Source organism: Gemmatimonas sp., assembly GCF_041689975.1.
Taxonomy (GTDB): Bacteria; Gemmatimonadota; Gemmatimonadetes; order Gemmatimonadales; family Gemmatimonadaceae; genus Gemmatimonas.
This window is the reverse complement of the sequence record NZ_JBDNFF010000230.1, coordinates 1-42,227: the sequence shown is the minus strand read 5'-3', so window position 1 is coordinate 42,227 and position 42,227 is coordinate 1. Positions and strand designations below refer to the sequence as shown.

The 42,227-nt window shown below is 65.5% G+C and carries 40 protein-coding genes, 2 tRNA genes and 1 pseudogene; 41 read left to right on the top strand and 2 right to left on the bottom strand.

From position 1 onward, the window contains the following. From ACESNG_RS14775 to rsmA, 21 genes and pseudogenes are all read left to right on the top strand, one after another. Positions 1-267, top strand: a pseudogene (locus tag ACESNG_RS14775) (GTPase ObgE); the annotation flags it as partial. Then, on the top strand, positions 248-1,351 hold the full coding sequence (gene dprA / locus ACESNG_RS14770; protein ID WP_373069531.1) for a DNA-processing protein DprA: 1,104 nt from the start codon (positions 248-250) through the stop codon (positions 1,349-1,351). The pseudogene ACESNG_RS14775 and the gene dprA, both read left to right, overlap by 20 nt. Continuing rightward, positions 1,348-2,502 (top strand): radical SAM family heme chaperone HemW, encoded by a 1,155-nt coding sequence (gene hemW, locus ACESNG_RS14765; RefSeq protein ID WP_373058392.1) that lies wholly within the window; start codon positions 1,348-1,350, stop codon positions 2,500-2,502. Before dprA ends, hemW begins: the two co-directional genes overlap by 4 nt. 10 nt (positions 2,503-2,512) lie before the next feature. Then, a complete protein-coding gene (gene hrcA / locus ACESNG_RS14760; RefSeq protein ID WP_373058394.1) occupies positions 2,513-3,556 on the top strand; it encodes a heat-inducible transcriptional repressor HrcA in 1,044 nt (347 codons plus the stop codon). A gap of 151 nt (positions 3,557-3,707) precedes the next feature. Then, the gene (dnaJ, locus tag ACESNG_RS14755; RefSeq protein WP_373058396.1) at positions 3,708-4,838 is read left to right on the top strand and encodes a molecular chaperone DnaJ; all 1,131 of its coding nucleotides are present in this window, start codon (positions 3,708-3,710) and stop codon (positions 4,836-4,838) included. Then, positions 4,831-5,676, top strand: a complete 846-nt coding sequence (locus ACESNG_RS14750) for a 50S ribosomal protein L11 methyltransferase (protein WP_373058398.1) — start codon at positions 4,831-4,833, stop codon at positions 5,674-5,676. The genes dnaJ and ACESNG_RS14750 overlap by 8 nt, the downstream gene beginning before the upstream one ends. Beyond that, positions 5,649-6,419, top strand: coding sequence for a 16S rRNA (uracil(1498)-N(3))-methyltransferase (locus ACESNG_RS14745; RefSeq protein ID WP_373058399.1), 771 nt, complete (start codon positions 5,649-5,651; stop codon positions 6,417-6,419). The genes ACESNG_RS14750 and ACESNG_RS14745 overlap by 28 nt, the downstream gene beginning before the upstream one ends. After that, positions 6,419-6,760, top strand: a complete 342-nt coding sequence (locus ACESNG_RS14740; protein WP_373058401.1) for a histidine triad nucleotide-binding protein — start codon at positions 6,419-6,421, stop codon at positions 6,758-6,760. The genes ACESNG_RS14745 and ACESNG_RS14740 overlap by 1 nt, the downstream gene beginning before the upstream one ends. Before the next feature lie 123 nt (positions 6,761-6,883). After that, on the top strand, positions 6,884-7,072 hold the full coding sequence (gene rpsU / locus ACESNG_RS14735; protein WP_026850684.1) for a 30S ribosomal protein S21: 189 nt from the start codon (positions 6,884-6,886) through the stop codon (positions 7,070-7,072). Next, positions 7,069-7,530, top strand: coding sequence for a GatB/YqeY domain-containing protein (locus tag ACESNG_RS14730; protein WP_373069529.1), 462 nt, complete (start codon positions 7,069-7,071; stop codon positions 7,528-7,530). The genes rpsU and ACESNG_RS14730 overlap by 4 nt, the downstream gene beginning before the upstream one ends. Positions 7,531-7,662: 132 nt before the next feature. Beyond that, entirely contained in the window at positions 7,663-10,107 is a 2,445-nt protein-coding gene (locus ACESNG_RS14725; protein ID WP_373069527.1) for an endonuclease MutS2, read from the top strand. Then, a complete protein-coding gene (dnaG, locus tag ACESNG_RS14720; protein WP_373058407.1) occupies positions 10,104-12,029 on the top strand; it encodes a DNA primase in 1,926 nt (641 codons plus the stop codon). The genes ACESNG_RS14725 and dnaG overlap by 4 nt, the downstream gene beginning before the upstream one ends. 38 nt (positions 12,030-12,067) lie before the next feature. Beyond that, positions 12,068-12,799 (top strand): zinc ribbon domain-containing protein, encoded by a 732-nt coding sequence (locus ACESNG_RS14715; protein WP_373058409.1) that lies wholly within the window; start codon positions 12,068-12,070, stop codon positions 12,797-12,799. Between the two features lie 82 nt (positions 12,800-12,881). Continuing rightward, positions 12,882-14,672 (top strand): single-stranded-DNA-specific exonuclease RecJ, encoded by a 1,791-nt coding sequence (gene recJ, locus ACESNG_RS14710; RefSeq protein WP_373069525.1) that lies wholly within the window; start codon positions 12,882-12,884, stop codon positions 14,670-14,672. A gap of 3 nt (positions 14,673-14,675) precedes the next feature. Next, the gene (rsmD, locus tag ACESNG_RS14705; protein ID WP_373058413.1) at positions 14,676-15,197 is read left to right on the top strand and encodes a 16S rRNA (guanine(966)-N(2))-methyltransferase RsmD; all 522 of its coding nucleotides are present in this window, start codon (positions 14,676-14,678) and stop codon (positions 15,195-15,197) included. Continuing rightward, positions 15,194-15,706: a pantetheine-phosphate adenylyltransferase gene (coaD, locus tag ACESNG_RS14700; protein WP_373058415.1), complete on the top strand. Its 513-nt coding sequence runs from the start codon at positions 15,194-15,196 to the stop codon at positions 15,704-15,706. The genes rsmD and coaD overlap by 4 nt, the downstream gene beginning before the upstream one ends. After that, a complete protein-coding gene (locus tag ACESNG_RS14695; RefSeq protein ID WP_373058417.1) occupies positions 15,703-16,740 on the top strand; it encodes a phosphate acyltransferase in 1,038 nt (345 codons plus the stop codon). Before coaD ends, ACESNG_RS14695 begins: the two co-directional genes overlap by 4 nt. 7 nt (positions 16,741-16,747) lie before the next feature. Beyond that, entirely contained in the window at positions 16,748-17,080 is a 333-nt protein-coding gene (locus ACESNG_RS14690) for an STAS domain-containing protein (protein ID WP_373058419.1), read from the top strand. A 52-nt stretch (positions 17,081-17,132) separates the two neighbouring features. Beyond that, complete coding sequence (locus ACESNG_RS14685; RefSeq protein ID WP_373058421.1) at positions 17,133-17,600, top strand: ATP-binding protein; 468 nt, start codon at positions 17,133-17,135, stop codon at positions 17,598-17,600. Beyond that, complete coding sequence (locus ACESNG_RS14680) at positions 17,597-19,252, top strand: PP2C family protein-serine/threonine phosphatase (protein ID WP_373058423.1); 1,656 nt, start codon at positions 17,597-17,599, stop codon at positions 19,250-19,252. Before ACESNG_RS14685 ends, ACESNG_RS14680 begins: the two co-directional genes overlap by 4 nt. Beyond that, entirely contained in the window at positions 19,249-20,118 is an 870-nt protein-coding gene (gene rsmA / locus ACESNG_RS14675) for a 16S rRNA (adenine(1518)-N(6)/adenine(1519)-N(6))-dimethyltransferase RsmA (RefSeq protein WP_373058425.1), read from the top strand. The genes ACESNG_RS14680 and rsmA overlap by 4 nt, the downstream gene beginning before the upstream one ends. Here rsmA and ACESNG_RS14670 read toward each other — a convergent pair. Further along, complete coding sequence (locus tag ACESNG_RS14670) at positions 20,084-20,725, bottom strand: redox-sensing transcriptional repressor Rex (protein ID WP_373058427.1); 642 nt, start codon at positions 20,723-20,725, stop codon at positions 20,084-20,086. The two genes, rsmA and ACESNG_RS14670, sit on opposite strands and share 35 nt — an antisense overlap. A gap of 93 nt (positions 20,726-20,818) precedes the next feature. Between ACESNG_RS14670 and ACESNG_RS14665 the strand changes: the two genes are divergently transcribed. From ACESNG_RS14665 to recN, 17 genes are all read left to right on the top strand, one after another. Beyond that, positions 20,819-21,712 carry a PolC-type DNA polymerase III gene (locus ACESNG_RS14665; RefSeq protein WP_373058429.1) on the top strand — a complete coding sequence of 298 codons (894 nt, stop codon included), beginning with the start codon at positions 20,819-20,821 and terminating at the stop codon, positions 21,710-21,712. Further along, a complete protein-coding gene (locus ACESNG_RS14660; RefSeq protein WP_373058431.1) occupies positions 21,709-22,584 on the top strand; it encodes an MBL fold metallo-hydrolase in 876 nt (291 codons plus the stop codon). Before ACESNG_RS14665 ends, ACESNG_RS14660 begins: the two co-directional genes overlap by 4 nt. Positions 22,585-22,922: 338 nt before the next feature. Continuing rightward, positions 22,923-23,441, top strand: coding sequence for a translation initiation factor IF-3 (infC, locus tag ACESNG_RS14655; RefSeq protein WP_373058441.1), 519 nt, complete (start codon positions 22,923-22,925; stop codon positions 23,439-23,441). A gap of 66 nt (positions 23,442-23,507) precedes the next feature. Then, positions 23,508-23,705, top strand: a complete 198-nt coding sequence (gene rpmI, locus ACESNG_RS14650) for a 50S ribosomal protein L35 (RefSeq protein WP_373058433.1) — start codon at positions 23,508-23,510, stop codon at positions 23,703-23,705. Positions 23,706-23,714: 9 nt separating this feature from the next. Next, positions 23,715-24,089 (top strand): 50S ribosomal protein L20, encoded by a 375-nt coding sequence (gene rplT / locus ACESNG_RS14645; RefSeq protein WP_373058435.1) that lies wholly within the window; start codon positions 23,715-23,717, stop codon positions 24,087-24,089. 144 nt (positions 24,090-24,233) lie between these two features. Beyond that, a complete protein-coding gene (gene pheS / locus ACESNG_RS14640; RefSeq protein ID WP_373069523.1) occupies positions 24,234-25,244 on the top strand; it encodes a phenylalanine--tRNA ligase subunit alpha in 1,011 nt (336 codons plus the stop codon). Then, on the top strand, positions 25,241-27,682 hold the full coding sequence (gene pheT, locus ACESNG_RS14635) for a phenylalanine--tRNA ligase subunit beta (protein WP_373069521.1): 2,442 nt from the start codon (positions 25,241-25,243) through the stop codon (positions 27,680-27,682). The genes pheS and pheT overlap by 4 nt, the downstream gene beginning before the upstream one ends. Further along, positions 27,672-28,112, top strand: a complete 441-nt coding sequence (locus ACESNG_RS14630) for a hypothetical protein (RefSeq protein ID WP_373062275.1) — start codon at positions 27,672-27,674, stop codon at positions 28,110-28,112. The genes pheT and ACESNG_RS14630 overlap by 11 nt, the downstream gene beginning before the upstream one ends. After that, positions 28,109-28,420, top strand: a complete 312-nt coding sequence (locus tag ACESNG_RS14625) for a cell division protein ZapA (protein ID WP_373062277.1) — start codon at positions 28,109-28,111, stop codon at positions 28,418-28,420. The genes ACESNG_RS14630 and ACESNG_RS14625 overlap by 4 nt, the downstream gene beginning before the upstream one ends. A gap of 250 nt (positions 28,421-28,670) precedes the next feature. Then, the gene (gene rny, locus ACESNG_RS14620; RefSeq protein WP_373062279.1) at positions 28,671-30,257 is read left to right on the top strand and encodes a ribonuclease Y; all 1,587 of its coding nucleotides are present in this window, start codon (positions 28,671-28,673) and stop codon (positions 30,255-30,257) included. After that, positions 30,247-31,137, top strand: a complete 891-nt coding sequence (locus ACESNG_RS14615) for a bifunctional 5,10-methylenetetrahydrofolate dehydrogenase/5,10-methenyltetrahydrofolate cyclohydrolase (RefSeq protein WP_373069519.1) — start codon at positions 30,247-30,249, stop codon at positions 31,135-31,137. The genes rny and ACESNG_RS14615 overlap by 11 nt, the downstream gene beginning before the upstream one ends. 10 nt (positions 31,138-31,147) lie before the next feature. Beyond that, on the top strand, positions 31,148-32,389 hold the full coding sequence (xseA, locus tag ACESNG_RS14610; protein WP_373062283.1) for an exodeoxyribonuclease VII large subunit: 1,242 nt from the start codon (positions 31,148-31,150) through the stop codon (positions 32,387-32,389). After that, complete coding sequence (gene xseB, locus ACESNG_RS14605) at positions 32,386-32,598, top strand: exodeoxyribonuclease VII small subunit (protein WP_373062285.1); 213 nt, start codon at positions 32,386-32,388, stop codon at positions 32,596-32,598. The genes xseA and xseB overlap by 4 nt, the downstream gene beginning before the upstream one ends. Next, positions 32,591-33,517, top strand: coding sequence for a polyprenyl synthetase family protein (locus ACESNG_RS14600; RefSeq protein ID WP_373069517.1), 927 nt, complete (start codon positions 32,591-32,593; stop codon positions 33,515-33,517). The genes xseB and ACESNG_RS14600 overlap by 8 nt, the downstream gene beginning before the upstream one ends. A gap of 112 nt (positions 33,518-33,629) precedes the next feature. Further along, entirely contained in the window at positions 33,630-35,522 is a 1,893-nt protein-coding gene (gene dxs, locus ACESNG_RS14595) for a 1-deoxy-D-xylulose-5-phosphate synthase (protein WP_373062289.1), read from the top strand. After that, positions 35,522-36,391 (top strand): NAD(+)/NADH kinase, encoded by an 870-nt coding sequence (locus tag ACESNG_RS14590; RefSeq protein WP_373062291.1) that lies wholly within the window; start codon positions 35,522-35,524, stop codon positions 36,389-36,391. The genes dxs and ACESNG_RS14590 overlap by 1 nt, the downstream gene beginning before the upstream one ends. Before the next feature lie 11 nt (positions 36,392-36,402). Beyond that, on the top strand, positions 36,403-38,127 hold the full coding sequence (gene recN / locus ACESNG_RS14585) for a DNA repair protein RecN (RefSeq protein ID WP_373062293.1): 1,725 nt from the start codon (positions 36,403-36,405) through the stop codon (positions 38,125-38,127). Here the strand turns inward: recN and ACESNG_RS14580 are convergent. Next, complete coding sequence (locus tag ACESNG_RS14580) at positions 38,103-39,746, bottom strand: hypothetical protein (RefSeq protein ID WP_373062295.1); 1,644 nt, start codon at positions 39,744-39,746, stop codon at positions 38,103-38,105. The genes recN and ACESNG_RS14580 overlap by 25 nt on opposite strands. A 216-nt stretch (positions 39,747-39,962) precedes the next feature. Here ACESNG_RS14580 and ACESNG_RS14575 point away from each other — a divergent pair, with 216 nt between their 5' ends. From ACESNG_RS14575 to ACESNG_RS14565, 3 genes are all read left to right on the top strand, one after another. Next, positions 39,963-41,780, top strand: coding sequence for a glycoside hydrolase family 125 protein (locus tag ACESNG_RS14575; RefSeq protein WP_373062297.1), 1,818 nt, complete (start codon positions 39,963-39,965; stop codon positions 41,778-41,780). 52 nt (positions 41,781-41,832) lie between these two features. Then, positions 41,833-41,905, top strand: a tRNA-Gly gene (locus ACESNG_RS14570). 133 nt (positions 41,906-42,038) lie between these two features. Next, positions 42,039-42,123, top strand: a tRNA-Leu gene (locus ACESNG_RS14565). The last annotated feature ends 104 nt before the right edge of the window (positions 42,124-42,227 follow it).

Genomic DNA, 42,227 nt, shown 5'->3' with positions numbered 1-42,227 from the left:
GCGGAGCTCGATCAGTTGCGACACGAGATTTCCTCGTACTCCACCGAGCTCGCCGCCAAGCCGTATTGCGTGGTGTTCACGAAGCTCGATCTGCTCGGCGAGCACTACGTGCCGGATATCGAAGCACCGAGCGCCTTCGGCCTGTACGCCATCAGCGCGGCCGGACGCATGGGACTCGACGTAGTGCTTGACGCGTGGTGGCGTGAGCTGCTCAAGATGCGTGTGGAAGCTGAAAAGCCGGCACGCGATGCGCAGTTCCTTCCCTGACCACTCGGCGGCCCCGTTGGCGACGATGTCGACGGAGGCCGCGCAGCAACTCCGGGCGCGGCGTGAAGTGATTGCCTTGCGTCAGGTCAGCGGGCTCGGTGACGTCGGCGTGGCCCGACTGCTGTCACGGCATGGCAACGTCACACGGGCGCTGCATTCGGTGGAAACTACACGGCGCGACGAGGCACTGCGCGAGGCCGACCGTATTTTGGCGGAGCTACTGCGCATCGGCGGTGAAGCGCTGCCGGTCGGGAGCGCCCGTTACCCCGCACGACTGCTCGAGCTCTCCGATGCGCCACCGGTCATCTACGCCCTCGGGACGTTGGCCAGTGCGCATCCGCCGGCCGTCGCGATCGTCGGCACGCGCGCCGCGTCGGCCTACGGACTGCGCGTTGCTCGTGCGATTGCGACTGCCTGCGCTCGTGCGGGCGTCGCGATCATAAGCGGACTGGCACGTGGTATCGACGGCGCCGCTCATGACGCAGCGCTGGCCGCCGGTGGACGCACCGTCGCGGTGCTCGGCACGGGTCTCGATGTGCACTACCCACGCGCGCATCGCGCCCTGCAGGAACGCATCGCCCGCGACGGGCTGCTGCTTACGGAGCAGAAGCCGGGTGACTCGGGGCACGGCGGGACGTTCCCCCGTCGCAATCGGATCATCGCTGCGCTGGCCGATCTCACGGTGGTGGTCGAGGCCGGGAAGGGCAGCGGAGCCCTAATCACCGCCGACCATGCCCTTGAGTTGAACCGGATGGTGGCCTGCGTACCGAACGGCATCGATCAGGTCTCGTCGATGGGCAGCAACGCGCTTCTCAAGATGCACGCCGAACCGATTCTGGCAGTCGACGATGTGCTCGCCCTGCTGCGCGTCGAGCGGTCCACGTCGACCCATGTTTCCCTCGACGGCGATGCCGCGCGGTGCTGGGATGCTCTGCAGCGCGGTGCTCGTGACATCGATGAGATCGCTGCGGCCGCCCAGCTGCTTCCGCGTGAAGCGGCCGCGGTCTTGAGCGCACTCGAAATCGACGGGCTCGTGTACTTCGGCCCGTCCGGGCAAGTGCATCCGTCGATCAGTGTGTCGTGAGCGCACCGATTACCGCTCAGGTGGGGTATCGTCACCTCTACCTGCATGTGCCGTTCTGTGCGCGGCGCTGCAGTTACTGCGATTTTTCCATCGCGGTGCGCAAGCAGGTACCGTGGCGTGCGTTCGCTGATGCGGTGGATGCGGAACTTCGCCTGCGTGGTGCGTCGCAGTCGTGCGGGGCGCTGTCCACGCTATATCTCGGCGGCGGCACGCCGTCGAGGTTGGGCGGCGAGGGCGTCGAACGCCTCTTCGAACAGCTGCACCGGCATGTTCGACTGGATGCGCACGCCGAGGTTACGCTCGAGGCGAACCCTGAAGACGTTTCGGCGGAAGCCGTTGCGGCGTGGCGTCGGGCCGGAGTGAATCGCGTGAGTCTCGGAGTACAGAGTTTCGACGATCGCGTGCTTTCCTGGATGCATCGCGTGCACGATGCGGATGCCGCTGTGCGCGCCGTCGAGACCCTTCGCGCCGGCGGCATCGACTCGATGTCGCTCGACCTGATCTTCGCCGCGCCGGCGACACTCGAGCGCGACTGGAGCGAAGACATTTCGCGTCTCCTGGCACTCGCCCCCGACCATATCTCCTTGTACGGACTCACGATCGAACCGCACACGCCGCTCGGACGCTGGCAGGAGCGAGGCGAAGTCGAGGAAGCGCCTGAGGAACTCTACGAACGCCAGTTTCTCGAGTCGCACGAGCGGTTGCGGGCTGCCGGCTTCGAGCACTACGAGGTGTCGAATTTCGCGATGCCCGGACGTCGGGCCCGACACAACAGCGCCTACTGGCAGAACGTGGCATATCTGGGCATCGGACCGTCGGCACACGGCTTCGACGGCTCGGAGCGGCGCTGGAATCACTCGGCCTTAGCCGCGTGGGAATCGGCGTTGACCGCTGGCCTCGATCCCGTTGACGGCTCGGAAACGCTTACCGGGCAGAACCGTGAGGCGGAAATGGTGTACCTTGGATTGCGCACGATCGACGGACTGGAGCTTCGAGAGGGTGAGGAAGCTCGCGTCGCCACGTGGCGTCGGCAGGGGTGGATCGAGTCTGCTCATGAGACCGCCGGATCGCGTATCCGGTGCACCGCCTCCGGGTGGCTTCGGCTCGATGCCTTGGCCGCCGACTTGACAGCACTCCGAAGTCGTTCGTAGCATTACACTTATGGCGATTAGTGGGGAGCTCTCCGAGCGGGAGCGAAAGGTCCTGGAAGCAGTGATCCACAGTTACGTGGCAACGGCAGAGCCTGCGGGCTCTCGCACGTTGTCTCGGCGCTTTGGCTTGGGAATCTCTCCCGCCACTATCCGCAATACGATGAGCGATCTGGAAGAGAAGGGATTTCTCTTCCATCCGCATACGTCGGCCGGGCGCGTCCCCACCGACAAAGCCTATCGGGTCTATGTCGATTCGCTCATGCGTGTCGAGACGATACCCGGAGAGGCGCAACGACGATTACACGCCGACATCTCGGCTGGCGGGTCGGCCATTGAGGCGATCCTCCGTCGTGCCGCGCAGTCGCTGGGAATCCTGACGCAAGAACTCGGTGTAGCCCTTGGCCCTCGATTTGAGCGGGCAACGCTGCGTCAGCTCGAGCTGGTCCGCATCGCGTCGGAGCGCCTGTTGATGGTGCTCACCCTGCACGGTGGGGCGGTGCGCACGGTGTTCGTGGAGGTGCCGGGTGTCATCGCGGACGAGGCGCTCATCGAAGTCACGATCGTGCTCAACGAGCGCTTGTCCGGCCTCACGCTCGAGCAGGTCCGCACGACGCTCGCCTCGCGGTTGCGCGATGTGCACCTCAAGCCGGAAACGGCCGAGCTGCTGCACATTTTCGTGCAGGAGGGTGAGCAAGTGTTCGGACGTGTCTCGGATCCGCTGGAGACCGTGGTGCTCGGGCAGCCGTCGTTGCTGGCGGATCAGCCGGAGTTCGCTAGTGGCGAGCGCCTGCGCCAGTTGATCGAGCTCACGGAAACACGTCAGCAACTTGCTTCGTTGCTCGAAGCGAAGCCTGGAGCGAACGGGATTTCGATCACGATCGGCAACGAGCACGGCGACCCTCGTCTCGAACCGTTTACGGTGGTGACGGCGGAGTACCAGGCGGGTTCACTGAGCGGTGTGATCGGCGTGATCGGACCCACCCGCATGCCGTACGACAAAGTGATCGCCCTGGTCGGTCACACGTCCCGACTGGTGTCCGATTTGCTCTGCTGACGGCCCTCCCCTCGCTTCAGGCGGGCGGAGCAGTCGATATTTCCTAGGAGCTTTTTCGGCTCGACTTTGACTTCACCGACGGGCGTCCGGTTTCCGGCACCCGTCGTTCGACTGCGCCGCTCTGTGGCGGCGCGTTTTTCCGGGTTTTGACATGGCCGATTTTTACGCGGTACTTGAAGTGCCGCGCGACGCATCCGATGACGACATCAAGAAGGCGTATCGGCGCCTGGCGATGCGGTGGCATCCTGACCGCAATGCGGGCGCAAAGGAGGCCGAGGAGAAATTCAAGACGATCACCGAAGCGTACGACGTGCTGCGTGACCCGCAGAAGCGCGCCGCGTTCGATCGGTACGGCGAGGCGGGACTCCGTGGTGCGCAGCAACAGCAGTATGAGCACGTCGACCTGTCGGAGGCGCTGAACATCTTCATGCGCGACTTCGGCGGCTTCGGCGACATGTTCGGTGGCCAGGGCGGCGGTCGTCGGAACGGCGCGCGCGTGGGCGCCGACGTGAAGCTGCCGTTGCCGCTTACGCTCACCGAAGTCGCGACGGGCGTGGAGAAGTCGGTGGTGCTCAAGGTGCTCGAGGCCTGCGACAAGTGTGAAGGGTCTGGCGCCGAGCCGGGTACCAAGCCGCAGACGTGCAACACCTGTGGCGGCGGCGGCGAAGTGCGCCGCGCCCAACGGTCATTCTTCGGCCAGTTCGTATCGGTCGCACCGTGTCCGACGTGCGCCGGTGAGGGTGTGGTGGTTTCGTCGCCGTGCAAGAAGTGCCGTGGCGAGGGACGCGCGCGGGCCGAGCGCATGCTCAAGATTCAGGTGCCGGCTGGCGTCGCGACGGGTCAGTACATGACCCTGCGTGGAGCGGGTAACGTGGGCCCGCGTGGCGGCACCAAAGGCGACGTGCTCGTGGTGTTCGAGGTCGAGGATGACGAGCGCTTCGATCGCGATGGGGAGGATCTGTTCTGTGAAGCATTGGTCACGTACTCGCAGCTGGTTTTCGGCGCCGATATCCGGGTTCCTGGCCTGACCGGTGATCTGTCGCTACGCGTGCCTACAGGAACCCAGAGTGGCACGGTGTTCCATTTGCGCGGACGTGGATTGCCACGCGTGAACGTGTCCGGTACGGGCGATCTGCACGTGAAGGTGCAGCTTTGGACGCCGCAGGACGTGGAGGGCGACGAGAAGGCGGTGATCGAACGACTCGCCACGCTGCAGGGGCAGGCACCGCCACAGCGCGAGAAAGGGTTCTGGTCGAAGATGAAGGAGGCGCTGGGTGCTTGATGCGTCCCTGCGCTGGGTCAGCGTCCGGGTGAGCCCGGGAAGCGACGACAGAAGCCGCGACGCCTGTCTTGCCGCGCTGTTCGCTGTCGGCGCGCAGGGTGTGCACGAAGACGGGACGTCGCTGGTTACGCACTTTCCGCCGCAAGCGGATCTCGAAGCGGTGCATCTCGCGCTGACCGAGGCGGACGAGGACGTCACGATCGAGACCGCACCAGTACCTGATATCGACTGGAGCGAGGCGTGGAAGTCGCGCATCAATGCCCACGATCTTGGGTCGCTCACGGTGACGCCGCCGTGGCTGGCGGAGGGGCGCGATCCGGCCCGCACGATCGTCATCGACCCGGGTATGGCCTTTGGCACCGGTGAGCACGCGACCACGCGGGGTGTTGTGCGCCTGCTTCCCACCGTGATGCGCGACGGCGATATCGTGGCAGACCTCGGTGCCGGCAGTGCGGTGTTGGCGATCGCGGCGGCCAAGCTCGGCGCGTCGCGTGTCTACGCCGTCGAGCTCGATGGTGAAGCGATTCCCGACGCCGAACACAACGTGCTGCGGAATGGTGTGGCCGACCGCGTGCATGTGTTCGAGGCTGACGCGGGGGCTCTCCTGCCCCTGTTGGCGCCGGTGCGGGTGGTGCTCGCGAACATTATCTCGTCGGTGCTGATCGAGCTGTTGCCGGTCATCGCGGCATCGCTCACCGCCGACGGCGGCGCGATCCTGAGCGGCGTTCTGCAGGACGAGCGCGAGGAGATGCTCGCCGTCCTCGCCGCCACCGGCTGGCGCGTGCTCGATGAGGATGCGGAGGACATCTGGTGGTCGGTCTCGATCGCGAGGGCGTAGCCGCCGGTCGACCAAACTTTGTCACGACCGAACCATTCGTGGTCGGCGCGACATGCGTGCTCGACGAACACGCGGCGCGCCACATGCGCGTGCTGCGCCTCGATGCGGGCGCGGTCGTTGGTGTCCGTGACGGGCGGGGCCACGTGGGCGCTGGACAGGTCGTGCGCTTGACGAAGACACAGGCCTACATCGAGATCAGCGACTTTGCGGTGATCGCGCCGCTTCCCGAGGTACACTTGCTGGTGCCGGTTGCCGACCGCGACCGGATGCTGTGGCTGGCCGAAAAGGCATGCGAACTGGGCTGCACGAGCTGGCGGCCAGTTCTCTGGCGTCGGTCGCGGAGTGTGTCGCCGCGCGGCGAAGGGGTGGCCTTTCAACAAAAGGTGATGGCCCGCATGACGAGCGCGCTCGCCCAGTCGGAGGGAGCGTGGCTGCCACAACCGTTCCCCGAGGCCACGCTCGAGCGCGCACTGTTGGCGGCCCCGCCGGGTGACCGCCTGGTGCTCGATCCCGCGGGAGCGCCGATGGTCGGTGCCACAGCCACCGTGCTGCAGGAATCTATCGTATTGGCGATCGGACCCGAGGGGGGAATCGAGGCGGATGAGCTCGAGGCAGTGGCGGCCTCCGGCTTCCGCGCGGTTCGACTAGGTCCGACTATCCTACGGTTCGAGACTGCTGCCGTAGCCGCCTTGGCGATCGCCCGGACGGCGCTCGGTACCAGCTCTCCGACTCGCGAGTCCTGATGTCAGACGCCTGCATCTTCTGCCGTATTGTTGCCGGGACCATCCCGGCCACGTTGGTGGCGAGTAACGAGCATGGCGTTGCTTTTCGCGACGTGAATCCCCAGGCGCCGTCGCACCTATTGGTCATCCCGCGCCGTCATGTGGCATCACTGGCTGAGGCCACCGACGGCGCAGCACTTGGGGCGCTGATGTTGCTGGCGGCCGAGGTCGCGCGTTCGGACGGCTTGGCAGAGGCGGGGTATCGGGTGGTTGTCAATACCGGGAATGATGGTGGTCAAACGGTTCACCATCTCCACTTGCATGTCCTGGGCGGGCGGGCGATGCACTGGCCACCGGGATAATTGGTCGCTTCCCTCGGGAATTATCGTCGTTTGCGCCTTGACCTCCCCCCTCCGGCTGGGTAGGATTTAAGGCTGTCGTTCTATCGCAACGTGTCAGTCACGCCATCATTTACGAGGTTTCGTTTGTCCGAAGTCATCATCCACGAGGACGAGAATTTCGAGCGGGCGCTCAAGCGCTTCAAGAAGAAGTGCGAGAAGGCCGGTATCCTCTCCGACCTGCGCAAGCATCGTCATTATGAGAAGCCCTCGGAGCGCCGCAAGCGCAAAATGAACGCGGCTGTCCGCAAGAATCGGCGCACCCGGAACGGGTGAGCAGTTCCGTGGATGCCGGCGGTTCGTTGCTGCCGCGTTTGCAGCGCGATCAGGCCAATGCACGACGGGAGCAGCTGAAGGATCGCGTGCTTCTCCTCGGGATGATCATTTCCGAGGTCAAGAACCGGGAGATTGAACTCCGTCGCGATGCCACCGACGATGATGTCGTCGACGTCATTAGAAAGGGCATCAAAAAGCGGCGTGAATCCGTCGAACTCTATGGTAAAGCTGGACGCACGGACCTGCTCTCGAAGGAACAGAGCGAAGTCACTGCGCTCGAAGTGTATCTGCCCGCTCAAGTCGACCCTGAAGAATTGCGCGCCGCCGTGCGCGCAGCGATGCAGGGTGGGGTTGCCAACATCGGTGCCGTCATGGCCAAGGTGATGCCGCAGTTCAAAGGGCGGGTCGAAGGCGGTACGATCAACGCAATCGTGCGAGAGGAACTCGCGCGCGGGTGACAACGACAACGCACGACACGTCGTGGCGAACCGAATGACAGCACACAGCATGCTTCGAACCCGGACTCGCGCCCTCGGCGGTCCGGGTTCGTGCCATTTGAGCGGTGCTCCACGCCGACGAGCACACGGGACATGATGAACGCGCACGCCCTCGGTATCCTCGAGTTCCCGCGCATGCTCTCGCATGTCGCGGGACGGGCGAACTCGGGCCCCGGAGCGGCCGCCGTTCGCTTACTCACCCCTCGATGTGATCGCGAATGGATTGAGGCCGAGCACGCCCGCGTGGGCGCCATGCGCGCGCTCGTGTCGTCGGATCTCCCCTGGCCGACGGAGCCGATTCCTGAACTCGGCGAGCCGCTGCGTCGCCTGCGCATCGAGGGGCTTACCTGGACGGCGCTCGAACTGTTGCAGGGCGCTACGCTGCTTCGTTCCTCGCGCCGCGTGCGTGACGCGCTTCGCGATCCGCGGCGCCCGCGCATCATCGTGGCGTATCTGCAGGCGTCTCTCGAACAGCTCATCGACCTCCGTCCGCTCGAGGAGGCGATCGCGCGCGCGATCTCCGACGACGGCACCGTGCGCGATGATGCCTCGCCGGCGCTTCGTCGCGTCCGTCGCGAACTGCGGCAGGCCGAGGGCGAGCTGGTCCGGTTGCTCGAGCGCGAAATGGCCAAGCTCGAATCGCATCATCAGGTCAGCGACCTGTCGGTCACGATGCGCAACGGCCGCTGGGTGATACCGATGCGCCGCGAAGCGCGCGGCTATGTCGGCGGCATCGTGCACGACAGCTCCGGCACCGGCGCCACCATTTTCGTAGAGCCGCCCGCCGCCGTGGAGTTCGGCAATCGCGTGCGCGAACTCGAGATGGAGGAGCTCCGGGAAGTCGAACGCGTGCTGCGAGAACTCACCGAGCAGCTGCACCCGTATCACGATCAACTGATCGCCGCGTTCAACGCGCTCGTGGCACTCGATGCCCTGTACGCCCGTGCGCGGTACGCCATCGAGGCCAGCTGTGCCCCGCTGGCGTTCTGCGCGCCGGCCGAGGGGCTGGCGATCGTCGATGGCCGTCACCCGCTGCTGCTGTCGCGCGGCACGCCGGTGGTCGCGTTCGACCTCACGCTCTTCGAACAGGAGCGTACGCTGCTCGTGTCCGGTCCGAATACCGGCGGCAAAACGGTCTTGCTGAAGGCCATAGGACTGCTCAGTGCGCTGGCGCAGTCGGGCGTGCCGGTTCCAGTGGGCGCGACCAGCCGCCTGCCCGTTTTCGACGATGTCTTTGCCGATGTGGGCGACGAGCAGAGTATCGAGGCGAGTCTCTCGACGTTCAGCGCACACCTCAAGAATCTCGGCGAGATCCTGCGGTCGGCGACGCCCGACTCGCTCGTGTTGATCGACGAACTCGGATCGGGTACGGATCCGGCCGAAGGCGCGGCGCTTGGCGGCTCCATTCTCGAGACGCTCACGCGCCGGTCGGCAACCACGATCGCCACCACACATCTTGGACAGCTCAAGCTACTCGCGACTGAAGTGGAGGGCGTGGTGAATGCCTCGCTGCAGTTTGACGCAGTGCAATTGGCGCCGACTTATCGGCTCCTCAAAGGCATTCCCGGTCGCAGTTATGGCCTGAGTATCGCGCGTCGACTGCAGCTGCCCGAGGACGTCATCGTGCGCGCTGAAGAGCGGCTGCCGCACGGCGAACGCGACCTCGCGGTCCTGCTCTCGGATGTGGAAGCGCGCGAAGGGGCGCTCGGCGTGCGCGAGCAAGTGATGGACCGCGAGCAGGAGCGGCTGCGCGCACGATTGGCGACCGTAACCGATCGCGAGCTCAAGGTGCGCGAGCGCGAGCGTGAGTCCGAGAAAACGGCCCGTCAGGAAGCGCGAAAGTATCTTCTCGAGGCACGTGGTCAGGTAGAGCGCGCGATCGTCGAGATTCGTACGAAAGCTGGTGAGCAAGCCGAGGCGCTGGAGGAATTCGCGCGCGCGGCGCGCCGCACGGTCGAGGAAGCCGCCGCAACGCAGGGACTCGCCGTCGAGGCCGTGCAACAGCGCGCCGCGCGCGAGAAAGTTCGCACGCAGGTGCGCCAAGCGGTCGACGTGGCGACGCCGCGTGCCGGCACGCCGCAGAAGGCTTCGGAGCCGCTCGCCGAGGGCGATCGCGTGCTGGTGGGCACGCTCGACGACAAGAGCGGACAAGTGCTCTCGGTGCGCGGTAAGGACGCGCGCGTCATCGTCGGTTCACTGACCGTGACCGTGCCGCTGTCCACGCTTACACGCTCGTCGTCGCCGCCGCCACCGACGGTGAAGGTGAGCTACGCCGGCAGCATCCCCGAGGCTGATCCGCTGCGTGAAGTCGACGTGCGCGGACTGCGTGTAGATGAAGTGGACGACGAGGTGTTGCAGGCCCTCGATACCGCCGTGCGGTCGGACATGCGCGAGTTGCGCATCATTCATGGGAAGGGCACCGGCGCCCTGCGGTCCCGTGTGAGCGAGATGCTCAAGAAGGACACGAGAGTGGCGGGCTTTCGTCTAGGCGCGTGGAACGAAGGGGGGGCCGGTGTGACCGTGGCAGAGCTGACATGATTTCCGACGAAATCATCGAGCGCGTGCGCACGGCGGCGGATATCGTGCAGATCCTCAGCGAGTTCGTGCCGCTCAAGCGCGCCGGCGGTGACTATCGCGGACCCTGTCCGTTTCATGGCGGCACCAATCCGAATTTCTCGGTGTCTCCCAAGCGCGGGAGCTACCACTGCTTCGTCTGCCACGAAAGCGGTGACGTGTTCTCCTTCGTGCGGAAGCGCCTCGGTCTCGACTGGCCGTCCGCCGTCAAGATGATCGGCGAGCGCGTCGGTATCGAGGTGATCGACGTGCCGATGCGAGCGCAGGCCCCCGATCCGAACGCCCCGAACTTCGAAGTCGTGGCGGCCGCAGCCGAATGGTTTCAGCGTGAGCTCACCAACGAAGGAACGGGGCGCGATGCGCGGGCCTACCTGAAGCAGCGCCAACTCGACGAAGCCTCATGGGAACGCTTCGGCCTGGGCTTCGCGCCGCGCGATCTGCTGGCGCTGCGTCGCTACCTGCATTCCCTCGGCGCCGATGATGCGCGCCTGATCGAAGCGGGATTGTTCGTGGTACGAGAAGGCGAGACGGAGCCGCGCCCGCGTTTCCGCGGCCGCGTCATGTTTCCGATTCTTGACGAACTCGGTCGACATGTCGGCTTCGGCGGACGCGCACTTGGTGACGACACACCGAAGTATCTGAACAGTCCGGAGTCGGTGGTTTTCCAGAAGCGCAAGACCTTGTACAACATGCACACCGCCAAGCAGGCGATGCGTCGTGCGGGTCGTGCCATTGTGGTGGAAGGGTATCTCGATGCGATTCGCCTGGTGCTGGCGGGCATCGAAGAAGTCGTCGCACCGCTCGGCACGGCCCTGACCGACGAACAGGCGCAGTTACTCGTGCGTTATTCGCCTGAAGTCTTTCTGCTGTACGACAGCGATGAGGCGGGGCAGAAGGCGACGTTTCGCTCCGGACTGGAGCTGCTTGTACACAAAGCCACCGTCCGTGTCGTGACGCTGCCGGAGAACGAAGATCCGGACACCTTCGTGCGCGACCATGGTCGTGCCGCGATGGATAGGCAGCTCGGTCTTGCGATCGATGTGTTCGACCGACAAGTGCAGTTGCTCGAACGACTCGGATGGTTCTCCGATATACGTCGTCGTCGCCTCGCGATCGACAAGTTGCTGCCGACGATTCGCGCCGCTCGTGATCCGCTCACGCGCGACTTGTATCTCGCGCGCCTCGCCGATGTGTCGCACCTCGACAAAGTCACGTTGTCCACCGAAGCCGACGCCACCACGGAGCAGGGGCGTCGCCGCGCGCCCGGCGGACCGCCGGAGCGCTCCAGTGACGAACCCATGCCGGAGTTCGAGGGGCCGCCGGTCGAGTCCGAGCCGGCACCGTTGCCGCCTCCGGCGAGCGACAAGCCCGTCTGGAAGGGGCGAAAGAATAGCAAGTACGGCAGCGGGCCGGAGTGGAAGTCGACCAATGTTCCGCCACGACCGCGACGTGATGAACCGGTCGAGCGATCGCTCGTAAGAGCGATGCTGGCCGATCGCGGGATCGCCGAGCGGGTCGCGGAACGACATCCGCCCAACTCGTTTCGTCATGCGCAGTACGGGGCGTTGTTCGCCGCGTTCCTGGAGGCGCCCGTAAGCGACCATTTGGATCAGGTCGCCGATCGACTGGCGCCGGACGCGCTCGCCGTACTGCGCGAACTGACAGATGGGTCCGTGGCGATCAACGTCGAAGCCTCGGACATCGGGCTCAGTCTCAGCAAGCTGGATGCCCGTGTATTGGAAATCCGGGTCGATCTAATCCGTGAGGCACTGCTAGCGGCAACGGGACCCGCGTACGATACGTTGATGAAGGAGCGCCTTGAACTCGAGGCCGAAATCCGTCGGCTCTTGCCTATCCGCAGTCCGCGGGCTAAACCGAAGGGGTGATGGTCGATCATCGACCGGATCTCCCTCCTGGAGGTGTAGTGAATACCGAGCTGCAAGCATTGTTGATCGTCCAACAGGACGATGAAGTGATACGCGCCATCGAAGCACGGCGCGATGCGCTGGCCCCTCGTCTCGCCACGCTCGACAAGGCGCGCAAGCGCGCGGCCGACGAGGTGAGCCGCAACGAAGGCGCGCTCGAGCGCGACCTCGAGAAGCACCGTTCTCTCGAAGCGCGCATCGCCGAACACAAGATCCGGCACGACAAGAACGTCGACGTGCTGAACTCGGCGCAGAAGCTCAAGGAAGTCACGGCGGCCGCCGCCCAGGTCGAGGCGTCGCGCAAGATACTCGCGGACGAAGAAAGTGAGTCCCTGGCGATCTCGCGGCGCATTGTCGATCTGCGCAACGCGCTCGCCGTGCACCGGGAGGTGCTGGAGCGTACGTCGGCCGATCAGGAAGCCGCCCGCTCTACGCTGGCCGCTGAGGTGGCGGTGATCGACAAGGAACTCGGTGTCGCGCGCGGCAAGCGCAACACGTCGTCGGAAGGCGTCGGCAAGTCGCTGCTCAGCAAGTACGATCGGGTGCAGTCCCGGCGCCGGACGATCGTCGTGTTCCAGCTCCATGACGATTTCTCGTGCGGGAGCTGCGACACGTCCATCCCGTTGCAGCGTCGCCTGCCGATGTCGACCGGCGCGATCATCGAACCCTGCGAAGGGTGCGGCTGCCTGCTGTATTACATACCGGCGCCATCGGCGGCACCACAGAGCTGATTTGACGGAGATCGGCCGCGTCGGGGGTATGGTTGCACCGTTTCGGGTGCATCCCCCGCCGCTCTGCCGGTAGATTGCGGGTGTGACCGCGTCCCCTCGTTCCCAACTCGACCGCCGCCTCGAAGCCGGCTCCGTATCGACCTCCCTCCAGCCGGCACGACTGCGGCCGGATGCACGGTGGATCGCCACCGTCCCCGCCGCTGGCGAAGGGGTGCATGGGCTGATGCGGGCGCTGCTGCTGTCCGAGCCCGTTTGCCGGTTGCTGGTGGCCCGAGGGTACTCCAACGTCGACGCGGCCAAGCGGTTCCTCCGTCCGCGCCTCGAGCATCTGTCGGCCCCCGGCACGCTACATGATCTGCCCAGGGCCGTCGAGCGCATCGCCAATGCCGTGCGGGCTCAGGAAACAATCTTTGTGCACGGCGACTACGACGTTGACGGGATGAGCTCCACCGCCCTGATGGTGCGGGTGCTGCGCGGCCTCGGAGCCGAACACGTCGTGCCCTTCGTTCCGAACCGACTTACCGACGGCTATGATCTTGGGCACGCCGGGGTGGAGGCGGCCCAGCGCGCAGGAGCCACGTTGGTGGTGACGTGCGACTGTGGCACGAGTGCGCGGGAGGCGGTCGCGACGCTCAACGCCTCAGGCATCGACGTGATCATCACCGATCACCACTTGCCCGGGCACGCGTTGCCCGCGTCGTACGCGATCTGCAACCCGCGGCATCCGGAATGCACGTCGGCCGACAAAGATCTGGCGGCCGTCGGCGTGGCGTACAAAATTGCGCTTGCGCTCTGCGAGGCGTTCAACGTGTCGCCCGCTCTCGCGCATCGGCAGCTCGATCTAGTGGCACTCGCCACGATTGCCGATGTCGCACCGCTGCGTGGCGAGAATCGCGTGATGGTGCGGTATGGGCTCAAGCTGCTGGCTGAGACCACGCACCCCGGACTTCGCGCGCTGATCCGCTCGTCGGGACTGGAAGGAAAGCCGCTCACGGCCGGTCGAGTAGGGTTCGTGCTGGCACCTCGCCTCAACGCGGCGGGCCGCGTCGCCGATGCCAAGCTTGGTCTGAAGCTGCTGCTGTGCGAACGGGATGACGAGGCGAACGTGATCGCCCGGGAGCTCGAAGAACTCAATCGCGCGCGCCAGGAGCTCGATCGCGCAGTGCTCGATGACGCCATGCGTCAGGTTGACGCGCCGGGCATGGGCGACCGCTACGGGTACGTGCTGTCGCGCGAAGGCTGGCACGCCGGCGTGATCGGCATCGTGGCATCGCGAATCGTGGAGCAGACGGCGCGCCCGGCGGTCCTCGTGGCGGTGCACGACGGTATCGGGAAGGGGTCGGGAAGGTCGATCAGTGCCTTTGACCTCCACGGGGCGCTGAGCGACTGTGCGATGCATTTCCAGCGCTTCGGCGGGCACCGTGCCGCGGCCGGTCTCACCATGGACGCCGCGCAGCTGCCGGCCTTTGCCGAACGCTTCGACGAGGTCGCGCGGGCGAGACTGACGCCGGAGGATCTGATACCGGAGTTACGCGTGGATCTCGATGTCCCGATCGATGCCGTCGGTGAAGAACTCGAGGCGTTGGTGCGGCACTTCGAGCCCTTCGGCATCGGCAATCCGTCGCCGATGTTTCGGACGACCGGTGTTCGCCTGGCGGCTGCGCCGCGCAAAGTGGGCAGCGATGGGCTCAAGCTGTCCATCGACGCATCGCGGGGCGCGCTCGAAGCGATCGGCTGGGGAATGGCGGCGCTCGCTCCGACCCTCAGCGTCTCGCGACCGGTGGACCTCGCGTATCGGCTCGACCGCGACGAATACCGTGGTGTGTCGCGCCTTCAACTGCGGGTCGCCGGCGTGCGACCCTGTGCGGAGTAGCTCGTGCGGATCATTTCAGGAAAGTGGCGGGGGCGGAGCATCGAGGCGCCGGAAGGTGGTGCGGTGCGCCCCACCGGCGATCGCGTTCGCGAATCGTGGATGAGCATCGTGCATCAGATTCTCCCCGAGGCCCGCGTGCTCGATCTTTGCGCGGGGAGCGGCGCGCTCGGTCTCGAAGCGCTCTCGCGCGGGGCCGCCAGCTGCGACTTCGTCGAACAGTCGGCCAACGTATTGGCCGTCGTCCGGTCCAACCTCGAGAAGCTGGGCGGGCATCCGGAGGCGCATTTGCATCGCGATGAGGCCGTTCGGTTCGTCGAGCGGCTCTCGGCTGGCGCGTACGACGTGGCGTTCGCCGATCCGCCGTATTCCACGGAGACCGTGCAGCAACTGGTCGACTGTTGGATGGCGGTCCCTTTCGCCAACGTGTTCGGCATTGAACATTCGTCCTCGGTGGTTTTACCGGCCATCGGCGAGACCCGCCGATACGGCTCCACCTCTCTGACCTTTTTCCGCGCCCCTTCGTGACGCCGTTCTTAGCCGCAGCCGCCGAGCGTGTCGCCCTGTACGCCGGTTCCTTCGATCCCATCACGCATGGGCACGAGGACCTGATTCGGCGTACGTTGACGTTCTCCGATCGCGTCATCGTGGCCGTCACGAACAACGTGAGCAAGCAGCCGCTCTTCTCGGTGGATGAGCGCGTACGACTGATCACCGAGATCATGGGGCCTGACAGCCGCATCCAAGTTCGTGCATTCAGCGGTCTGTTGGTCGATTTCGCGCGCGAGGTCGGGGCACAGGTGAATGTGCGCGGATTGCGTGCGGTCAGTGACTTCGAATACGAGTTCCAGATGGCACTGATGAATCGTCACCTGCTGCCCGAGATGGAAACGGTGTTCATGACGCCGTCGCTCGATACCACGTACATCAGCTCGAGCATGGTACGCGAAGTTGCTCGCTTCGGTGGTGACGTGAGCGGTCTCGTGCATCCACTGGTCGGCGAGGCGCTCGTGGCGCGATTCGCCGAGTTGCGATGAGTGCCGTGCCGACCTTCGACGATGCCGCCGGCACGTTCCTGCGCTCCGTACATGAACGCGCAGCGGCCGTGCCGCGCACCATTCTCTTCCCGGAAGCCACCGACAGTCGTACCGTCGAAGCGGTGGTCGCGCTTGGGAAGCTCGGCTCGGTCGTGCCGGTGCTGGTGCGACGCAGCGATGCGCCCACAGGCGTCGTGCCGTCGCGCGGCATCGGGATGGTCGATCCGCTCGGCGATGAGCGCACGCCGCGCGTCGTCGAACACCTGCTCGCGCGCCGAGGCGCGAAGGGCCTGAGTCGCGAAGACGCCGAGCGCTTGGCGCGTGACCCGTTGTACTTTGCCGATTCACTGGTGGCGCTCGGCGAAGCCGATGGCTGTGTGGCCGGGGCGGCGCACACCACGGCCGACGTGCTGCGCGCCGCCATCTGGACGATCGGAGCAGCCCCGGGGGTACGCACTGTGTCCTCGTCATTTTACCTGATCGTTCCGCCATTCCGCGGCGGCGAGGCCGAGGTGTTGACGTTTACGGACTGTGCGGTGCTTCCCGATCCCACCGCGCGACAGCTAGCGGATATCGCGATCGCGGCTGCCGCTGACCGTCGCCGGATCGTCGGCGACGAGCCGCGCGTGGCGTTTCTCTCGTACAGCAGCATGGGGAGCGCTGACGGGCCGTCCGTGAGCAAGGTGCGCGAGGCGCTCGCGATCGTACGCGCCGAGGCGCCGGACGTGATCGTATCCGGGGAGCTGCAGGCCGACGCCGCGTTGTTGCCGGAGATCGCTCGCCGCAAAGCCCCCGGTGAACGGGCGGCGGGTACCGCCAACGTGCTGGTCTTTCCGTCGCTCGACGCCGGCAACATCGCATACAAGCTGGTGCAGCGTTTAGCCCATGCCACGGCCATTGGCCCGATCCTGCAGGGGCTGGCGCGTCCGTGCAGTGACTTGTCGCGGGGGGCCACGTCGCACGACATTGTGCACGTCGCCGCCATCACTGCCCTGCAGGCCGGCAACCACGAACGTTCCTCCACCGCTTCCTGAGCGCCTCATGAGCTTCATTCTGGATCGCAACGACGATGTGCTGCTGGTCGATGTGGAAGGGCAGCTGGTGGTGACCAATCGTCAGGAGTTCAAGCAGGCCGTCCTCGATGCGGTCGAGCAGGGCGCCCGCACGGTCGTCGTCGATTTCACGCGTTCCGGTTACATCGACAGTTCCGGGTTGGGTGCGCTGGTTTCGCTGAGCAAGCGGGTGCGAGACGCCGGTGGCGACTTGCGGCTGGCGGGGCTCAACGATGATCTGCGCACGCTCTTCGAACTGACGCGACTCGACCAGCTTTTCCCGCTCTACGCGACTCGGGCCGACGCGCTCGCGGCGCGCTGACCGCGTGGCGACACGCCTCGGGTCGCGCCTCGAGCCGGAGGCGTCGGACCCCATGAGCGGCTCCGCTGCACAGCGTCCCGCGACGGACGCACCGACGCCGATCACGCGTCGGTGGGCGCTGGCGTCGGATGTGACACTGATCGAGCCCGTGGTCGAGACGATCGTCGCCCTGTGCGCGAGCGCCGGTTTCTCGGCGCGCCAATGCCACCTCAACGTGCCCGTCGCGATCACCGAGGCCCTGGCCAATGCCATGCTGCGCGGCAATTGCGGAGATCGGTCGCGCTCGGTGCAAGTGCGCGTCGAACTCGATACGCAGTCACTGCGTGTTGACGTCACCGATGAAGGCGGCGGATTCGATCTCTCAGGACTGCAACAGAGTCCCGATGAGGCCGACTGGTTCGAACGCGAGGATGGCCGCGGTGTCTTCCTGATGCGAACGCTGATGGACCGCGTGGAAAGCGCGGGGCCCGACGCCGAGTCCGGACACTGCATCCGCCTGATTCTCCACCGCACGTCATGATCGAGGTCGCTGCGCTGCTGGCCGCGTTTCTCGAGGCCACTGGACGCCAGGCGGCCATCTGGGAACGACGCGAGGGTGGATCACCGACGCTCCTCAGCACGTCGTCCGGGTCATTCGCGGCTCGCACCGAGGCCGGTGTCGGGGCGTGGGACGTGATTGCCTGGGCGCGGTCGCAGGCTCTGCACGCGCAAGTGGTCACCAGCGGTGAAACTGTCGGCTGGCTCTTTGTGGAGGCGGGCGCATCGTCCGATGCGGATCAACTGTTGGCGCGCCTCGTACCTCAGATACGCCGACTCACGCGCGAGCGCGACGGTGCCACCGTCGAGCTCGTGGAGCGCTATGAAGAGATCAGTTTGTTGTACGCCATCGGCGAACTTCTTGGCGGCACGACGTCAGTGGAGGATGTCGCCGACACGTTGCTACGTGAATTGAGCGTAACCGTGGGAGCCACGCGCGCGGTGTTCCTGCAGAACAATCGCACCGCGGGGACACTCGCGCCGATCGCTACCCTTGGCCTCGACGACGTAGAGTATCCGACGATCTCGTTCGAGCAAGTCGGCCATATCGCGGTGGCGGCCTATCGCACTGCCGGCGCGATCACTGAGGAGGGGGCGGCCGCACGCGCGTCCGATCCCGTATTGGCGGCACGCGGCGGCGCGTTGATGGCCGTGGCGATCACTCGCCCGAGCACTGGCGTCGGCATCACCGGCACGCATCCGATTCCGATTCGTCGGGGCAATGCGGTGGAGCCACGCACGCCGGTCCCCCTCGGGGTCCTTGTGTTGGGCGGGCGCGCCAACGGACAGCCGTTCAGTGCCGGGGATCGTAAGCTGGCCGTGGCCGTGGGTACCCAGATCGGGACGGCGATGCACAACGCGTCGCTCGTGCGCGTGGCCGTCGAACGAGAGCAGCTGGTTCGGGAGATGCGGTTGGCGCACGATCTGCAGCTCAAGCTGCTTCCCAAGCCGGCGGTCGTCGGACCCGAGGCGCGGGCCGCCGCTCGACTGGTACCCGCCGACAGCGTGGGTGGCGATTTCTTCCTGCTGGCCCGCCTCGACCGCGATCGCACTGGTGTCCTTATCGGCGACGTCTCGGGCCACGGGTATCAGTCGGCACTGGTGATGGCCCTGGCGCTCAGCGCCGCCGCGATTCACGTGCAGGCCGCCTTCGATCCGTCGATCGCACTCGACGCCGTACGGCGGTCGCTCGCCGACGAGCTTTCCTCCACTGAGATGTCGATCACCATGTGCTACGCGGTGATCGATACGCGGGCTGGCGAAGTGCGTTTCGCGAACGCCGGTCATCCGCACGCGTTTCGTGTGGGCGCCGATGGCCGGTGCGTGCGACTCGCCGCCGTCGTGCCGCCCATCGGGTTCAGCGATGCGCCGATCGAGGAGTGCGTCATGTCCTGGCGCCGCGGTGACCGGCTGGTGCTGTTCACGGACGGCATCACCGATGCGCGTGATGCGCTCGATCAGCGTCTCGGCGAGGGCGCGGTCCTCGAGATGCTCGCCACGATGACGCACGGCGAATCGCCGGACGCCATGCTCGATGCGTTGTTCGCGCAGGTAGAATCACACACTCGCCGTACTGCGTTGCGCGACGATCTCGCCGCCGTCATCGTGGATCGTCCATTCGAGGAACGCTCGTGAGTCAGAAACACGGATTTGGCACGCGAGGCGCACGGCCGCCGCGGCCCGAAGGGTCACTGCCGGCCGCGCGGAAGCGATTCGGTCAGCACTTTCTCAAAGACGCTCGCGTCCTCGAGAGCATCGTGGAGGCACTCGGGCCCCTCGAGGGGCGTACGGTCGTGGAGATCGGACCGGGACGCGGCGCGCTCACAGATCAACTCGTGGAGCGGGCGGGACGGGTGATCGCCATCGAACTTGATCGGGACCTGGTGCAGCACCTGCGCGCCCGATATGCCGACATGCCGCATGTGGAGATCGTCGAGGCCGATGTGTTGACCGTGTCGTTGCCCACGCTCGCGGGCGGTCCGTATGTGCTGGTCGGCAACGTGCCGTATTACATCACGACGCCAATCATCTTTCACGCGCTCGAACTGCCACGTCCCGATGTGGCCGTGTATCTGGTGCAGAAGGAAGTCGCCGAGCGCATGGCGGCACCGCCGGGTGACAAGACGTACGGCGCGCTGAGCGTGAATCTGCAGTCGGTCGTCGACGTCACGATGGTGCGACGCGTTCCGCCATCGGCCTTCAATCCGCCGCCGACGGTCGATTCCGCCGTGGTGCGCGTGACGCCCCGCGCGGTTCCGTCGGTCGAGCCGGAGATCGAAGAGAAGTTTCGCAGCTTCGTGCTGGCGGCGTTCGGTTTGCGCCGCAAGCAACTCATTCGCGTGGTGCGCACTGTCGCGTCCCTCGATGCGGAACGAGCGGCGGCCGTGCTGCAGGAAGCGGGACTGCCCAATGACGTGCGGCCGGAAACGCTCACACCCGCGGATTTCGCACGTCTCGTGCGTGTGCTTACGCCACGCCCCGACTTGGCAGCGAGTTCGTGAGGGCGAAGGACAGTCCTTCGAGTTCCATCGCCATGTTCACCGATTTGAGTGACACGTGCGGCGGCACCGTGATTTGGGCCGGCGCAAAATTCAGAATCGCCCGAATGCCGGCGCCCACGAGACGGTCCACGACATCCTGCGCATCATCGGATGGGATGGCGAGCACGGCGATCGGGGCTTCCTCGCGCTGGATGTCCCTCGCGAGATCGGCCATGTCATGCACGATGGCCTCGCCCCACGGCTTGCCGATCTTGGTCGGATCGTTGTCGTAGACGCCGACAATCTTGAAACCGCGCTGCCGAAAGCCACGGTAGTTCGCCAGCGCTGCGCCGATCTTGCCGGCGCCGACGATCACGACCTTCCACTCGCGCTCGAGCCCAAGAATTTGCCGAAGGTGCGCGGTCAGCTCATGCACGGGGTATCCCAGTCCACGTTTGCCGAAGGACCCGAAGAACGATAGGTCTTTTCGTACCTGCGCCGGGGTCGTCCCACACAGATGCGCGAGCTCGTCACTGGAGGCCGTTTTCTGGCCTTGAGTGTCAAGCTCTTCGAGGTACCGCACGTACATCGAAAGGCGTCGGACGGTCGAATCAGCGATGCGTTTCACGGCAGAGTCGGTGGCTTGTGAAATACTTCACAAAGTTAGACCGCTAGCGCACAATTTACCAGCGGGGCGGTAACCGCTCGCTATCTTCCCCCCATGTCTCGCCCCACGACGCTCTCGGCCCGCGCCGCCCAGCGACTGGCGTCCGGTCCGCTCGACCCCGTTACGCTCATGTGCGACGTCTGCAACGTCGACCGCCTGCAGGCTGACGCCGCCGAGCGCATGGCGGTCGCCCTCCTCTCGAGTCACCCCGAATTCGTCCGCTTGCCCAGCGGGCATTGGGCACTGGCGGCGACCACTGCCACGCGGTCCGAAGCCCCGGCACACGCCGAGACGGCCGGCTCGCTGCTTGATGTGAGCTTTGCTGTGGTCGATGTGGAAACCACCGGTACAAGTCCCGTGGCCGGAGATCGCATCACCGAGATCGCCATCGCGCAGGTGTCTGGCGGCGAAGTGGTCGACGTGTACGCGCAGCTGGTGAATCCGCAGCGTCCGATCCCGCCCTACATCACGCAGCTCACGCGGATTTCGTGGGAGATGGTCCGGGATCAGCCGACGTTCCGCGAGATCGCACCGACCGTGGTCGATCGCCTCGCGGGTCATGTGTTCACCGCGCACAATGCGTCCTTCGACTGGCGTTTCGTAAGCGAAGAACTCGATCGCGGCGTTGGCCATCTCCTTGCGGGGCCGAAGCTGTGCACCGTTCGGCTCGCGCGTGTGCTGCTGCCCGATTTGCCGCGTAAATCACTGGACCACGTGACACGGTACTTCGGTATCGAGATCGAAGCGCGTCACCGTGCGGAGGGCGACGCGGTCGCCACTGCGCAGGCGCTCGTCCGCATGCTGCGTATTGCCGAGAACGAGGGCGTGCGTTCGTGGCCCGCGCTCGAGAAGTTGCTCTCGACGCCGTCTGCCAAGCGTCGTCTCACGGCACGCGATCGCCGCCGCCGTGCGTTCCCGCTTCCTGCTTCCGAGGACTACATCGCGTGAGTGCACCGCATCCATTGCTCGATACCCGGACCCTGGGCCGCTGGCGCATCCACGCCATTCAAGCCGGCGGCCAGCAACTCGACGGGGGCGCCATGTTCGGCGTCGTGCCCAAGACCCTCTGGGAACGTCGCGTGGCTGCCGACGGCAAGAACCGTATTCCGTTGGGCATGCGCTGTTTGCTGGTGGAGCATGATGACGGCCTGGTGCTGATCGACACAGGACTCGGGAACAAGGAGAATCCGAAGTTTCACGAGATCTACGGGGTGGAGAACGACGGGACCAACGGACGTACGGCGCTCGAGGACGGCATTCGCGAGGCCGGGTTCACGCCGAACGACGTGCGGCTCGTGATCAATACGCATCTCCACTTCGACCATGCAGGTGGGAATACCTGGCGCAATCCGGCGGGTGAAGTGCAATCGGCGTTTCCGAATGCGCGCTTCGTTGTGCAGGCCGGCGAGCGTGCCTACGCCGAGCACCCGAATGAGCGGACGTCCGCGAGCTACTTCCTGCCCAACTGGGCGCCGATCGTGGCGGCCGACCGGTTCGAGTTCATCATGGGCAACAGGGAGATCGTTCCGGGGATCTCGGTGCGTCTGACGCCGGGACACACGCCTCACCATCAGAGTGTCATCCTGCAGTCCGGCGGCGAGACGGCGTGCTTTCTCGGCGATGTCGTCCCCACCTCGCATCACCTGCCGCTGCCCTGGATCATGGGGTACGACGTGGAGCCGCTGGTGACGCTCGAATCGAAACGGGCGTTGCTGGCTGATGCCCTGCGGGACGACTGGCTTCTGATCTTCGAGCACGACCCCACGGTGGGATTCGGTCGGGTGATGCACGACGGCAAGAGCTACCGACTGGCAGACTAGATCCTTGGCGGGAAATCAGGGGGAACTGGTGATGCCCCTTGACGTTGCGCGCCAATCGTCTAGGTTTCCGAGGTTATCTCTGCCGTAGCAGGTTTTCGGCAGGGTCGAGGGCGGAAGCGATTCCGCCGTCACAATTGAGAAGTGGACCGGCAGCGACGCCAGTCCCACCCTTCGGCCCTCGCGTCAGGCTCAGTCCTGCGGAGGTGTGCTGTTGGAGTCGATCGAAACCGTGTTTCTCGTTCGCGCCCGAAGTGGGTGTCGGGCTGGGAGCCGCACGGTACGCGACGCGGACTCCTCAGGGGTTCGCGTTTTCTGTTTCTTCTACGGGAGCACGACCTATTCAGGATTCGACGAAGCGTCCGCCACGGGTGAACCGGCAGATCCGGATCAGCCCCGTTCGCGTGATCGGCGCCGACGGAAGTCAGCTCGGTATCATGGAAGTCGACGTGGCGCTCGCCCAGGCAGTTGAGCAGGGGCTGGATCTCGTCGAAGTGGCGGCTGCCGCGCGGCCGCCCGTCGTCCGTATCATGGACTTCGGGAAGTTCAAGTTTGAACAGGCCAAGCAGGCACGAATCGCGAAGAAGAAGCAGCATGTGATTCATCTGAAAGAGGTCAAGTACCGACCAGGCATTGATGATCACGACTTCGAGACGAAGACCCGCCATGCGCGGCGATTCCTCGAGGAAGGCAACAAGGTGAAGGTGACGCTGATGTTCCGCGGTCGACAGATCGCCCATCCTGAGCTTGGCCGACAGGTGGTCGATCGGGTGTCTCAGGAACTCACCGATCTCGCAAAGATCGAGAGCGCGCCGTCCATGGAAGGAAAATCGATGACGATGATTCTCGCGCCGAAGTAAGCAGCGCGTGATCGCCTGTAGAGCCGCTTCCGCATCGGAGCGGTTGACCGTAGCCGTGAGCAGAATATGCCGAAGATGAAGACCCACAGCGGCGCCAAGAAGCGCTTCACCGTGACAGGATCGGGGAAGGTGCGGCGTCTGAAGGCCTACAAGAGCCACATCCTGACGAAGAAGACGTCGAAGCGTAAGCGCAACCTCCGTCGTCCGACCCTCGTCGCGACCAACGGCGAAGTGAAGCGTATCAAGCGTCTTATCCAGGCCTGAGGACCTACTATGCCCCGCGTAAAATCCAACGTCGTCCGCCTTAAGCGGAAGAAACAGATTCTCAAGCATGCCAAGGGTGCCTTTGGTGGCCGGTCCAAGCTCTGGAAGGCCGCCAAGGAAACCGTTGAGCGTGGCTGGCGCTATGCGTACCGCGATCGCAAGAACAAGAAGCGTGACTTTCGTCGCCTCTGGATCGTGCGTATCAACGCCGCCGCCCGCATACACGACATGTCGTACAGCGTGTTCATCAACGGCCTCCATGCCGCTGGGATCGAGATCGACCGTAAGGTCCTCGCCGACCTCGCCGTGCGCGAGCCGGAAGCCTTCACTCTCATCGCCGAGCAGGTTCGTAAGGCGATCGAAGCCAAGACGGTCGCCGCGTAACCAACACGTGCAACAACGTGTGAACGGCGATGCTGTTCATGGTTAAGTTGTAGGGCCGGCATCGACGCGATGTCGGCCCTTCGTGCTTCCGCGGCGGACCCGCTCCGCCATCCGTCGCGATCCCTCGATTTCCGATTTCGTCCCTTGCAACTTTCCGAGTATCTCGCTCAGGCGAATGCCCTCGCGCAGGACGCGCGCGCACTACTTGACGGGCTCGAACCCGACACGCGCCTCGATGTCGCCAAGGGGCAGCTGAATGCCCTCAAGGACGACCGGCTCGCGGCCCTGCAAGGCGCACTGCGCGCGCTGCCGGCCATCGATCGCCGCGCCGCCGGCACGGCCTTCAACACGCTCAAGCAGGGCATCCAGGAGGCTCTCGACCTCTTTGCGGCGCGACAGGCCTCGGGCGCCGGTGCAGCATTGTTCGATGCGACGATGCCGGCGCGTGGCGTGTGGCGTGGCTCGTTGCATCCGGTCACGCTCGTGATCGACGAAATCTGCGAGATCTTCCGCGAACTTGGATTCACGATCGCACTCGGTCCCGAAGCCGAGACGGAATGGTACAACTTCGGTGCGCTCAACTTCCCGCCCGATCATCCGGCGATGGAGTTGCACGACACGCTCTATCTCGGACGGGACACAGTGTTGCGCACGCACACGTCGCCGGTCCAGGTGCGTACGCTGCAACAGTACAAGCCACCCGTCCGTGTGCTCGCGCCCGGTCAGGTGTATCGCCGCGACTTTTTCGACGCCACGCACGCGCCGGCCTTCATGCAGCTCGAGGGTCTCGCGGTGGATGAGGGCATTTCCTTCGTGGACCTCAAGGCGACGCTCGCTGAATTCGCGCGCCGCTTCTACGGCGCGTCGCGTCGCGTGCGCTTCGGTCCGTCCTATTTCCCGTTCGTCGAGCCCGGCGCGCAGATGGATGTCGAAGTCGATCTGAACGACGGCAAGGGACTACGCTGGGTCGAGATTCTGGGCTGTGGCATGGTACATCCGCATGTGCTCGAGGACGCCGGCCTCGATAGCGAGAAGTTCACGGGATGGGCGTTCGGCATGGGGCCGGCGCGCATCGCGATGTCGCGATACGACATCAGCGACATCCGCGTACTGTACGATTCCGACGTCCGTTTCCTGGAGCAGTTCGCGCGATGATTGTTTCTCATGAATGGCTCAAGCAGTTCGTCCCTCACGCACGCTCTGCTCAGGACATCGGCGATGCGCTGAGTCGCCACTGCGTCACGCTCGACAACATCGAGCGGCTCGGCGCCGAGCTGGCGGCGTTCGTCGTCGCGCAGGTGGTCGAAGCGGGACGGCATCCCAACTCCGACCATTTGTGGGTCACCAAGGTCGATGACGGCAGCGGCACGCTGCTCGACGTCGTCTGTGGTGCGCCGAATGTCGTGGTGGGCACCAAGTACCCCTTCGCGCGTACCGGCACGATCATGCCCGGTGGGCTGAAAATCGAAAAGCGCAAGATCCGCGGTGAGACGAGCAATGGCATGCTCTGCTCGTCACGTGAGCTTGGCCTCGGCCAGGAACACGATGGTATTCTCGCGCTCGAGACCGACGCCGCGCCGGGTACGCCGTTGCTCGACGTGCTCCCGCTCGCCGATGCGCGTCTTGATCTCGATGTGTTGCCGAACCGTCCCGATCTCCTGTCGCACGTTGGTGTGGCGCGCGAGATCGCGGCCGTGCTCGGCGTGCCGATGACGGCGCGTCCTGCCGACATCGCGCCGCCGGCCCCGAACGTGCCGGTACACAGTGCCCCAGTTGGTGCCGCTGGCGCGTACGCCACCGTGCGCATCGACGATGCGGTCAGTTGCCCGCACTACATCGCCGCCGTCATTGCGGGCGTGCAGGTCGGCCCCAGCCCCGAGTGGCTGCGGCAGCGTCTCGAGAGCATCGGGCAACGCAGCATCAGCAACGTGGTCGATGCCACCAACTACGTGCTGCATGGACTCGGACAGCCCGTCCACGCGTTCGACCTCGCCAAGCTCACCGACAAGGGCATCGTGGTGCGGCCCAGCGTCGAGGGTGAATCGCTCGTGACGCTCGACGGCGCAACGCGCACGTTGGCGGCCGGCACGACGGTGATCTGCGACGGGGAGCGTCCGGTTGCCCTGGCCGGCGTGATGGGTGGACTGGACAGCGAAGTCACCGCGTCGACCACCGACGTGCTGCTGGAAGTCGCCGTGTTCGAACCGCGCTTCGTGCGTCGTGTACGCCGGGCGGTCAATCTTTCCACCGACGCCTCGTATCGCTTCGAGCGTGGCGTGGACGACGGCAACACGCTCGAGGTGGCGCGTGCGGCGGCGACCTTGATCACGCAAGTGGCTGGTGGTCAGGTCGTCGAGTTCATCGACGTCGGCGAGCCAGTGGTGTCGCGGAGCGCGGTGACCGTGCGTCCGTCGCGCGTCGCGCGCGTGCTCGGCGTGGTCGTTGCGCCATCGGAGATTCGTCATCGTCTCGAGTCACTGGGCTGTACTGTGGTCGAGGATGCGCACGGATTGGTGGTCACCCCCCCCACGTGGCGACACGATCTACTCATCGAAGTCGATCTGATCGAGGAGGTCGCGCGGCTGGTCGGCTTCGACAGCCTCCCCGATGAGCTGCGTCCATTCCGACCAGGCAATGCGCCGGATCACCCGTTGCATCTCGCCGGTCGTCGGGTACGCGATCTGTTGGTAGGTATGGGACTCGCCGAAACGAGACCGATGCCGTTCACGAGCACGGGCGACGAGCACACGCCTCGCGTGCGAAATCCGCTGGCCGACGACGAGCCGTTCCTGCGCGCCTCGATCCTCGATACGCTCGCCCGTCGCGCCGAATACAATCTCACGCGCATGCAGGGCAACCTGCGGCTGTTCGAAGTCGGCAACGTCTTTCTCGGAACGTCGGATCGATTACCGCGGGAGGAGGTGCGCGTCGGGGCACTGATTATGGGCAGCCGTCGTCCGGTGCATTTCACAGAGACGCAGCCGCCCGCGTTCGACCGGTGGGATGCCAAGGAAATCGCCGAACGCCTGCTCGCGGCGGCATTCCCGGGCAAGGGCGCCACGTTGGTGGTTGGCGCCACGCCCGACATCTGGACGCTCGCCGTTGACGGCGTCGGAGAAGTCGGACGCGTGGAGACGGTCGCGCTCGATGGCCCGGTGTGGGCCAGTGAAGCGTTCGGCATCGAAGTCACGCTCGGTGTCATGCCGTCGGCCGATGTCGCGGCGCCTCGCACGAACGGGCACGATAACGCCCCGATCGAGCGCGAATCTCCCGCTTCGGCCGGCATTCGCTTCAAGGCGCTGCCGACCACGCCGGCCGCTGAAATTGATCTCGCCTTGCTGGTTCCTGACGGCGTCGACGCCGCCACGGTCGAGCAGGTCCTCCGGAGTGCCGGTGGCGAACTGCTGGAACAGGTGAGTCTGTTCGACGAGTTCCGCGGCGCCGGTGTGCCTGACGCACATCGGAGTCTTGGCTGGCGGTTGACGTTCCGGCATCCGGAGCGCACCCTGCGGGACAAGGAAATTGAAGGTCGGCGCGCCCGCCTGCTGGATCTCCTCGACAAGGAACTCGGTATCCGTCCACGTGCGTCCTGACACTGCCGCGTTTCGCGAACTCGATACGCTGGTCCGTAACCTCAGCGACCAACTGGCGGGGTACCGCCGGCGGGCGCTGGCGGCCGAGTTGCGCTCCCGCGAGCTTGAACAGCTGGTGGCTGAGCGTGACGGCACGCTGATTGAAGTGCGGGCTGACGGGCAGCGATCGAACCAGGCGCGGGCACTGCTTGAAGCCAAGGTTCGGGAGCTGGACGCCAAGGCCGAGCTGGCCAGAGCCGAGGTTACACGTGTTCAAGCCGCGTTTTCGGCAGCCGCTGAGGCTGCTACGCCGCAGGCCGTCGACCGCGAGCTGGCGCGCGAGAATGAGCGGCTGCGCGCCCGGCTGTCCGAGGCGGGGGAAAAAACGGCGCAACTCGGCGAGCGTGTGCGTTTTCTTCGCCAGCAGATGGGGCAGGGGGCGGAACGATGATCGACAACAAGTTGGTGGTGAAGGTCCGTATTGTCGGTGAGGAGTACACGCTTCGCACGGAGGCATCGCCCGAGCATACCAAGTCGGTGGCGGAACATGTGGACCGGACGATCCGGGCCATTATGGGCGGCGGATCCACCGTGGAAACGCAGAAGGCCGCGATCCTGGCTGCCCTCCAGATCACTGACGAGCTCTTTCGCGAGCGCGCCGCCGTGGAAATGATGACGGCGGACATCCGCCAGCTTGCCTCCGACATTCGCCCGCTTCTTCCGCCCGCAAAACGGGGCGAGGACGGCAATCTGGTCTGAATGACGTCTCGTCCGCCGAAACCAGCGGACGGGACCGCGGCGGCGTGATGCTCCCCGTTGCGGGCCTCTCGACGCGTCCGTACGTTCTGGAAGTCAACGGCATGCGCGCACCCCTGTGCCGCGGCAACGGAGGTCGCTCCCTCTCCGCCAGCCGCGGCGCATCGTGACAGTCGCCCGTGCCGTGCGCACGATAGATCTGATGGAAAACGATCAAGAACCCGCGCTCAGCCGCGGTGGAGCATAGATCCTCATGGGCGAGATTCCCGCAGCGGCGCTAATTGGCGCCCTTGGGTTGATCGCGGCTGTCGTCGCGTTCGTTGTCGGGCGACAGTCGTGGCGTAAGGTGGAGACCACAGAGCAGCAGCGAGCGCTTGTGGTGGCCGAAGAGAGCGCCGTTCGCGTCCTTGATGAAGCGAAGCGCGAGGCGGAAACGCTTCGGCGCAGCGGGATCGTCGCGGGCAAGGAAGAAGTGCTCCAGCTTCGCGAATCGCATGAACAGGATGTGCGGCAGCGTCGGGTCGAACTCGAACGTGAGGAGAAGCGCGTCCTCGAGCGCGAATCGCAGCTCGATCGCGCCCGCGAATCGCTGGAGAGCCGCGAACAGGAGGTTCAGCGTCGCGGCTCTGAGCTCGGTCGGCGCGAATCCGTGGCGACCTCGAAAGAACAGGAACTCGACAAGGTCATCGCTGAGGAGCGACGCAAGCTCGAACAGCTGGCCGGTGTCAGCGCCGATCAGGCGAAAGCCGAGTTGATTCGTCGTTTGGAGGACGAAGCACTGGCTGACGCTGCCAGCCGTCTTCGCGAGATTCGCGAGTCGGCCAAGCGGAACGCCGATCGGGAAGCCAAGAAGATTGTGGCGCTGGCCGTGCAGCGCGTGGCGGCCGAGACGACCGCCGAGATCACCGTGTCGGCCGTTTCGCTCCCGAATGACGAGATGAAGGGGCGTATCATCGGGCGCGAAGGGCGCAACATCCGCGCCTTCGAATTGGCGACCGGTGTGGATGTGATCATCGACGACACCCCGGATACAGTGGTGGTCTCCTGCTTCGATCCGGTCCGTCGCGAGACGGCACGTCTCGCGCTCGAGAAGCTCGTCAGCGACGGTCGTATCCATCCCGGTCGCATCGAAGAAGTGGTCGCCAAGGCCCGCAAGGAAGTCGAAGTCGCGATCATCGAAACGGGTGAGCAGGCCGCGTACGATGTGGGCGTGGCCGGTCTGCATCCGGAACTCATCAAGCTCATCGGCCGCATGAAGTGGCGTACGAGCTACGGGCAGAACATCCTCGCGCATTCCAAGGAAGTCGCGTGGCTGGCGGGAATGATGGCGGCTGAGCTTGGCCTCGATGTCTCGCTCGCCAAGCGCGGTGCGCTTTTGCACGACATCGGCAAGGTGCTCACGCATGAGCACGAAGGCACGCATGTGCAGCTCGGCGTCGAAGTCGCCACGAAGTACGGTGAGAATCCGCTGGTGGTGAACTGCATCGCCGCGCACCACGACGACGTGCCGCACGAAAGTGAAGTGTCGGTGCTCGTGCAGGCCGGTGACAGCATTTCCGGGTCGCGCCCCGGTGCGCGCCGCGAAGCATTCGAGACGTACGTCAAACGGCTCGAAGGGCTCGAAAAGATCGCCTCGAGCTATCGCGGCGTGGAGCGGGTTTTCGCCATTCAAGCCGGTCGTGAAATCCGCGTGGTGGTGACGCCTGAAGAGGTGGACGATACGCGCATGACCGCGCTCTCGGAAGAGATCGCGCGTCGTATCGAGTCCGAGCTCCAGTATCCGGGGCAGATCAAGGTCGTCGTCATCCGAGAGAGCCGGGCAGTGGATTTTGCGCGCTGAACTGATCGACGGAAAGGCCATCGCGGCGGTCGTACGCGCGGAGGTCGCGCGCCACGTGGAAACCTTGCGCGAGCGCGGTGTGGTCCCGGGCCTCATGGTGGTCCTCGTGGGCGACGATATCGCCAGTGCGACGTACGTGGGCGCGAAGGAGAAGGCGTCGCGTGAGGCGGGCATGGCGGGCGACACGATTCGTCTGCCGGCCGATACGACGCAGGCGGAATTGCTCGCACTGGTCGAGCAGCTCAACGGCGATGTATCGGTGCACGGGATTCTCGTGCAGATGCCGCTCCCGAAGCACATCGATCCTGATACGGTCATCCGGCACATAAGGCCCGACAAGGATGTCGACGGCTTTCATCCTGAGAATGTCGGCAAGTTGCTGATCGGTCACACCGACGGCTTCGTGTCCTGCACGCCGGCGGGCGTGATCGAGATGCTACTGCGCAGCGGTATCGATACGCGCAGCTCGGAAGTCGTGGTCGTCGGACGCAGCAACATCGTGGGGAAGCCGATGGCGGCGCTGCTGGTGCAGGCGCGCTTCGGAGGCGACGCGACCGTGACGATCTGCCATAGCCGCACGAAGGATCTGGCGTCGCACACACGTCGCGCCGATATCCTGATCGTGGCCGCCGGTCGCGCCGAGATGATCACCGGTGACATGATCAGGCCCGGAGCGGTGGTGATCGACGTCGGCATGAACAGCGTGCCGGATGCGACGCGCGCGAAAGGCAGCCGGTTGTGTGGTGACGTGCACTTCGCGAGCGCCGTGGAAGTCGCGTCGCGTATCACGCCCGTTCCCGGCGGTGTCGGACCGATGACCATCGCCATGCTGTTACGCAACACCGTGCGTGCGGCTGAACGCACGCTGAACGCACGCTGAGGCGAGTCGCGTGGCCGAACGTCGCAGCAGCGGCTACCAAAGCTACGGGCCGCCCGACCCGTCCGACGCGGCGCCGGGCAGCGCGCCGGAATCGGCGATCGCGGTGCACACGCTCACGAGTGCGGCGAAGGATCTGATCGAAGGCGCGTTTCCGCCGCTGTGGGTCCGCGGCGAAGTCAGCGATTTCAAGGCCCATCGTAACGGGCACTGGTACTTCGCGCTCCGCGACGCCGAGGCACAGGTGAAGTGCGTGATCTGGAGCTCGGCGGCGAAGCGCATTCCAGCACCGCCCGACGATGGCATGCAGGTCCTCGCCTACGGCCAGATGACCGTCTGGCCGGTGCGCGGCGATCTCCAGTTTTCCGTGCGTGCACTCGAAGCAGACGGCGATGGCCTCTGGCGGAAAGCGCTCGAGCGTACCCGGCTCAACTTGGAGAAGGACGGGCTGCTCGATCCGGCCCGTAAGCGCGCCTTGCCCGCCTTTCCGCGCCGAATCGCTGTGATCACGAGCCCCGATGGCGCCGCGATGCACGATATCATCACCGTTGCACGGGCCCGCAGCGCGGACGTGGAGATCGTGATCGTGGCGGCCAAGGTGCAGGGGGACGGGGCACCGGAATCGCTCGTCTCGGCGATCGAGCGCGTGGGCCGGTGGCGTGACGCCGATGTGCTCATCATCGGGCGCGGGGGTGGCGCGCGCGAGGATCTCTGGGCCTTCAACGACGAGCGTGTGGCTCGTGCGCTCGCCGGCTGTCCCATCCCGACCATTTCCGCCGTCGGTCACGAAGTCGACGTCACCATCTGCGATTTGGTCGCTGATGTGCGGGCGGCGACTCCGTCGGCGGCGGCCGAACTGGCCGTGCCCTCTCGCCGGGAAGTCATCGCCCGCGTCGACTCGCTCGGCAAGCGCTTGGCGGTGGCTGCCCGGCGCCGCGAGGAGCGTGCGATCGCGTCACTGTCGCAAGTGCAGAAGCGGCTGGGACTTTCGGCCATTCGAATCGTGGAACGTCGGCGGTCGCGTGTGGAGTCGCTGGCCGGTCAGCTCAACGCGCTCTCTCCACTGAGCACGTTGGCTCGCGGGTTTGCGGTGGCGCGAACGCCCGAGGGCGCTACTTTGAGCGGACGGGATCAGTTCGTACCGGGTGCCCCGTTCGACCTCTGGCTCCGGGACGGTATCGTCTCGGCAATCGCCGGCGCGGGGCGTCCGCTCCCCGAGTCGGTTCCGGGGTTTCCATCTGAGGAGGGCGTATGAGCTTCGAACTGTCACTGACCCGCCTGGAGGAGATCGTGCGTGAGCTCGAGCGCAATGACGTCACACTCGAGCAGGCCCTTCGTCTTTTCGAGGAAGGCATCACCCATCTGCGTACGGCGGGCGCGGCTCTCAAGACCGTTGACGCCCGTGTGCAACAGCTGGTCGAGGCAGCCGACGGTTCGTTCTCGGTCGTCGAGCTGGGTGGCTGACGCGATGACGCCGGTCGGATCCAGCACTGAAACGTCCGCCCTGTCCTTCGGCACGGAGCGCGCGGCGGTGCAGCAGGCACTCGACGCGTTTTGCGCCCGGTGGCTCGGCGACGTTGCTCCGCTCACGGCAGAGGCAATTCGCTACTCGCTGCTGGGGGAAGGCAAGCGGCTGCGCGCCATCCTGCTCATCGAGGCCTACCGCGCCTGCGGCGGCACCGGTGACGCCAGCGATCTCGCCGCCTCGGTCGAAGTGGTACACGCTTACTCGCTGGTGCACGATGACCTGCCGTGTATGGACGACGACGACGTCCGGCGGGGCCGCCCCACCGTGCATCGCGTATACGGCGTCCCCGTCGCGACGGCCGCCGGACTGGCCATGGTGCCAATGGCCGCGCGCAGCGCTTGGCACGCCGCCAAGGCGATGGGTCTCGCCGACTCGATCGCGGGCGACATCGTGCGCGATCTGATGGACTCGTCCGGCGCCGGCGGAATGATCGGTGGACAACTGCTCGACCTGGAGGCAGAAGGCGTGCACCTCACCCTCGAGGCCTTGGAGCGGGTGCACCGACTCAAGACCGGGGCGTTGATCATGGCCTCCGTCACGCTGGGGGCTCGCGCGGCGTTGGCGCCCGCGTCCCGGCGACTCGCCCTTGCCCAGTACGGCGCCGCGATCGGCCTCGCGTTCCAGATTGCCGACGACGTTCTGGACATCACCGCGACAACGGATCAATTGGGAAAGACGGCCGGTCGGGACATCGCGCTGCACAAGAGCACCTATCCCGCCTTGCTGGGGGTGGATGGAGCGATTGAGCGGGCTGTGGCGTTGGTTGAAGAGGGATGCCGTGCGCTGGCTGACGAAGGGCTACTGACGCCAACACTCGACCAGTTGGCTCGCTATATCGTTGAACGGCGTTCGTAGACTGGCGCCGGTGCACTCGAGTCCGTGTAACTGTAGTTCCGAATTTCGCCGTCCTTGATTGTCGTACCTGCCCGCTGCGGACGTCTCCCGCGGCGCACATCCTGACTCCGCTATGTCCATTCTCGAAGGCATCAACTCACCCGCCGATCTCCGTGGCCTGTCGCGCGACGAGCTGCGCACGCTCGCGCAGGACATGCGCGAGCGCCTGATCGACGTCTGCTCACGTACCGGCGGCCACATCGGCGCCGGTCTCGGCGTCGTCGAACTGACGATCGCGCTGCACACCGTGTTCGAGACGCCAAAAGACCAGCTGGTGTGGGATGTCGGGCATCAGGCCTACCCGCATAAGCTGCTTACGGGGCGCAACACCGAAATGGAGTCGCTGCGTCAGGAAAGTGGACTCTCGGGCTTTCTCAAGCGCACCGAAAGCGAGTACGATACGTTTGGGGCCGGACACGCAGCGACGGCGATTTCTGCGGCGCTCGGTATGGCGGCGGGCCGCGACGTGCTGGGTGAACAGTTCAAGGTGGCCGCCATCATCGGCGACGGCGCGATGGGGTCGGGACTGGCCTACGAAGGGCTCAACAACGCCGGGCATTCCGATCGTGACATCATCGTCGTACTCAACGACAACGAGATGTCGATCGCGCCGAACGTCGGTGCCATGCACAAGTATCTCACGAGCATTCAGCGCAATCCGCTCTACAACCGCCTACGGTCGCGCATCGGTGAGATCGTCGACAACGCGCCGGCGCCCTTCGCCGGTGTGAGCACACTGGTGCGGAAGTGGGAAGAAAGCGTGAAATCGCTGCTCACGCCGGGTGTCCTCTTCGAAGAGCTCGGCTTCCGCTACTTCGGCCCAATCGATGGTCACGACCTCGATGCTTTGCTGGAGACATTCACCGCCGTTCGTGGGATGAATACGCCACGTCTGGTGCATGTGATCACGCAGAAGGGGAAAGGATTTCCCGCCGGCGATCACGGTGAGAAGTGGCACGCGCTGCCGCCGGGTCACGATCCGGCCACGGGTAAGCAGTTGGCCGTTTCGACGGCGAATCCCGCGTATACCACCGTCTACGGCAAGGGTCTCGCCGAACTGGGTGAAGAGCGGAAGGACATCGCCGTGATTACGGCCGCCATGCCGACCGGCACGGGTACGGCGCCGTTCGCGAAGGCTTTTCCCGAACGCTTCTTCGATGTCGGTATCGCCGAGGGACACGGCGTCACGTTCGCGGCGGGACTGGCCACGCGCGGCGTGCGGCCCATCGTGACGATCTACTCCACGTTCCTGCAGCGCGGATACGACAACATCATTCACGATGTGGCCCTGCAGAAGCTGCCCGTCGTGTTCGCCATGGACCGCGCTGGACTCGTTGGCGAGGATGGAGAAACGCACATGGGGCTGTACGACATAGCCTACATGCTCACTATTCCCGGCATGACGGTTGCTGCGCCGAAGGACGGCACCGAGATGCTCGGCCTGCTGCGTGCCGCCGTGGAGCACACCGACGGACCGTTCTCTCTCCGTTATCCGCGCGACGCATCGCCCGATATTCCGGGCGCGATGTCGGAGATTGCCGCCACGCCCTACGCCACGTGGGAAGTGCTGCGCCATGGCCACGATTTCGCAATTCTTGCCGTCGGTACGATGGTGCATCAGGCACTCGCCGCCGCCGAACTGCTCGCCGCCGAGGGTCTGGACGTCACCGTCGTGAACTGCCGCTACATGAAGCCGTACGATGAAGTCACGCTGAACGCGATCCTCGCCAGTCACACGCACGTGCTCACGGTCGAAGAGGGTACGGTCGTGAACGGCTTCGGCGCGTTTATCAGTTCGGTCATCCATCGCCAGGCGCCGACCGTGCGCACGGCGGTGCATGGCGTGCCCGATCGCATCATTTATTCGGCGCCGCGCAAGAAGCAGCTCGCGTCACTCGGACTCGACCCCGCCGGTATTGCGGATCGCGTGCGCGCGTTGCACGGCTCCGAAGCACTCGCCGGTTGATGCGCGTCGGCGTCATCGGTCATAAGGGATACATCGGACTCCCGGCGATCCTCGGCACGTTGCTCGATATTGCGCCTGAACTCGGACTGACGCTGCTGTTTGAGAACGATCTCTGGGAGATCGCGGAGGAGGGCGGGAAGCTCGAGATGCCCGAAGAAGTCGACGCGCTGTTTACGCTGGGCGGGGATGGTACGCTGCTTCGCGGCGCGCGGTTCCTGAACGGTCGTGCCGTGCCGATCCTCGGTATCAATCTCGGTCGACTGGGCTTTCTCACCGCGTGCAGCGGCGAAGAGTTCGAAGCCGGCGTGCGACGATTTGCGGCCGGTGATTTCGTGTCGGAACCACGCATGGCGCTCGAATCCTGCGCGCTCGACCGCGACGGCCTCGAGCGATGCAGCTGGCTTTCGCTGAATGACGTCGTCCTGCACAAGGGCGGATTCGCGCGCGTCGTAAAGTTCACGGTTTTCGTCGATGACGAAGCGATCGGGTCCTACTCCGCCGATGGGTTGGTGGTGTCGACGCCGACCGGCTCCACGGGGTACTCGCTGTCCGCGGGCGGACCGATTGTGGTGCCGACGGTGGAGAGCATCGTCCTCACCCCGGTGTCGCCTCACACGCTGGCCATGCGACCGCTCGTGCTTCCGCCGCACGTCGAGGTCAAGGTGCGTGCAGATGATGGGCCGGAAGAACTTTTGGTGACGATCGACGGTCAGGTAGGCACTACCTTCACCGGTGGCGAGACGTTGGTGGTCCGCAAGGCGCGAAACGCCGTGCAGATCGTGCGCTTCCCGGGCACCACGTTCTTCACGCGATTGCGCCGGAAGCTCGGGTGGGGTGGATTGTCCGAGCGCGACGGCGAGACGATTTGAGGAGGTAGGTCATGCTCGTCGAGCTCCGCATCCGCAATGTGGCGGTCATCGATACGGTGGTCCTGCCGCTGGGCGCCGGGCTGAACGTTTTGACGGGTGAAACGGGCGCGGGCAAATCGCTGATCGTCGGAGCGCTTGGTATGCTGCTCGGTGAGCGCGCCGCCACGGATCGCGTGCGCAGTGGCGCCGACAAAGCAACCGTCGAGGGCGTTTTCGAACCCGGCGCGATGCCCGCCCTGCGCGCAATGCTCGACGAGCGCGGGATCGACGCCGACGACGAGACGTTGGTGCTCAAGCGCGAAATCGGCAGCAATGGACGCTCGCGTGCGTGGATCAATGGCTCGCCGGTGACCGCCGCTGTGCTGGCCGATGTGGGCGCGCGATTGGTGAGCGTGCTCGGGCAGCACGATTCGCGACAATTAGTCGATGCCGAGCATCAGCGTGATGTGCTCGATGCCTTCGCCGGTGCGCTCGACGTGCGCGCGCGCGTTGCCGATGCCTACGCGCAGCTCGGGGCGTTACGCACCCGTGAGCGCGCGCTCGAAGGGCGCCGTCAGGATGCAGCCAAGCGCGCGGATTATCTGCGCTTTGTGGCGCGTGAGATCGACGAGGCCAATCCCGTTGTCGGGGAAGACGAATCGTTGGACGGCGAGATTCGCCGGCTGTCTCACGCCGAAGAGCTGCAGACGTTGGCGGCGCAGGCGGCGACGGCGATTTCCGGTGACGAACGAGCAGCGCTTACACGCCTGGCCACGGTGCGCCGCGCACTCGTCTCACTCGAACGTATCGATCCCGACACCGGTCGTTGGCAGGTCGGCTTTGATGCCGCAGTGTACGCGCTTGATGAGCTCGTGCGCGAGCTCGAAACGTATGCCGAGTCGATCGAAGCCGATCCGTCGCGGCTTCGCACGCTGGAGCGGCGTCGCGATCAGCTGCTGTCGCTCATGCGCAAGCATGGTCCGACGCTTCAGGAAGTGATCGACACCGGAACGGCGGCGCGCGCCGAACTCGACCTGGTGGATGGGGGCACGCTCGATCTCGCCGCCATTAGCGACGCGCGGGCCGCTGCCGAAGGTGCTCTGGCCGAGGCAGCGGCGGAGCTGACGCGCCGCCGGCAGTCTGGTGCGCAACACCTTGCCCGTGCCGTCACGCAACTGCTTCCCGAGCTCGGGATGCCCGAGGGACGACTGCAAGTGCACCTTACCGCGGTTGATCACATCGGCGCGTTCGGAGCGGAGCATGTCACCTTTATCGCCGCGTTGAATGCGGGGAGCGAGTTGCGTCCGCTCGGACGGCTCGCCTCGGGTGGCGAACTGGCGCGTGTGATGCTGGCACTCAGTACGGTACTGGCGCGACTGCAGCAGGTGCCGACACTGGTGTTCGACGAGGTCGATGCGGGCATCGGCGGCGCCGTCGCATGGCAGGTCGGTGCACTTCTGCGCCGTGTCGCGAAGCACCATCAAGTGCTCGCCATCTCGCACCTCGCGCAGATCGCGGCGCGCGCGCACCACCACGTCGTCGTGCGGAAGAGCGCGATCGGAACCGTGACGACGGCGGATACGACTGTCGTTCGCGATGAGCCGCGGGTGATGGAAATCGCGCGCATGCTGGGTGGCGACGCCGACCGTGAAGTCAGTCGAGCGCACGCGCGCGAATTGCTGGAACGGGGTGAGGACGAAGACAGCGAAACGGCCGTCGTCGCGCCCGTGCGTCAACGCCGCGGAAAGCCCGTATAGACCCTCAGTTCGAGCCGATCGCTCGTGGACGCGGGCACCATCCCACCGGATCCCGACAGCGATACGGTGTGCGAGTAAATCACTTCGGCAGGAAAGCGCGAGCGACCCCGAACGTAGCTCGCGAGCGTCGAGAAACTCACACCGATCGCCGCGGCGTGCACAGTACGTGACGGCAACTCGTAGTCGCTCGTGAGCGGTGCATTCGACGTGGGGTTGCCGACGTCATAGCGATCGGCTCCCCAGCGGCGGGCCATGTACGCGGCAGAGACGCCGAAGAACTGTCCGATCGACAGGCGCGGTGCCAGTTCGAGCTCGAATCGCGTGCCGAGCGACCGCGTGGCAGTGCCCACGGTCACCGCATCGAACACATTCGTTTCATTTCGGAACGGAAGCGCGACGGCGATCTCGTCGGAGAGCGGCGTGACCGCGCGCAGTGTCGCGCTCATCCAGAAAGTTCGCGTGAGCACGAAGTCCGTCGTGCTGCGTACCAACAGAGCGTTGACGCCTTCGCCTATCGGCACATCGAACGGATCGTCGGTGCGGTCCGCTCCCGCGGTACCGAAACGCCAGCCCGTCGTGAGCATGCTGCGCACACCGCGCGACGGCGTCAGTAGCCGACGCACCTGGTCGGCGGCGAAGCTGTCGAACAGCAGATACGAGGCCGTAACGTCGATGTCGCCGATGCCCGCGCGACGCGTGTTCCCGAGCCGGCTGTAGCCGAGCTTCCACGCGGTATCGCTCACGATGCGCGCCGTGCCGCCGGGGCCGTACACGGTGTTCGCGGCGGCCGGCGCGGCACCGTCTACGATGTTGGTCACACCGAACGCGGCGAAATCGGTGCGGAGCGTGGCGATCGTCGTCTGCACGGCGGACTGCGCGCTGCCGTTGGCGATCGGCACCACTGGCGCCCCCCCCCTTGTCGCGTCGCCGTATACGGACGCTATGGTCGTGCGCGTGGTCCCGGCACGCACCAGCAACGCCTGCGCCGCTGCCCCGTTCGCCCGGATCGCGTCGCACGCGGTGGCTGCGGGCGACGCGCAGCGTGTGATCTCGGCGCCAAGCTGTGTCCGCGCGAGATCGATCTGTGAGAGCACGTTGCCATTCGTGGCGCGGGCCGTGGCGCCGGTGGCCGCGACATACGCCGGATTCATACCGACGTTGGCCGTCGAGCCCACGCGGTTCAAGAGCAACTGCGACACGTCGCGTGACTCGACATACGGCACCAGAAGCCGCAGTGACAGGCGGCGCGAAATCCCCACACTCAGTCCGAGGGGGGCGATACTCTGGCGAACTTCGCCAGCCGCATCGAGCGCGCCCAGCGAGAGTGCGAAGGCAGGCTGACCGGTGAGCGTGCGCACCCCGGCTTCGGCGGAGACGAGTTGAGGAAAGATGCCGACGCCCGCCTGCGTGGTGCTTAGCGAGGCGAACAGGGGTCGCCTGTTCGAGCCGCCGTTTACCGACGGCGCGTAGACGGCGTCCCAGTCGTTCCACAGCCCCGAGATCAAGAACCGTTTGCCTCCCTTCGGCAGGGGAATCGCATCATCGCCGAGACCGGCCACAGCTTGCGCTTGTAGACGCTCGGACGGCGCCACCGCGATTCCCAGCAGTACGCCGCTCAAGGCAAGCACTGAACGAAGCGAGGTGGCGAGACGATGCGCGGACAGCAATCGGTGTAAGGCCAAGGCGAGTTGTCATGTGCGAGGTGAAGCCGATCATCCCCCACCAACGCCTGCGTTAGGCGTCGGCTGGAAGCGTCAGGCGCCGAACCGGCTAGATTAGCCGCTATCAGAGGGGGCGTCAACGAAGCCCCTCGTCCCGTCACTCGAGAGCGTGCTGTGCAACTTCCTTCTGTCCCTTGGCAACTCACCGGCAACCACTGGCTGACCCTGCCGTGCATCAACCCGACGGATGGCGCCATTCACGCCGTCGGTGTGCTGCATCGTGGGGCGCGGGCCGCGATTGAGTTCGCCGGATCGCCGGACTTCATGTCGGGGCAGGGTACCCCGCTCATGGGCCCCGTGTTGCGTGTCGATGGAGAAGTGCGGGTGCTCGCGGCCGAAGGCATCGCGTGGGAGCGGGCTGTCGGGTGGCTGCCGACGTTCACCTGCACGATCGGATCGCTTGTGGTGCGGGGGACCATTTTTGCGCCATATGGCCGTGATGCCGATATGGCCGGGGCGGTCTACACCTTCGCCGTGGAGAATCGGGGGCCGACCGACGTGAATCTGGAGATCGCGCTCGAGGGGGCGCTCGGCCATCGCCAGCAACGCGTGCGGACCCCGCGTCCGTTCGACGACGACCATCTCGTCGGTGTTGGTCCCGACGAGGTCTTGTTGCTCGAGGGCGCGGCGATTCCCGGACTCGCGGCGATCGCGATCGGCAGCGATGGCCCCGCCACGCTCGAGGTCCCCGCGGCAGCGCCTCGTGATGCGCGGCCGTTTGCCATTCGGCGCGCACTGGTGGCCCCCGCGAACGGTGCCGTGCAGGTGGCGTTCTACATTGCCGTCGGTCCCGAACGCGATGGCGCGCAAGCCACCGTCGCGGTGCTCCGTCGCCGAGGCTGGCGCGCACTGCTCACGGCCACACGCGAAGCCCTCTCGGCGCTCGAACAGACGACCGGAAGCGACGTGATGGATCGCATCGTGAACCGGAATCTGCTCTTCGCCTACTTCTACGGCGTGGGACGTGCCCTCGACGATGCGCATTATTACCTCGTGCGGTCGCGGGCCCCTTGGCACTCGATGGGCTGCACGGTGCGCGACTGGGAAGCGCTGATGTGGACGTTGCCGGCCGTGCAGTTGGCGGACACCGGCCTCGCGCGTGAGCTGTTGGTGCGTGCCTGCGAGTTACACGGTTATGCGCCGGGGCAGGGCGTACACTACATGGACGGCACGCTGTTTCAGCCGGGATTCAGCATCGAAGGACCGGCGGCCTTCGCCATCGCCACCGACCGTTACATCCGCGACTCGGAAGATGACCAGATCGTCGAGGATCCCGTCGTGGCCGATACGCTCTATCTCGCGTCGGAAGACATCACGGCGCGTCGGGATGCGCGCGTGCCGCTGTTCTCCACCGAAGTGATGCCGTCCGGGGCGCCGGCGAAGTATCCCTTCACGCTGCATGGCAACGCGGTCGTGGCGCTCGCGCTCGATGTCTTCCGTCGCACGCTCGACGAGGAAGCGGCCGCTGCCGTGGAAGATCCCGCCGCCGTCCGTGCCGCAATCCGACGCCATTTCGCGGTCGATCGCGGCGAGAAGGCCAGGTTGGCGGTTGCGGTCGACCTGACGGGCAACGCGTCGCTCGACGACGATGCCGTCGGGTCGCTGCTCTGGTTACCGATGTACGAAGCGCTCGATCGCGACGACTCGCTCTATCGTCGCTCGGTCCGCGCGCTGCGTGCTGAGGGTGCACCCGAGGGCGCCGGCCCGGAGGCATCGGCATCGCCGCTCCTGCCGCAGATCGCGCGTTTGCTGGGTCCTGAGGCGCAGGAGGTGCTCGCCTGGCTTCGTCGGGCACCGCTCGACAACGGCATCGCCGCCGAAGTCGTGGATGCCGGGGGGCGGGCGATCAGCAACGGTGGTGACGCCGCATTGGCGGGTTTACTCGCCCACACGGTGTGGTATGCCGCACATGCGCTCGGGCTTCGTGCCTGAATGCGCCGGGCGGCTTGTCCGGCTCGGGCCCCCCTGCTAAAATCCGGCTTACGCGGGAATAGCTCAGTTGGTAGAGCACAACCTTGCCAAGGTTGGGGTCGCGGGTTCGAGTCCCGTTTCCCGCTCTGCACGTGGCTTCAGGAGCACGAGAGTTCGCACGCGGGAGCGCTTCGGCGCTCCCGTTTTGCGTTGTACGGCGGGGCGCGCTAAGCTCTTCGGATCACGTGCGGTGTGGTGGTGAGCATATGACGGCGCGATACCCGGATGGCGAAACCGGTAGACGCGTGAGACTTAAAATCTCCTGCTCCAAAAGAGCGTGCGGGTTCGAGTCCCGCTCCGGGTACGCCGTCGTCGCTGCTGCCCCACACCGTGTGTAGTTGTTTGTACGAGCGTGTTTCGTACACCGAGTACCCCCAATGGCCTGGAGCCTAGATGCGAACAGTGCGC

Coding starts and splice junctions, on each gene's coding strand:
- dprA (WP_373069531.1), top strand. CDS start 248: ATGCGCAGTTCCTTCCCTGACCACTCGGCGGCCCCGTTGGCGACGATG.
- hrcA (WP_373058394.1), top strand. CDS start 2,513: ATGGCGATTAGTGGGGAGCTCTCCGAGCGGGAGCGAAAGGTCCTGGAA.
- dnaJ (WP_373058396.1), top strand. CDS start 3,708: ATGGCCGATTTTTACGCGGTACTTGAAGTGCCGCGCGACGCATCCGAT.
- ACESNG_RS14740 (WP_373058401.1), top strand. CDS start 6,419: ATGTCAGACGCCTGCATCTTCTGCCGTATTGTTGCCGGGACCATCCCG.
- ACESNG_RS14725 (WP_373069527.1), top strand. CDS start 7,663: ATGATGAACGCGCACGCCCTCGGTATCCTCGAGTTCCCGCGCATGCTC.
- dnaG (WP_373058407.1), top strand. CDS start 10,104: ATGATTTCCGACGAAATCATCGAGCGCGTGCGCACGGCGGCGGATATC.
- ACESNG_RS14695 (WP_373058417.1), top strand. CDS start 15,703: ATGAGTGCCGTGCCGACCTTCGACGATGCCGCCGGCACGTTCCTGCGC.
- ACESNG_RS14690 (WP_373058419.1), top strand. CDS start 16,748: ATGAGCTTCATTCTGGATCGCAACGACGATGTGCTGCTGGTCGATGTG.
- ACESNG_RS14685 (WP_373058421.1), top strand. CDS start 17,133: ATGAGCGGCTCCGCTGCACAGCGTCCCGCGACGGACGCACCGACGCCG.
- ACESNG_RS14680 (WP_373058423.1), top strand. CDS start 17,597: ATGATCGAGGTCGCTGCGCTGCTGGCCGCGTTTCTCGAGGCCACTGGA.
- ACESNG_RS14665 (WP_373058429.1), top strand. CDS start 20,819: ATGTCTCGCCCCACGACGCTCTCGGCCCGCGCCGCCCAGCGACTGGCG.
- rpmI (WP_373058433.1), top strand. CDS start 23,508: ATGCCGAAGATGAAGACCCACAGCGGCGCCAAGAAGCGCTTCACCGTG.
- rplT (WP_373058435.1), top strand. CDS start 23,715: ATGCCCCGCGTAAAATCCAACGTCGTCCGCCTTAAGCGGAAGAAACAG.
- pheT (WP_373069521.1), top strand. CDS start 25,241: ATGATTGTTTCTCATGAATGGCTCAAGCAGTTCGTCCCTCACGCACGC.
- ACESNG_RS14625 (WP_373062277.1), top strand. CDS start 28,109: ATGATCGACAACAAGTTGGTGGTGAAGGTCCGTATTGTCGGTGAGGAG.
- rny (WP_373062279.1), top strand. CDS start 28,671: ATGGGCGAGATTCCCGCAGCGGCGCTAATTGGCGCCCTTGGGTTGATC.
- xseB (WP_373062285.1), top strand. CDS start 32,386: ATGAGCTTCGAACTGTCACTGACCCGCCTGGAGGAGATCGTGCGTGAG.
- dxs (WP_373062289.1), top strand. CDS start 33,630: ATGTCCATTCTCGAAGGCATCAACTCACCCGCCGATCTCCGTGGCCTG.
- ACESNG_RS14590 (WP_373062291.1), top strand. CDS start 35,522: ATGCGCGTCGGCGTCATCGGTCATAAGGGATACATCGGACTCCCGGCG.
- recN (WP_373062293.1), top strand. CDS start 36,403: ATGCTCGTCGAGCTCCGCATCCGCAATGTGGCGGTCATCGATACGGTG.